Genomic DNA, 52,422 nt, shown 5'->3' with positions numbered 1-52,422 from the left:
TTTTGTTGAAGCTTTTGTTGAAGCTTTTGTTGAAGCTTTTGTTGAAGCTTTTGTTGAAGTTTTTGCCTGCGTAGTTGCTGTAACTGTTAGTGTGGCTAGTATAGCAAGCGATAAAGCAGTGCGGTAAAGCGTAAGTTGTAACATAGGTTGACCTTCTTACAAAAATATCGTTCATGATAGCAAAAATTGATGAAAAATAGTTAACAAATGCATAATAATTTTTAACAGTAAAGTAAAGTTTTAATCAACTATTGGCTCGTCAATTATTGGTATTTCTATGGGTGCTTGTATGGGTAATTCTAATGATACTGCTGACCTTGATACTCAAGCCAACCGTCTTGATGACGGCTAGCGGGGTCACGGTGTGTCCAATGTACAACGCCACCTTTATTGTTATAAATATATTCACCTTGACTTCCTCCCCTTGCTAAAGCAAGGGGATTCCTTCTACAAGACGGTCAAGCCCGACCGCAAGAATGTTCTTACTGGCATTGATATCTCTATCATGCCATGTGCCACACGAAGCACATATCCATTCTCTTATTCCAAGCGATTTTCTACCTTTCGGACTATTGGCGGTGATTTCCCCGCAACACGAACATCGCTGGGTCGTGTATCTCTCATTCACGATTTCAAAACGGCAACCTGCGTTCTCGCATTTGTAGGTCAGTTGCCTTTTGAGTTCAAACCAACCTGCATCGTAAACCGATTTGGCGAGTTTGCTTTTTTTACTGTTAAATTGGGTGGTTTTCACATCACCGACCACGATTAGGGCATTGTCCTTGACTAATTGGGTGGTGAATTTATGGATGAGGTCTTGGCGTGTATTTTTGATTTTGGCATGGATAGCCTTGATACGTTGTTTGTTTTTAGCTCTTTGAGCAATGGCTAACGCTTTAGCATATTTGAGCGTTTGTTTGATTTGTAATTTATTGCCATTTGAGGCGGTGGCACTGTCTTTAAGTCCTAAGTCAATGCCTACACTGCCTGTACCGCATTGTGTCTTGGGGTAGTCTTTGACGGTGATACAGGCATACCAACGGTTACGGCTGTCTTGTACCAATTCGCATGTGTTGATTTGGTATAGGCTAAGGTTGTAGCTGTCCCATAGGTCAATGACTAGTTTTTGTCCTTTGGCTAGGCTTAGTTGCAAGGTGGATTTTAAGCCCTTTTTGCCTGTTTGGTGCGTGGCAATATGCTTAATGGCAGATTGTTTAAATGGTAGCCAACCTAATGATTTACGTTTTGAATTTGGGTTGTTGGTTCGCCATGATAGTTTAGCTTTTTTGAATTGTTTTCTAGCTTTGGCGTGGGTTTCATTGATGGCTTGAATGGTTTGCGAGTGTAACCCCAGTAATTCACCGCTACCTTTGGTGTATTCGTTCAAATCATAAGCTGAAAAGAATTTACCAGTTTTTTGTAGGTGCTTGTAACTCAAGTCATTGACGTAGTTCCATACGAAATTGACCGAACCACTTAGGCGGTTAAGCTTTGCTGTGTGTTTATCTCGTATGCGTAGCTTGAGTGTTTTCATGCAAATTATTTTAGCAAAATTTATGCAAGCGTTATAGTGTATGAGTTGCCTTATATCCACCGCCTAAAGTCGGTGGTTTTACGGCAACGGAGGATAAAAACGAATGGGATTGTTGGCTTGAATACCCTCGATGCGCGGTGCCAAATCAATATTATGGGCAATTAACACCGTGATGTTTGGGTAGTTATCAATTTTGACCAAAAATTTTTGATGGCGGCTACCCTCATTATCGTCTTTTAGCACTTTAATCACCGTACCACACCCTAATACCTGTCGTTTAACGCTGGGATTTTTGGCTTGATAAGCTTGATTAATGACGGCGTTGTTGCATTGAATATTTGTTGCCTGACGTTTTTTGTCAGTATAAGCGCTTGAGTTTTTAGCCGTCTGTTGATTGGACTTTGAGTCCACTAACGGTGAATTTGGGCTTGCTAACTGGCTATTTCCGCTTTGGTTTTGGCTTTTATTTTGCCTTGGCTGTTGGTCGGCATTGCCTTCATGGGAACACCCAGTGACAAAAATTAGCACCCCGAAAGTTAACGGGATGGCTATAGACTTTGCTAAGTGATAGTTCAATTTTTATTTAACCTTTATGGTTGAATGGGTCAATGAATCATTTGACTGAGTTTTCTTGAACTGAGTTTTCTTGAACTGAATTTTCTTTAACTGAGTTTAGAGTTAATTTAATTGGGACAAAAGTTGCTCAAAATCAGAGCGTTTGACTGCACCGTTTTGTCTTGCTACCAGTTGACCGTTTTGGTAAAACAACAATACAGGCGGACCGAACACGGCTAGTTTTTTATAGATTGCTTGGCTATCCGCCGTATTGTCAGTCACATCGAGTTTGACAACTTGCCAGCTGGCTAAACTTTGCGGCGGGTTGGCAAAAAGTGTTTTATCCATGATACGACATTCAATGCACCACTCTGCGGTGACATCGACGACTAGCTTTGGATATTGCGAAAGCAAGGGTTCAAGCTCTGACAGTTTAGTGATTGTAATCGTTTGGGTGGTCTTTGTTGCCGTGAATGCCGATTGCCCTGAAGTATTCACAAGCTTGTTAAGCGGCTGCCAACTATCTTGACTACCTGAGGCAGTGCCTATCACAAGACACGCTGACCAAATCCATGCTAGCAATGCTAGTGCTTGAGTGAGTAATTGACCTTTTTTGCCCTGCCAGCGCCACAGCCATAAGCCAATCACAGCAAACCACAGCGCCCATAGCATCAGCATCCAGCTTGATAGCCATATACGCTCTATCATCAATAAAGCGACGCCAAATAACAGCAAACCAAAACTGGTTTTGACCCAGTTCATCCACTCGCCTGCTTTTGGCATAAAATTACCTTGGGTGGCGCCCAGTAAAATGAGCGGTGTGGATAGCCCAAGCCCCAATAAAAACAATGCGGCAAACCCCATCACAGGATCACCCAGCGCTGCCACACCTGCCAACGCACCTGCAAGGGGTGCCGTCACACAAGGGGAGACAACCAGCGCAGAGAACAAGCCCGTCAAATAACTACCACTTAAGCTACCGAGTCGATTTGCCCCAATTTGGCTGATTTTTTGGAACTTAACACGAAGCGCATGCGGCAGTTGCCAGCGAATGACATCCAACATGTACAGTCCAAGCAGGATAAATAGCCCTGCAAAAATTAGCAAAATAACAGGGTTTTGTAGCCAGTTTAGTATCCCCAAAGATTGCCCAAATAACGCAATCACTGCGCCCAAAATGCCATAACTGGTGGCAACACCCAAACCATAACTACCTGTGAGTAATAACCCTTTTTTGGCAGATGGACGATGTTGACGGGCAACGATATTGGCTACAATCGGCAGCATGGGTAACACACAAGGGGTAAAAGCTAACCCTAATCCCGCTAAAAACAACAGCAATAACGCAACACCGCTATGCTTGGTCAATCCAAAAATATCTTGATTGCTAGCGCTAGCTGTCAAACTCGTTGCCGCCGCCGATGAAGCTATGGGTTTAGTCATGACAGTTGTTTGGACAGGTTGAGAGGATGCCATAGATACGACAGGGGCGGATGCCGTTAACTGCGCTGTGGTTAAGACATCGGTGGCTGAAGCATCGGTCACTGGGGTCAATGCGACTTGCTGCCCCGCTGCGGCTGTACTGCCACTGGAAATCGTTTGTTTGGCAGACGGTGGGCTAGTTGCCTCATCGACGGTTTTAGCAGGGGTCAAGCTAGCAGATTGCTGAGTCGTTGTCGGGGCGGTATCATTGGTCGTCGCCAAGGTGCTGGTGACTTTGGCTTGCGCCGCTTTTGACGTCATTGCGTCTGATTTTTTTGCGCCATTTTTGGTGGAAGCGGCCAATTGGGTGATGACAAATTTGGTCTTTTCAGGGGGATAGCAAAGCCCTACTTTGGCACAGCCCTGCCATTTGACTGTAGCAGGTTGTGAGGTGATTGCTTGATCCGCGCTCAAGGTGGTTGTGGCAGTAAAGGGTTGTTCAAACACAGGCACCCGACCAAAATCCGGGTCATCCACGTAGGTCGGTGCTGCACTAAATTGTAGCGGCGTCGCTGTTACCCCGTCAGGCAATTGTAAGGTTAACTTATCCCGATACGCATAATAGCCTGCTTTGACATCCACATGAATGGTCACTACTTGCCCTTTTTGCTCAGTATAGACTTTAAAAGCCTCATGTACCGGTAGCGGCTTGTCTTTGACGGTCAAGCTGGGATTGTCACTGCCGCCAAAAACCTCGCTTAAACTAATCGCTTGCGCGCTTGGCATAGTGAGGCTAGTGACAGCCAGTAGCGTGCCAAGTAAAGAGGCATGACGACTCACGGTTCGAAAACAAGATAAGGGCGTGGGCATAGGGGGTAGATTTTTCAAAGATAACTTCTCATACGTTTCAAATTCATAGGTTTTAAATTTATACGTTTCAGATTTATACGTTTCAGATTTATACGTTTTCAGCCACGTAATTATACTATGACGGCTAATTTTAGCTAATCCCTGTCCAAAAACCTAGCAAAAAAAATCAGAGTGCGTGACTCTGATTTCGTTAACCCAGTAACAGCACTAAACTATAGCTTAGCAAAAATGTCTGCGTCTTGTCCTTCGCCGCCTTCTTTGCCATCAGCCCCCAATGAGAATAAATCATAGGTTCTGCCTTCGGTACCTGGGATAACGTATTGTAGCTCATTATCCCAGCCATCTTTCGGGAAACCGCCTTTAATATACCCGCCCTCTGGCCAGTTTTTGGCGCCTTGTGGTGGCTTATTTAAGGCTTCTAAGCCTTCTTGGGTGGTGGGATAGCGACCATTGTCCACTTTAAACATATCAATGGCATTTGAGGTGTTGGATAAAGCCGTTTCGGTGGTTTTGACGCGGGCTTTGTCACTTTGACCCACCACTTTGGGTACCACCAGACCTGCCAAAATTGCCAAAATGACAATCACCACCATGACTTCAATTAAGGTAAAACCCGCTTGACGATTTTTTGATACATGAGCACAACACATACGAATTTCCATTTTTTAGATTTTTAGCGCTTTTGATAAGGTGTTAGGATTTTACACGGCTTTTTTGACAATTTGCATACCGATTTGGTTAATTTTGTCGGATGATTTAGCCATTAATTATTTAGCGATTAATTATTTGGCGGTTTTAGGGTTTACCCTGCCAAATCATTCATATTAATAATCGGTAGCATCACTGCCATCACAATGGTCATGACAATCACCCCCATCAGTACCAACATCAGCGGCTCAAGTAGCGACAATAGCGTGCTAATCATATTGGTGGCTTCATTTTGCTGCATCGCTGCTGCACGCGTCAGCATGTCATCAAGCTCGCCTGAGTTCTCGCCGCTTTTAATCATCTGTACCATCATCGGCGGAAAATAATTACTGCGCTCAAGCTGGCTTGATAGGCTTGCGCCTTCGGTGACTTTTTCTGTGGCGTTCACGATGGTATGTTTGATATGGGTATTGGTGGTGACTGCCGCGCCGATGGCTAGTGCTTCCACCAATGGCACCCCTGAGCGTACCAAAATCGCTAACGTACTGGCAAAACGTGAGGCATTCAGATTTCGCGATAATTTACCAAACACCGGCAACCGCAAGACAAATTGGTCAAAAGCGGCTTTGCCTGCCGCCGTTTTAATAAACTTCACAAATAAAAACACCGCACCGATTAGCCCGCCTAATATCAGCCACCACCATTGGGTTAAGAGATTAGACAATGCCAACACTACTTGGGTGATCCATGGCAGCGCTTGCTCGGATTGTTCAAACACTTTGACAATTTTTGGCACGACAAAACTCATCAAGCCCACCACCACTGCCACCGCCATGAGCAGCAAAATTATCGGATACACCATCGCGCCTTGTACCTTTTTTTGCATGGCAAAGCGATTTTCGGTGTAATCGGCTAACTGGTTTAAAATCAAATCCAAATGCCCTGAGCGCTCACCTGCGGCAATGGTGGCAATATAAATCGCTGGAAAATTACCCGAGTCTTGTAGCGCGCTCGCTAGGCTATAGCCTTCCAATACTTTGGCACGCACGCCATGCATCAACGCTTTGACATGCGGTTTTTCGCTTTGTCTAGCAATCGCTTGCAACGCTTGTTCAATCGGTATCGACGCTGCCAACAACACCGACAATTGGCGGGTGATTAATGCCAAATCATACGCGCCCACCCCTTTTTGCCACAATCGGTTGCGACTGACATCGGTTTTTTGTACAGGTGAGACTTCGACAGGCAGTAAATTTTTATCACGCAGTTGTTGGCGGATTAGCCTAGCAGAATCGCCTTCAAGAATACCTTGGTGTGACTTGCCTTGGGTATCCATGGCTTTGTACTGAAATGCGGGCATGTGAGTTCCCAACGGGTAAAATTAGCGTTATTTTAAAGGCTTAATAGGCTGAAATAAAGACTCGTTTTCATTGGAATCATATTGTACCAACACCGATAGCTCATCGCGCAAGTCTTGTTTGTTAAAGCTATTGACCTCAGTAATCAGCATTTTTTCGATTCGTTTGTCAACGGCGTATTCACTGATTTGCGCACAATAGATGGCTAATTGATAAACTTGCGCTTTGAGTGACTCATCGAGTGATTGCAATAGTCTCACCAATTCTGCCACATTGATGACTTGGTAAGGGTAATTGGGAATCGCCGCCTCTTTTAATGGGGTGACTGAATAGTTGACACCGAGATGGGCAAAATAATAACAACTAAATAAATAACCTAAAATATGACCAACAAAATAACCCCGGTCATTGTGATAGCATGCCACACCCAAAAACTGAATCACGGTCGCCGCCAAACTATGTTCAAGACCGCGAAATTCAGCGGATGATGGCAGCAAGCCTATGGTTGGTAAGTTCATTAAATTTTTGCTTTGGCTGACAATCTGCCAACCAATCGGTCGCTGCGGCGGTAAATGATGGCTAATCGACATCACTAAATCATCAACAATATGTAAATTATTGAACAAATGCTGCAGTTGCATCAGCCCAACATTATCGCGCATGTTCAAATATTTGGCGACTTGCAGTTTTTTAGTTTCAATAAACTGGGATTTTTTACTGGAGATATAAAATAACAGTTGGTGGGGTTGGGAGTGCTCAAAATACTGGGTCACCGCATTTTCTTGTGCATGAAACACGGCGGTGTATTGACTGGTAACATCCATTGGGTTAACACCACGATGGTCTATCGCAGGGTCTTCTGGATTGGGCTTGATGTGCAAGCCATGTGCTTCGACAGGTTGACCTTTGGTAGTTGAAGTTTCCATGTTGGCAATCGCAGCTGATAAAATATGGGACAGTGCTTGTCACTATATCATACCCCTATCGACATAACCTAACAGATATTGCTATGAAAATAGACTGGGCATTCTTAGTTGCAATAAAATTCGCTATAAGACATAAAGCTTGCTATAAAAGTGGCAATAACCACAAAACCGCAGCAAACCTACTTTTTTGTGGTTACTCAGGGTTCTCGACTACCGACTTATTCCTCGCTCAAGCTATCAGCAAAATGCACATCATCGGTTCGAAACGACTGGCGATATTTTCGTGGTGACATTTTATAGACGCGTTTGAATGCTTGGCTAAAGGTACTATCGGAGGCATAACCCACTAACTCACTGATACGGCTAATGCTATTTTCTTGTAGCCGCAAATACCGCGCGGCAAGACGAAGTCGATAGTCCGTTAAATAAGTTAACGGCGGCACCCCTACCACTTCACGAAAATGCTCGGCAAAACTACTGCGTGACATTCCGGCGACTTCAGCTAACTTATGAATGGTCCAATTGGTCTCAGGTCGATCATGCATGACTGCCAACGCCTTGGCAAGGTAAGGGTCTTTCACAGCTTTTAGCCAATTATCTGTCGCTTCGGGCAAATCCTCGATATAGTTGCGTACACACTCAATCATCAAAATACTGGCGATACGATTGATAATGGTCATTTTGCCAAGTCGGTTCTGCTCAGACTCTAATGCCAAAAATTTGACCCCCAAATCAAGCATAATCATTTTTTGCTCATCGTTTGATTCGCTTTCTGGCAAAATTTCTGGTAAAGCGCTGAGTAACGGGCGCGTAATTTCTCGATCGTAATGGCACACAATTGCGACCATTTCGGTTGTTTGCGCTGGTTCATCACCTTGGCTAGAAATCGCAGGGTTACCCAAGTTGATAGTTTCAACAGTCTGGTTGCTTAATAACGGGGCAATGTCAATTGATGGGATATCCGATTGCCCCACACCACAAACAAGGTGTTTTTTGCCGCCTGGCACCATGACCACATCGCGCGCGTGTGCGTTGCGATATACATCATCGACCTTAATACTGATCCCACCTGTGGTAATCAAATAAAACACGATACAATCTTTTTTATCTAACTCAAACGACCACTCCCCAGTGGCGTGTATATAGTGATACTGAGTTTGATACAAATGTATATCTTCAAGCAACATACTGAGTGCATCCATTAATTTTTCCTAAGTTATTAACACGGCAATTTAAAAAAAATGCAACATAAACTACAAACTAGCTAACTTACAAGTCAAACTTTGGTAATTGGACTTGAGATAAAAATTTAAAGACGTATACATAAACCGTCATCCTCGTTATCAGCAATCATATCATCTTTTACAGGCGCTGCTGGTTAAGTTTGAGTCCGTAGGGCTACTAAAATTCAGTGTTACAGGCCGCAAAAATGCTTTATTTTTCAACGATTTCAAAGGTAGTGGCATAACAGGTAATAATAATTAGTGGACACTTGTTATGGGTTATACACTAGCGGTAGGATATTTGGGTGTTTAAGCAAATAAATAAGTAAAGAAATAGCTAAGCAACTAAACCTAATCAGCCAAATCAGCCATTTGGCTTTTTTTTGATTTTGATTTATTATCATGCTTTATTATCAATGGCTTAACTATAATCTATAACCATTACATCATCGCTATGAATCTATGAATTCTCATCACTTGCGTAAACAGTTACGTCAACAACGTCTACGCTTATCCAGGCGCCACCGTAATCGCGTCGCTTATCAAGCACGACGAAGTTTAAATCGACTACAGCATCCTGCTTTAACTGGCAAAAACGTCAAGATCGGGATTTTTGCCGATGCCTTTGGGGAGATGCCTACCCAACCGCTGATGGATTGGGCGAGACAGCGCGGTTATCGTATTTATTTACCTGTCGTCACCGGCAAACATCAGCCGCTGGTATTTATCCAATTTAGCCAAAAAACTTGGCGACAATCTCGCCTACCCAAACACCCACTGGGTATGCGCCAACCTGAGAAAGGAAAAATGCTTAACGTCGCGGCGCTTGATGTATTGTTTATGCCGTTAGTGGCAGCGGATAAAATTGGCAATCGTATGGGGATGGGTGGCGGTTACTATGACCGCACCTTAGCCAAGGCTAAAAACAAACCGCTTAAAATTGGCTGGGCTTATGATTTTCAATTGGTTGAAAAATTAAATGCTAATCCTTGGGATATCACGCTTGATGCCCTTATCACGCCGAGTAACCTATGGATATTCCGACGCTATTTGGTGGAACAATCCCATGCAAAAAAATGACAACTCCCTGTTTCAACATGTGGTGATGACCTCACCTTCCGTAACCGACAATGACGCTGATATTGAGATTAATATTGATAGCGATACCCATACCGACACTAGCCAAGTCCATCAACCCTTATACCCATCAAGCGGTGAATTAAGCAATTCAGAAATTGCCAGTGTCATGAATCCCGCTAGATTAACGCAACTTTTAACCCAAGCTGATGCCTTTACCCGAGTGAATTCTGAAGACTTGGACGACTTTTAGATACGTATAAGCTAGACATGCATAAATTGAACACGTATCAACTAGCCTAAAAAATTAGATAAATATAAATCAATATTACAGCGGCATTAGGCTCAGTGCACGATTGCGGTGGTTATTTTCAGCGCTTTGTTACCAATTTATTGCCCTTGGCTGGTCGTTTTTTTCCCCTTTGTGTGACCAGCCTTGCAATTTTTTGCATTGACGCCATTTATATTTTTAAGTCTATCAGCAAGCCATCATTTGCTCACAAATGGTCAGTTGCTTGTTGTGTTATTTAAGGGGACATAGTATATGCAAGATGATGTTTTAATGACAAATCCAGAATCATCTGAGTCGCAAGAATTCACTACGCTACCATTGTTAGCTTTACGTGACGTTGTGGTGTATCCACAAATGCAAATTGCTTTATTTGTGGGTCGTACGCCCTCAGTCAAAGCAGTCGAGCTTGCGCAAAATGAATTTGACAATAAAGTATTGGTGGTGGCACAAAAAGACTCACTATCTGAAGACATTGATGCCAGCAATCTATTCGAATATGGTACGGTGTGCCGTGTCGTCAATACCATGCCACATGAAAATGACGAAAATTGCATCAAAGTGCTGATTGAAGGTCTTTACCGTGCCAAATTGGTCGATATCCAAGACACCGATGAGGAAGAAGCGGTATTACTGGCCGATTTTGAAAAAGCGCCTATCACCGTGAATATGAGCGCTAAAACGCAAAAATCGCACAAAGAAGCGTTAGTTGCTTTGTTTAGTAAATATGCCGAAAACCGCCTACGTAACTCACGCGAGTTAATTCGTGTGGCTGAGCGTATCACCCAACTTGAAGAGTTGGTATATTTCATTGCGACGCGTGTCTCACTCAATTTATCGATTAAACAAAACTTTTTGGAAGTCGATGATTTGACTGCGCATATCAAAGAGTTGTCAGACTATTTGATTCAGCAAAGTGCCGAGCACAATATCGAGCAAGAATTACAAGAAGCGGTCCGTCGCCAGATGGAAAACAACCAGCGCGAGTATTTCTTAAATGAAAAAATGAAAGCGATAAAATCTGAGCTTTCTGACCTTCATGAAGAACGTGGTGAAAATTATGACGATGACGACATTGCTGAGCTAGAAAAACGTTTAGCGGAAGCCGATTTGCCAGAAGCGGTGCGTAAAAAAGCAGAAAATGAGTTTCGTAAACTCAAAACCATGCCTGCTGCCTCTTCTGAGTCATCGGTCGTGCGCAACTATGTCGAGTGGATTTTAGACACCCCTTGGAACAAAACCAGTGATGTCTCAATCGACCTCAATAGAGCCCATGACGTGCTTGACACTGACCATTATGGTTTACAAGACGTGAAAGACCGCATCTTGGAGTTTTTGGCAGTGCAATCTCGCGTGGATACCTTAAAAGGTCCGATTCTTTGCTTAGTAGGTCCGCCTGGGGTGGGTAAAACTTCTTTAGGTGAGTCCATTGCCCGTGCGACAGGTCGTGAGTTTATCCGTATGGCATTGGGCGGCGTGCGAGATGAAGCCGAAATTCGTGGGCACCGACGTACCTATATCGGTGCTATGCCAGGTAAAATCGTACAATCACTTTCAAAAGTGGGCGTAAAAAATCCGCTATTCTTACTCGATGAAATCGATAAAATGGCGCAAGATTTTCGTGGTGACCCTGCTTCAGCGCTGCTTGAAGTGTTAGATCCATCGCAGAATCATAGCTTTAACGATCACTACTTGGATATGGATTTAGACTTATCACAAGTGATGTTTATCTGTACCGCCAATAGTATGGATATCCCGCCTGCGTTACTTGACCGTATGGAAGTGATTCGTCTGCCAGGTTATACCGAAGATGAAAAAATCAGCATCGCCGATAAATACTTAGTACCAAAAGCGATTCAGCAAAATGGCTTAAGTGATACTGAAATTGATATCACCGATGAGGCACTCAAAGCAATTGTACAACGCTATACCCGTGAAGCAGGTGTGCGTAACCTTGAACGTGAAATCAACAAAATCGCCCGCAAAGTGGTGAAACAAAACGTTGAATCATCGGGCAAAGACAAAGCGGAAGATAAAACCGCGGCACACAAATTAACGGTCGATAGTTCAAATGTCGCTGATTACTTGGGTGTATACCAATTCGATTATGGCTTGGCGGAGCAAGAACCTGAAGTCGGTCGCGTCACAGGTTTGGCTTGGACCCAAGTCGGTGGTGAGCTGTTGACCATTGAAGCGGTTGCCGTGCAGGGTAAAGGTGAACTGAGTTTTACAGGTTCACTAGGCGATGTGATGAAAGAGTCGATTCGTGCGGCGATGACGGTAGTTCGTGCCCGTGCTGATAGCTTAGGCGTCAGCTATGATAAGCTCAAAGGCACAGATATCCACGTGCATATGCCAGAAGGTGCGACTCCCAAAGACGGTCCATCTGCCGGTATTGCGTTAACGCTTGCGTTAGCCTCTGCGATGACGGGTATTGCTATTCGCCCCGATATTGCCATGACGGGTGAAGTTACCTTGCGCGGCAAAGTGTTACGTATCGGTGGCTTGAAGGAAAAACTGCTTGCAGCGCATCGTGGCGGTATCAAACACGTGTTGATTCCAAAATCCAATGAGCGTGACTTGGTTGATATTCCTGACAATGTCAAACAAGGCTTAAGCATCCAGCCAGTAGAAACGATTGATGAAGTATTTAAAGCCGCTTTGGTATCACAGCCTGTGGCGTTAAAACCCAATCAATTGCCAGTCGATGCCAGTGACGTTAGTTTAAAAAGTTAATTCACAAAGCTAAGCTCACACTGAAGTAAAAACTGAAATTAAATAATAATGAAATACAAAAAAAGCTGAGATTGATTCTCAGCTTTTTTTATGCAGGCAAAAATTATTCCACCGATTTTTCACGCGGCAAATCACCTTCTTGAGAGGCTGATGCCATGTCTTTATCCAACTCATAGAAGCTTTGATTATCCGCCTTATCTTTTGATGCCAAGGCAAATTTATCACGTAGATTATTGATTAACGCTTCTTCTTCGATTTGTTCTTTGACAAACCATTGTAAGAAATTAAACGTTGCCCAATCGCGCTCTGCCATGGCTTGGTCCACAAGTGCATAGATTTTTTTTGAATTTTCTAACTCATGTTGCCAAACGTCTTCGATACAGGTTTCAAGACTGACAGGATTATCACGCGGTGCAGGAATTGCTTCAATTTTAGCTTCGCCACCACGCTCATTGATATAGGCTAAAAATTTGAACATATGGTTACGTTCTTCAGCGGAATGCTTGTAGAAAAAATCTGCAATGCCTGGGTAATTGTTCACTTCCGCCCAGCTACCGAGCGCAATATATGCTTGCGCTTGTGTGGCTTCTTCCATCATTTGCTTGTTTAGCGCTTGTTCCATTGCGTCTGAAATACGTTTATCGTTTGACATGTTATTTTCCTCTGATGATTTTTTTTGTGGCTAATTTTATAAGATGGCTAATCTTGACTAGACAACGTTATCTTATGATTGGCTACCAAGATTGGCTATATAGTTGTTAAGGATAAAACAGAGCATTACCAACACTATTGCAGTTATTTAATTGCATTGGTAATGACGCTCACAGTATAGATAAAAAGCTGGCAATAAACAGGATTTTTTACTCAATTTAGCTGAAAGATACACAAGCCTTTAACATAAAAATACGGGGTAAAACGCGCAAGGTTATTACGAATTTTTCCTCGCTATTCAATCGCTTTGTTTTGCGTTGCCAACCAACTAAACACACAATTAAGCGCCATTAAAATGGTTAAAAACCCCATCGATAACGTCCAAGTATGACTCAAGTCTTTAAGCCACCCTGTCACAATCGGACCGGTTATCGCGATGCTATAACCCACGGTTTGTGCCATTCCCGACAGTTCAGCGGCTTGTTGGCTATCTTTTGATTTTAAGGTAAAAATCATCATACATAAGGTGAAAATCACCCCACATCCAAAGCCTGATGCAATACTCCAAACCCATACCCAGCCTTGTAAGGGCAAAAACCCAAAGCCAAACACGCCCACCAAATTTCCCACTGCGGCAAGCAACGCTAACGTGCGTAAATTCCACTGGCTAGAGACCCATTTAGTCAACAGTAAAATCGAAGGAAAAGCGACCAATTGAAACACCATGCCCACGTTGCCTGCTTGCGCTTTGCTCAGCCCTTTATCAATGAGTAACGACGGTAAAAAACTGGCGAGCGTATAATAAATTAGTGATTGCAAACCCATAAACGCACTAATCCACCATGCCATCGGGATTTTCCAGACTGATTTTCGGCTTAGTTGTCCTGCTTCGGCAACCGCTTGATTAATGACTTGAGCATCATGGCTGCTAATTTTTTGCCGAAGCCGCAAATGGGCGACCATTAGCCAAGCCGCTACCGCTGCCACAGAGACCCAGCCCCATACCCCCAGTGCAAATTGCCAATTGGACAAGCTGACAAGCCACATCGCAATGCCTGACGCAAAGCCAGCAAACACCGACAAAAACATCGAATAGCTTCCCATCACAAGCCCAATGTGATTGGGGGTGTATTTTTTGATGACGGCCGGGATTAATACATTGCCGAGTGAAATCGCCAACGATAGCAGCACCGTACCCGCTAGCAAAAATCCTAATTGCGGATGCGCCACCCGCACAAAAATACCGATAGCAAGCAAACTGGTTGCCAAAATCATGGTGTTTTCTAAGCCAATCCGCCGTGACAGCATAGGCGCAACAAACGAACTCGATGCAAATGCCATGACAGGAATCGTACCAATCAAACCAATGGTTTTGGTCGTTAACCCCAAATCTTGCTGAACCAGTTTTGCTACCGCACCAAACCCAATAATGGGCGCGCGCATATTGATAGCCAATAATAAAATGGCAATGACTACCGTGATAATTAATGCCTTGATCGGGGCAGTTGCTACCGACATCTGAGACGCGTTAGCAGCAGGGGGAATATTCGACTCGCTCGATTGCGACGCTGAGAATTTCATACATCTTCCAAAATTTTAACTAGGTAATCTATTAGCACGGGTGATTTAATAAGCTTATTTTAACGGGCTTAGTTTAACGGGCTTGAGTTAAAAGGTTATCTTTTAACATATTCGTCAAGCCAGCGCACGGTTTATTCACATAACGGCTAAAAATTCACTGTCTATCCGTCTTGCTCAACCGTTGAGCCCAAATTTTATGATATTAGTGGGCTGCGGTAGATAAATTTTTAACCAATTTATGCTACTATGTATTGTTTGTGCCAGCCTTTGGCGCATTGGTTTGGTAAATTGACTTAGCAAATTGACTGGCCACATTGATTTAACACATTGATTATCTTGTAAGGATTTGTCATGGTGGATACGCTTACTTCAAACGCAGATGCAACACCCGAAATTAACACTCGACTGTGGAGTACCTTGATTCGCAACCTAACGCCCTATACACCGGGTGAACAGCCCAAGCATGACAATCTGTGTAAGCTTAATACCAATGAAAACCCTTTTCCACCCTCCCCCAAAGTCGCTGAAGCCATCGCACAAGTTTTGCTCAATCAAGCCGATCATTTAAAGCGCTACCCCGCCCCAGAATCCGATGAACTCCGTGCGGTGATGGCACAAGTTTATCAGGTAGCCCCCAATCAAATTTTTGTCGGTAATGGTTCTGATGAAGTTTTGGCGCATATTTTTGCTTGTTTTTTTGTCAAAGACCGTTCGGTATTAACCCCTGATATTGGTTACAGTTTTTATCCTGTGTATGCCGATACTTTCCACGTGGATTTGGTGACCATTGCGCTCAAAGCCGATTTTAGCATTGATGTTGATGACTATCGCCGCCCGTGTAGTGGTATTATTATTGCCAATCCCAATGCACCAACTGGGGTGCTTTTGCCGCTGGCGGATATTGAAAAACTTCTACAAGAACATCGCAATGCGGTGATTGTGATTGATGAAGCGTATATCGATTTTGCAGACACACCCAATGCCTCTGCCGTCAGTTTGATTGATAAATATGATAACCTAGTGGTGACCCAAACCTTTTCAAAGTCTCGCTCGTTAGCAGGGCTGCGTGTCGGCATGGCGTTTGCCAATCACTCACTCATTGAAGCATTAAATCGCTATAAAAATAGTTTTAACAGCTATCCCCTAGATCGCCTTGCCCAAGCAGGTGCAGTTGCCAGCTTACAAGATAACGATTATTTTGTTGCCTGCAACCAAAAAGTCATCGCACTACGCCATGATGTCACGCAAGCTTTGACCCAATTAGGCTTTACTGTCTTGCCTTCACAAGCCAACTTTGTGTTTGCCAAACCACCTGCTTTAATGGGGGAAACCATACAGGTATTTGAAAAATTGCGGGCGCAAGGGGTGATTGTTCGTCATTTTAACAAACCAAAAATTAGCGATTATTTGCGTATCACCATCGGTACGGCAGAACAAAATCAGCGCTTACTAGATACCTTAACAAATTTGGTTTGACCGCTGTGAGTGACCCTAGCATGCAGTTTTTTATCAAATGCCAAAATATCGAGACAGGCGAGGTGGTGACTTATCGCTTTGCTCATCAAGCACAGTTATTGGCATTTAGCCAAAAACTGGGTCGCAAAAAATTGGCGATTGTGGATACCCATATCGCCTTTTATGATATTGAGCTAGTGTTTAATCCATTTGAGGACGAAAGCGTGCCCATCAGTGCAGCTGAACTCAATACCGCACTTGATGGCAAATTTTGTTAACCGTCATTTTGCAAAATTTTTAGTAAATTTCCTACTTTATCAAAACATTCTTGGTATTCTGCATCACAGTCTGACGCAATCGTGATGCCGCCGCCTGCCCACAGACTGACATTACTATCTGAAGCTTGTAGCGTACGAATCAGCACATTCCATTGCCCTGTGCCATCAAAATTGAGATACCCCATGGTACCACAGTAAGCCCCGCGCGGTTTGGCTTCCAATTCATTGATGATTTCTACCGCGCGCTTTTTGGGGGTACCCGTGATTGAGCCCGCGGGCAGACTTTCAAGCAATACCGTCCAAGGGCTGATGTTATCTTTGAGGGTGGCGGTGATAGTGCTCACCATATGGTGCACATTGCTAAAACTTTCGATATCAAACAGTTTTGGAACTTTTACCGTTCCAGTCTTGGCATATTTTCCCAAATCATTGCGCAGCAAATCGACAATCATGACATTTTCGGCGATGTCTTTTTCGCTACGGGCAAGTTCCTTTTTATTGGCTTGGTCAGCGGCTACATTTTGTCCACGTGGGCGTGTACCTTTTATCGGTTTGGTAATGATGCAATTTTCGCCTTGGGCATTGTTGGCAAAAGTAAAAAATAACTCGGGCGAGCAGCTTAGTAGTTCAAAATTGTTTAACCCAAGATAGCCTGCAAACGGGGCGTTAGTCGAGTAATGCAAGCTTGGTAGATAATCCACCAACTGCTGATTGGACAACTGACCTTGCCAGCACTGAGTAAGATTAATTTGGTAGCAATCGCCTGCTGTTAGGTAGTCTTGGACTTTGTAAAAGGCTTGCTTATACGCAGATTTTTGCCATAAAGGTAACAAGCTAAGCGGCTTTGGTGTAGGAAGCTGGGCGTCACTGACTAAATCATTTAGCCAGTTTTCGATATTGACGGCTTGCGCCATGGCTTCCTCAGTGGTGGTATGTAAATGCCACTTCTGGTGCTGATAGGTCAAATAAATATCATAATGTCCCAAAAATAGCTGCGGCTGATTGGGCGTTAAGTAACTGGCTTCCCCGTGAGTTGCACTTGCTTGCACATGGTTTGCATTTGCTAAATGATGCGCTGATAAATCGTAGCTAATAAATCCCATCAAGCCATCTTGGTAGCCCACATTAGCCGTATGTTGGATAGCAGACTGCTTAAGTGATAGCTGTTGATAAGCCTCAAGCGCAGCAGTTAATTCGCCAATATCAATAGCCTTAGCTGCCCTATTAGTGGCAGTATCAGCCCCAGTATTAATCACGGTATCACAGTACCCAAAATCGTCGAATGAGCAATTTTGACGATTTTGGGTAAGCTGATATAGCTGATTTTGAGAATGTATTTCAAATATTGTTTTGGGCAATAAACCAATAACATTTTGACCCTCGTTATTGAGCCAAAGCGGATAGATTGCTTGATTATTTGTCGTATTAAACTGCTGTAACAGGGTGATGAGTTGAGAGGGCACAAGATGTTGTAAACTTGGCATTGGGTACATGCTTTACCTTTATGATTATATTTAGCGTCAAAAAAGCGATAACAATCGGGTAACTGTCATCGCCTATTTTTATCAATTATGATCGTCCATCAGTATTTATTCAACAAACTTTTTGATGATTAAACTTGCATTGGTACCACCAAAGCCAAAGCTATTGGTCATTATAGTGTTTAAATTGACTTGACGCGTTTCACGGACGATATCAAAATCTGTGGCTTTCTCATCCAAGGTTTCAATATTGATATTGGGCGCAATAAAGCCTTGATTGAGCATCAATAAACAATAAATCAATTCTTGCACCCCTACCGCACCCAAGCTATGACCTGTCATTGATTTGGTCGAGCTAATCGGTGGCAACTCACTTCCAAACACTTGGCGAATCGCTTCAAGCTCAGTGATATCCCCAATCGGCGTACTAGTGCCATGAGTATTGATATAGTCAACGGAGTTTAAGCCTGCTTGTTTAAGCGCTTGTTTCATACAGTTGACCGCACCTACCCCACTGGGTGCCACCATATCCGCCCCATCAGAGCTTGCGCCATAGCCAACAATCTCTGCCAAAATAGTCGCGCCGCGTTGTTTCGCAGAGTCTAGGCTCTCAATCACCACCATGCCACCACCGCCGGCAATCACAAAGCCGTCTCGATCTGCATCGTAAGGGCGACTGGCGAGTTGCGGCTTGTCATTATATTGTGTGCTCATCGCACCCATACCATCAAACATACAAGATTGTGTCCAGTCTTCTTGCTCGCCGCCCCCTGCAATCACGATGTCTTGCTTACCCAATTGAATCAGCTCCATGGCATGACCCACACAATGCGTTGAGGTCGCACAAGCTGAGGCAATAGAGTAGCTAACCCCGCCAATCTTTAACCCCGTTGCAACACTGGCTGATACCGTACTTGCCATGGTTTTTGGCACTGCCATGGCGCCGACACCGCGCAAGCCTTTTTCACGCATTGCATCGACCGCTGCCGCCACATCGGCACTCGATGCCCCACCCGAACCTGCTACCACGCCAATATTGGTATTGTGAGCAATATCTGCTAATGACAATCCTGCTTGCTCGATTGCTTGTAGCGCACTTAGATAGGCGTATAAACTGGCTTTTGACAAAAAGCGTTTAAGTTTGCGATCGATATGCGAGGTATCTAGGTTATCGTCATCAATACTACCTGAGACACAGGCTTTAAAGCCTTTTTCTTGATAAATCGGATTGAATACCAAGCCCGATTTGCCTTGCTGTAGCGACTCGCTGACTGTGGCTAAGTCATTACCAATACACGAGATAAGTCCTGCCCCTGTGATTACAACGCGCTGCATATACCATTCCTTTTGGTTTAATCAATTGATGATAAATATCACGCTATTGTACCCCTCTGAATTTCACCTGCCTAGTTTTTCCCCAAAAATGTTACAAAATATTTCTTAGACCACGACTATGGTTAGTTATGTTGTCTTAATCCAATATAGCTACACGCACAACATTCAACTAAATCGACAAAAGATATCATTGTGTAACGTCTCTTTACGCATTAAAGTTGAAAAGTGCGGTCACTTTCTTTACGCTGTTTTACTACAACAGTATTTTCCAATAAAAAAGCATCACATCAAGGATAACTCTTATGTCAGCCTCTACTTCTATTAGCCGCCGTGTCTTTGAAGCGCTGGGTCACAAACTAGCACAACTGAGCGCAAAAGACACAATACAAACCAAACACCTAGCAGATATTGACTTTGACAGCCTTCAACAAGCCTTATCAAACGATAAAAATGCGTTTCATGAGCATATTCCCAAACTATCAAAAAAACTACTCGGTAAAACCCCATTTGGCAGTTATACCAAAATGGCGACCTCACTAATCCCCAAGGCAAGTTTTGATAAAGCAACAGATGCGGTTTTTTCCCAAGTCGGTAAACTGTCGCAAAATTGGGCGAATTTTGATTTGGCGCGTGATGCGCGTTTTAAAGACACTTTGGCTACTAGTGAGCGACAAGCCTTAGCCCGTAGTATTGGCGATCAAAACCGTACTTTAGCTGCCCTAGGCGGACTTAGTAACTTGGCAGGTTTACCAGGTATTTTGATAGATACAATGTGGTTGTTGGCGGTGTGTTTGCGGACGATTTTTCAAATCAGTGCAATTTATGACCGTCCGTTGACAGGACAACAAGGTATCGCCATCGCTTATGAAATTTTAGCTAAAGTGGATCTCAATAAACTGCAAGAAAAGCAAACTTTGCTCGCAGGCTTGGGTATATTTGAAGCGATGACCGACCAGTCGATTGAAGAATATAGAGCGGCAGTACTTGCCGAAGAAGACAGCCAATCAGCGATGGGGATATTAACCAAACTAGAAGAACTATCGACGCAGTTTAATATCAACATTGAGCAGTTTAATTTCGGTTTTTTACATAAAGTCATTCCACTCACTGCGGTTGGCTTGGGTACGGCTTACAACAATATTATTATCAATGAAGTGATTGAAATTGCGATGTCGGTATTTGCCCCCGCGCCAAAGTTGACGCATACGACTGAAGAATAACCATAAATAATAACTGAGCTAGAATCAATACGTTGATTTTTAACCGATAAGGTTTTCAAAGTTAGCGCATTGGTTCTTTTAGTTTTGGTCTTTTTTATTTTAGTCTGTTGTGATGTGATTCACAGTGGGTTTGAACCCAGTGTGCTTGATAAGCACAATGTTTGATAATTTGCCTTCCCCTACTTTTCTTCAAATTTTGCTAACAATCATCATATACATCATCTAGGTAATTTTTTAGTTGATAAAACCAATAAAAATCTCTATAATACGCTGTCCTAAAAATAGCTTATTAGCGGTTTTTAGAGATTTTTTGACAACAAACGGGAGAGAGTGCCTTATGGCAACTACAAATCAATTAATTCGTAAAGGTCGCAATACCATTACTGAAAAATCAAAAGTGCCAGCTTTAAAAGCTTGCCCACAACGCCGTGGCGTGTGTACCCGTGTATACACTACCACACCAAAAAAACCAAACTCAGCAATGCGTAAAGTATGCCGTGTACGTTTGACGTCAGGTTTTGAAGTATCTAGCTACATCGGTGGTGAAGGTCACAACCTACAAGAGCACAGTGTTGTACTTATCCGTGGTGGTCGTGTAAAAGACTTACCGGGTGTTCGTTACCATACAGTTCGTGGCGCACTTGACTGTGCCGGCGTAAAAGATCGTAAACAAGGCCGCTCAAAATACGGCGCAAAACGTCCTAAAGCATAATTTTAGCCGTTTTTTACCCCATTTTTTAACATTGTTTGCATAGTTGATTATAGTTTTATAATACTATGCAGTAAGGCTGGTGAAAAGCAACCGCTTAGCTACCAGACTACCCTGAATACACAAGGAAATTATCATGCCTAGACGTCGTGTCATCGCTGCCCGTGAAATCCTACCAGATCCTAAATTTGGTAGCAAAACACTTGCTAAATTCATCAACCATGTGATGGTTGACGGTAAAAAGTCAGTTGCAGAATCAATCGTATACGGTGCATTAGACCGTGTTTTAGAAAAAAACTCGGGCATTGATCCTGTCCAGTTTTTTGAAGATACGTTAGAAAGAGTTCGCCCAATGGTGGAAGTAAAAGCCCGCCGTGTGGGTGGTGCGACCTACCAAGTTCCTATGGAAGTACGTCCCTCCCGTCGTACTGCATTAGCAATGCGTTGGTTAGTTGATGCGGCTGCAAAACGTTCTGAAAAATCTATGGCTTTACGCTTAGCAGGTGAATTGCTAGACGCGGCTGATGGCAAAGGTAATGCACTGAAAAAACGTGACGAAGTTCACCGTATGGCTGACGCAAACAAAGCGTTCTCACACTATCGTTTCTAATTGATACTGATTGCTATCACCTAGGTAGCAATTAGCTTATAATAAAATAGATGATATTGGGTGACTTGAAGTTTGCAAATTTAGCCCAATATTGCATATTGAAAAACAAGCTTGTCATGCATTTGTCATGGCAAGCTCTTATCATACAGCACTTATGTCAAGAGTAAGGCTTTCTTTTATCTAGTTGGTTGTCGATCTTTCAATCAAACGTTAAAACTAATTATTATTCATTTTAAGACATAACTGTTTATTGATAATGGAATAATTTTAATCTTTAGTCCTTAGGAATTAACTATGGCACGTACAACACCCTTGAATCGCTACCGTAATATCGGTATCTCTGCACATATTGATGCGGGTAAAACGACAACAACTGAACGTATTTTGTTTTATACAGGTAAAAACCATAAGCTAGGTGAAGTGCATGAAGGTGCTGCAACCATGGACTGGATGGAACAAGAACAAGAGCGCGGTATTACTATTACCTCAGCGGCAACGACTTGTTTCTGGTCTGGTATGGGTCATCAATTCCCAGAGCATCGCATTAACATCATTGACACCCCCGGTCACGTTGACTTCACCATTGAAGTAGAACGTTCAATGCGTGTACTTGACGGTGCATGTATGGTTTACTGTGCGGTTGGTGGTGTACAGCCTCAGTCAGAAACAGTATGGCGTCAAGCAAACAAATATAAAGTACCGCGTCTTGCGTTCGTAAACAAAATGGACCGTACAGGGGCAAACTTTTTCCGCGTTGTTGACCAAGTAAAACAACGTCTTGGTGGTAACCCAGTACCTGTGGTTGTGCCAATCGGTGCAGAAGATACCTTTGAAGGGGTTGTTGACCTTTTAGAGATGAAAGCCATTATTTGGGATGTCGCTTCTCAAGGTATGAAATTTGAATATGCAGAAATTCCTGCTAACTTGGTTGATATCGTCGATGAATGGCGCAACAACATGGTTGAGGCAGCTGCTGAATCTTCAGAAGAGTTGATGGATAAATACCTAGAAGAAGGTGATTTATCACGTGAAGATATCGTAGCAGGTTTACGTGCACGTACCTTAGCGGGCGAAATTCAACCAATGCTTTGTGGTACTGCGTTTAAAAACAAAGGCGTACAACGTATGCTTGACGCGGTTATCGAATTCTTACCAGCACCAAATGACGTTGATGCGATCAAAGGTGTGTTAGATGACAAAGCCGAAACTGAAGCGACTCGTGAATCATCGGATGATGCACCATTTGCTGGTCTTGCGTTCAAAATCATGAATGACAAATACGTGGGTAATTTAACCTTCGTCCGTGTTTATTCAGGTGTTGCTAAACAAGGTGACTCTGTTTATAACCCAGTGAAAATGAAACGTGAGCGTATTGGCCGTATCGTTGAGATGCACGCTAACTCACAAAAAGAAGTGGATGAAGTTCGTGCAGGTGACATCGTTGCATTTGTAGGTCTAAAAGATGTAACCACAGGTGATACGCTATGTGACGAAAACAATATCATTACGCTTGAGCGCATGGAATTCCCAGATCCTGTTATTTCATTGGCAGTGGAACCAAAAACCAAAGCTGACCAAGAAAAAATGTCAATCGCGCTTAACCGTTTGGCAAAAGAAGACCCTTCATTTCGTGTTCACACCGATGAGGAATCTGGTCAGACTATCATCAGCGGTATGGGTGAGCTGCACTTAGAAATTCTTGTTGACCGTATGAAACGTGAGTTTAGCGTTGAAGCCAACGTAGGTGCACCACAAGTAGCTTACCGTGAAACGATTCGTAACACCGTTGAGCAAGAAGGTAAATTCGTACGCCAAACTGGTGGTCGTGGTAAATTCGGTCACGTATGGTTACGTCTTGAGCCACTTGACACGGCTGATGGCAAAGAATATGAATTTGCTGAAGAAGTGGTTGGTGGTGTGGTACCAAAAGAGTACTTTGGTGCGGTAGACAAAGGTATTCAAGAACGTATGAAAAATGGTGTTCTTGCAGGTTACCCAGTCGTTGGTATTAAAGCAACACTGTATGATGGTTCATACCATGACGTTGACTCAGATGAGTTGTCGTTCAAAATGGCAGGTTCTATGGCCTTCCGTAAAGGCTTTATGAATGCAAACCCTGTTCTACTTGAGCCAGTTATGAAAGTAGAAGTTGAGACACCGGAAGACTACATGGGTGATATCATGGGTGACTTAAACCGTCGCCGTGGTATGGTGCAAGGTATGGATGATATGTTTGGCGGCGTTAAACAAATCCGTGCGGAAGTACCACTAGCCGAGATGTTTGGTTATGCAACCCAATTACGCTCAATGTCTCAAGGTCGTGCAACCTACTCAATGGAGTTTGCAAAATACGCTGAGACACCACGTAACGTTGCTGATGAAATCATCAAAAAATTCACTCATAAAGATGATGACGAATAAATTTGATGGGCAATTTGATGGTTAAACCCAATCAAATTCTTCTATCCTATTCGACACTGAAAAAAATTATAAGTTAGCTAATTTGACCTGTTAAATTTAATGGGTCAAATTTTCATAACCTATAAGCGTTGATAATAAAGTAAATGACCTAATAGCATTAGGTTAATATTAACAAAAGAGGATTAAATTATGGCAAAGGCCAAGTTTGAACGTACTAAACCACACGTTAACGTAGGCACCATTGGACACGTTGACCATGGTAAAACAACCCTAACAGCTGCGATTGCGACCGTAGCAGCAAAACACAACGGTGGTGAAGCCAAAGACTACGCGTCAATTGACTCAGCCCCTGAAGAAAAAGCCCGTGGTATCACCATCAACACCTCACACATTGAATATGACACCCAAGCACGTCACTACGCACACGTAGACTGTCCTGGCCACGCTGACTATGTTAAAAACATGATCACCGGTGCCGCACAGATGGACGGCGCTATCCTAGTTGTATCAGCCACTGACGGTCCAATGCCACAAACACGTGAACACATCCTACTATCACGCCAAGTAGGTGTACCATACATCATGGTATTCATGAACAAATGTGACATGGTTGATGACGAAGAACTACTAGAACTCGTCGAAATGGAAGTACGTGAACTACTATCAAGCTACGACTTCCCTGGCGATGACACCCCAATCATCAAAGGTTCTGCCCTAGAAGCCCTAAACGGTGGCGAAGGCAAATACGGTGAACCAGCCGTACTAGAACTACTTGACACCCTAGACAGCTACATCCCAGAACCAGAACGTGCGATTGACAAACCATTCTTGATGCCAATCGAAGACGTATTCTCAATCTCTGGCCGTGGTACAGTCGTAACCGGTCGTGTAGAATCAGGCGTCATCAAAGTTGGTGAAGAAATTGAAATCGTTGGTATCAAACCAACCGCAAAAACCACCTGTACTGGCGTTGAAATGTTCCGTAAACTGCTAGACGAAGGTCGTGCAGGCGAGAACTGTGGTGTCCTACTACGTGGTACCAAACGTGAAGACGTACAACGTGGTCAAGTATTGGCTAAACCAGGTTCAATCAAACCACACACCAAATTTGACGCAGAAGTATATGTACTATCAAAAGAAGAAGGTGGTCGTCACACCCCATTCTTAAATGGTTACCGTCCACAATTCTACTTCCGTACCACTGACGTAACTGGCGCAATCCAATTACCAGAAGGTACAGAGATGGTAATGCCTGGCGATAACGTTGAAATGAACGTAGAGCTAATCCACCCAATCGCAATGGACCAAGGCTTACGCTTTGCAATCCGTGAAGGTGGCCGTACTGTAGGTGCGGGTGTTGTTGCTAAAGTTAACGACTAATCGTTAGCAAGCATACAAAAGAGTCACTTCGGTGGCTCTTTTTTTATACCTGCTTTTATGCCTGGCCTTTTGCCAAAATTTTATTTACCACTAGAATTTACGATTCTTTTAGGTCATTTTAGACAATAAAAAAAGCCAAGCGCTAAGCTTGGCTAAATTATACCTCAATAGATGCTAGTGTAGACCGCTGATATAGTCAGACAATACTTTGATATCGTTATCCGATAATTTTGAGGCTACGATTTGCATCATGCCTTTATCGCCTTTCTTAGCTGCATCATTCACACGCACTTGTGATGGGTCGGTCACCTCGTCTTCACGACCTGCCGCCCGGAATAGTTTTAATTGGGTCGCGATATAGGCTGAATGCTGACCCCCAATACGTGGAAAAGCGGCTAAATCGTTACCATTGGCTTTACCACCGTGACAGCCTGCACAAGGAATCACACCGCGTGTACTATTACCACCATAATACAATTTTTGTGCCACGGGAGCGTAAGCAGGATTGGCATAACCTACCCCCCAACGTGGTTGGCTTGCATAATAACCTGCCACATTCGCCAGGTCTTGGTCATTTAATTTTGCCACTTGCGATGACATAATAGGATTGACACGCGCGCCTGATTTGAATTCGGTTAGCTGTTTATAGAGATACTTAACGTTTTGTCCGCCAAGGTTAGGCTGTGCAGGAACACTACTAACACCATTGACGCCATGACAAGCACCACAAACTGATTCAGCAATAACCTTACCTTTGGCAATGTCATATTTTGGTACGGTAACAGCTGCAGAACCGCTTACGCTGGCAATTAAAAGGCTTGCGGCAGTGAGTATTTTTTTCATCGGTAACAATTCCTACTAAAGCGTGTTGGTTATGACTCACAATGAGCTAGCGACAAAGGCATTACTTACAATATCAAAGCAACACCCAGTTATCATCATATATATTTATTGCTTTAACACTGGTGAATGTATCTACTAAGTTACAATATTATAGCAAGACAACCATGCGCTTGTCTGCAAAATTTGTAGGCTACCCTATTAATGAACGCTAATCATATGGCTAATACGGCATTTAAGTTAGCTAAATGATTTTAAAACACCGAGGGTTTTGTCGATTACAGTGACAGTCATGATTAAAACCATAATCGAATAATTGATATGGCTGATTATTATGCCATAACTCGATAATCATGTAAAAGTCATTTGCAGGTTGGCAAGCGGGTTTCACTACAAAAAATATCTCACAAAACAGCGGTAGCAAGTGCTCAAAATTTTGGGTTATGGGTATTTGCTGATACAATAGCGCTTTAACATTAAGATTATGTGCTGATGATGGATTTTACTAACACCCTTGCGCCGACTGCGATTACTGACGATAGTGATGCGGCAAAACGCTGGTTGCATCAAACCCAATTTATGCTGTCTGCCCCTACTTTCAAACTGTGTCCTGCCGATACGGGTCGCGAAGTTGCTTTTGCTGGCCGCTCAAATGCTGGTAAGTCCTCTTGCATTAATGCATTGACCCAGCAGCGCCAGTTAGCCCGCTCCTCCAAAACCCCAGGTCGCACCCAAATGATTAACTTTTTTAATATGGGCAATTTGGATCAGCGGTTGGTGGATTTGCCAGGGTATGGCTATGCCGCCGTGCCCGAGGCGATGAAAAAAGAATGGCAGTCAGAGCTGGAAAAATACCTAATTTCGCGTAAAAGCCTCGCAGGTTTAGTGCTGCTCACAGACATTCGCCATCCACTAAAATTCTTTGATGAGCAAATGCTACACTGGGCAAAAGACGGTGAGCTTGAGGTTCATGTGCTATTAACCAAAGCCGATAAGCTCAAATATGGTGCTGCCAAAAACACGTTACAGCAAACCCGCAATCAGCTTAATAAATTAAAATTGCCGTTTAGTATTCAATTATTTTCTGCCCAAGATAGAATTGGTCTCGAAGAACTGTCACTGAAACTTGCCAGTTGGTTGGCGCTACCGGAGCAGGATGAGCCAACGGATAATGAACCTACGTTAGCCGTCTAATCGTTAAGATGGTTTAAACTGATTGGCGTCTTGTACTTGGTTGATTTGCTGATTCAGCAGTGCTAGCAAAGATTGGTTACTAGGTAGCTGCTTTGCTAACGATTTGGCTTGGGTGAGTGATGTCACCGCGTCTTTTAGCTCATTGCGCCATAACTCGCTATACGCGCGATAGCGTAACGTATTGATGCGATGAATCAGTTGCTCATCGCCGCTACGATGTTTTGCAAGTAGTTGACTGGCTTGTTGTAATCGATCCCACACCATGACGTCACGGGGATTTTGCTTGGATAAGGGTTGAAGCAGCGCTAATACTTTTTGACCACTTTCTGCAGTAGGTCGATATTTTAAATAAATGTCACTTAGATAGCGTGGCACATCTGTGCGCTCAGGATACACAGAAGCGAGTTGCTGCAATTTAGCGATTGCCACATCGACATTGCCTTGCTGCGCCGCTAACTGGCTAAATGTCACGACTGCTAGGGGATTGGCGAGCGTATTGATGTCCTTGTCAAAATCCTGCATTAAGCTTTGTGCCGCTTTGGGTTGTCCGTTATCAAGATAATAATTAATCAGCGCAAGCTTGGCACCTTCACTGGTTTTCGCCCCTTGTTCCAAATCGGCTTTGTTTACTAGATAGCCATAGTAGCGAGCACGCCACTGGATTTGTTCAAACAGTTGCGCACGCTGCTGTTGAATAGATTGATAACGGTTTGATGCCATATTAGCTTGGCTATCACGCTTGTAAGTTGCGACTCGCGCCCTTGCTTCACTGATTCTATCTGCGGTGAGCGGATGGCTTAAAATAAAACTGGGAATCAAGGTGTTACTTTTGACAGGGTTTTGTTGGTCTAGGGTGGCAAAGAAACTGGGCATGGCATTGACGTCATAGCCCGCTTGGTTCATGATTTGCATGCCAATACGGTCGGCTTCTCGCTCTTGACCGCGGCTATAGGAAGCAGCAGCGTTGGCAGACATCGCCTGAGAGCCTAGCATGACAGCGGCAGCGGCATCACCATCCCCGACTTTGGATGCTGCGACGCCCGCCAAAAGACCGCCTGCCTGCATCAGTAGCTGTTTGGTTTTTTCATCATTGCGATGTTGATAATGGCGCTGGCTGACATGAGCAATCTCATGCGCGACGACGCTCACTATTTCATCCAGACTTTTAGCTTTATCCAACAAACCGACATTGATGCCGATAAGCCCAGACGGTACTGCAAAGGCATTGATTTGCTTGTCATTGATAATCACTAGCCCCATGGGTGCGTTGAGACCTGCTACCGCATTGATTTGCCACACAATTTGTTCAAGCGATTGCTGCAACCAAGGGTCTTTTATCAGCGCTGCATTGCCGTTGATTTGTCGAAGCGCCCACTCACCGACTTGGCGATTTTGCTCGGTATCGATGAGCGCTTGCCCATTGTCCATAGCGGCTAATTGGCCATTGACTTGGGTAGGCTCAGCCCTTGCCATCATCACTGGATTAAAAGCAGGCGCACTTTGATAGGAGAAGTTATCTAACGCAAAAACCGCTGTTGATAGGGTACTTAATATAGCTACTATGAGCGTTTTTCTTAATAAATAACTAGCAGATAAATAACCAGCAAATGGATTGATGGGCATGCGCGACCTTTGACAGCGAATTAGCTTAGAATGGTGGTTAAAAAATGGTGTTTAAAAAAAAGGCAAATGCTAAATAATACTGCTCAATATACAAATTTCAGCAGCTTTAAAAAGCCAAATTTTGTAATGATATCTTGCTGCAATCTACCGACCACTAAGTACAGGATAAAGGTTAGATTTTCAAAAATATAATGCTAACTTTGATTTATCTCAATCGTCTACACTTGTAATTTAGCCTATAATAACCACCTAACACACTTTAAATTTTCCAGTAGCGATTTTATTACCATGACGGATTCTTCTCAGATTACGCTAAATCCTGCCTTACTCTCAGATGACGCCTTTTGCCAAGATTGGGGATTGTTTCGCTCAGGCGAACATAACAATCTCAACATCAATGCTCAAATTGAGCACTATGTAAATGGTAAAGGACTCGCCTGCCCGATGCCGCTGCTTAAACTTAAAATGGCACTAAAAAAGACCGCGTTGGGTCATGCGGTGTATGTGACCGCAACCGACCCTAACAGCAAGCGTGACATCGCAGCTTTTTGTCAGCATGCCGGATATACACTCGTACAGCACACATCAATCATACCGTCTGAAAATACAACAGACACAATCTTTCACTCGATCATAACCAAAAATTGCTAAACGCCTCTTACAAAAAAGCTGGCTTTAAGGCATACTAAATAACAGAAATTAAAGGACAATTGACAGGCTATTTCATGGCTACAAAGACCAAAACAACGACAATAAAAAAGACTGCCAACGCAAAAAAATCGACCAAGCTTGACGCTAAGCTGGGTGACGATCCACACGCTGCATTTGATGACATCGATGACGACGAACTCGATGAATTTGACGAGCCAGACTTTGATAGCTTAGGCGACGACGATATCGACCTTGCACAGCTCCCTGATAGTTATGATGACTATGATGAGTTGGTGGACGAGGATGATGACGACTATGACGATGAGTTTGCTGAAAAACCACGTAAGACTGCATCGCGATCCCGTCAAAAGAAAGCCATGACCAATGCCCTTGTTCCTACCATGCCGACTGCGCTATCTGCGCCTGGGGTAAATTTAGGCGCGTATATCAACGCGGTTCATCAAATTCCTATTTTGACGGCAGAGCAAGAACAGGAGCTAGCGCATCGCTATACTGACGAAGGGGATGTAGAAGCAGCACGACTGCTGGTTATGTCGCATCTGCGGTTTGTGATTCACATTGCGCGCAGTTACTCTGGCTATGGTTTGCCACAAGGTGACTTGATTCAAGAAGGCAATGTCGGCTTGATGAAAGCGGTGAAACGCTTTGACCCAAACAAAGGCGTGCGTTTGGTGTCTTTTGCGGTGCATTGGATCAAAGCTGAAATCCATGAGTTTGTGATTCGCAACTGGCGTATCGTCAAAGTCGCGACCACCAAAGCGCACCGCAAGCTGTTTTTTAACTTGCGCTCACTGAAAAAAACCAACAACCAGTTAACGCTGGAAGAAGCCGAAGCGATTGCCAAAGACTTAAATGTTACTGTCAAGCAAGTGCTAGAGATGGAAAGCCGTCTGACTTCGTATGATGCATCGTTTGAAGCACAAAGTGATGATGAAGACGAAGGTCGCTATGCACCGCAGTATTTTTTAGAAGATGCGGCTGACCCAGCCGATATGGTAGAAGATGCTGATTGGGAAGAAAATAACAATTCAGCCTTGATGGAAGCGATGGAAGATTTGGACGATCGTTCGCGGGATATTGTACAGCAGCGCTGGCTCAATGAGCAAAAAGCGACCTTGCACGAGTTGGCGGCGGAGTATAATATCTCCGCGGAACGGGTACGCCAAATTGAAAAAAATGCCATGGATAAAATCAAAGAAGCCATGTTAGCCAATACCCATTTGCAGTTGGATTAAACGTCATGAATTGGTTAAGTGTTGGTGCGATAAATATGGCAGTGGCGGTCGCCTGTGGGGCGTTTGCCGCACATGGGCTTAAACCGCGTTTGTCAGCCGAGCAAATGGCTTGGTGGCAAACTGGTACGCAATACTTTTTTTATCACGCGCTTGGGTTGTTGATTGTTGGTATGTTATTGCGTATAAACCTCACCTCTCCTACTATCGCGTGGGTGATGCAACTGGGTATTGTGTTTTTTACAGGTTCACTATATTTGATGGCTTTGGGCATGCCACGATGGCTCGGTGCCATTACCCCGATTGGCGGCACGCTGTTTATTATCGCATGGATTTGGCTTGCGATTAGTGTTGCTAAGCACACTTCATCAGTTTAACCTTATTTAACCATGACAGAAAGCGTAACAAAACAGGAAGCGAAATAATGCCACAAGTGACTTTAAATGGTGACGTCAAACAAACGTTACATCAAAATCTCTTACAACTATTGGATGAAATGGGGCAAACCCAAGGTCGTTTTGCTGTTGAAATCAACGGTGAATTGATTCCAAAAAGCCAATTGGCAAATGTCACCTTGCAAGATGGTATGAACATTGAAGTAGTGCAAGCGGTGGGTGGTGGCTAATCATATCAGCGTAAAAGGAGCGGGTAACTCACCCGCTTTTTTATTTTTGCATTACACTAATTTTTGGTCATGGCTAATAAACGGTTGGCGGTTAGCCCATGTAAAAAAACCGACATCGCAATCATTACCACACAAATCACCCAAATTTTTAGCGCTTCATCACTGGTAAATACGCCCTTATTCATCGCATAGGCAATATAATACAATGTACCAATCCCACGAATGCCCAGTCCTGCCGTTACCCAGCGTTCATTGCGACTCATCCCCAGTTTACCTAGGCTAAAATAACCCACGATGGGACGTATCAAAAATATAAACGCCAAACATACCACATACACTTGCCAGCTAAGAGTAACATCACTCGCTAACGCTTGACCCACTAGCAGTCCCAAAAATACCATCACGAGCGACATCAGCAAACCTTCAATTTGCTCAGCAAAATCATGCAAGCCTTCATGATATTCATGTTCACATTCTGAGCGCCGAAGGGTTAACGCGGCGACAAATACGGCAATAAAACCATAACCATGCACAAACTCTGTGATGCTATAAGCCAGTAACATCAAGGCTAACACCATATAACTTTGCTCGACTTTATCGGGATATGCCTTAGTAAATAGCCAATTTGCCAAAAACTTACCGACACAGTAACCCGCCACCACCCCTGCGATGATTCGCCATAACACATCATAACCCAACCAATGCAGCCAATCTTCTACACCAAAACCTTGATTGAGAGACACTGCCGTAGCAATGGCTATCGCTAAATACACGAACGGAAATGCCAGTCCATCATTGAGACCCGCCTCTGAGGTGAGGGTAAATCGGGTCACATCTTCCTGTCGTTCGGAGTTGGGTGGACCGACTTGGATGCTTGCCGCTAGCACAGGGTCGGTTGGCGCTAGCACCGCACCGAGCAAAATAGCCGCCGCCATACTGAGTCCAAAAATATAATGCCCCATCAATGCCATCGCGGCGATACCCACTGGCATCACAATCACCAACAACCTTAAGGTCGGTTGCCAAGTTTTCCAATTGAGCGGACTATCAAGTTTGATACCACAACCGACCAACGAAATCAGCACCACCACTTCTGTAACTTTTTCGATAGGAACGCCATAATTAAGCGGATTAATTCTAGGCAGCCCCATAAAAAAATACCCTAGCAGTGCGCCAAAGGTAATTTGTAGCATAGGCAAGGATATCGAAAGCTTGCGCGGTAGCACAGGAAAAAATGCCCCGATTAAAAACGCCAACCCTAAAAAAAGTAAAATCAAATTATAGTGTTCAAGCATACCCGTGTACCAAGATAAGTTGCTAAAAGAGCCATGTTACTGCGTCAAAGGTTTATCCCTTATGAATCCATTATGCAAAAAGGTGGGCATGCTATCAATCATTGGTGTTTAGCAAAATACCAAGAGATTTGTTAACAGTTCGAGCGTTGAGTTAAACTTGCAAGTTGAGCTAAATTTAAAAATTTAGTTATATTTGACGGCTTAGTTAAATTTGAGAATTCAGCTAGAGAGGATTTTGACTGACCCTCTAAGCCCAACACTGCGGTCAAAACCGCACTTTACGCTGCGTAGAAGAACCGATGTTCATACCTTCCCGGTATTTGGTCACGGTACGACGGGCAATATCAATGCCTTTATCTTGCAGGTGCTTCATAATACTACTATCAGATAGCGGTTTTTTGGGGTCTTCTGCCTCAATCATTTGCTTGATCATCGCACTGATAGCAGTTGAAGAAACGCCTTCCCCCTCATCACTACTGACTTGACTGGAAAAGAAATATTTTAGGCTAAATAGCCCTTTGGGGGTAACGATGGTTTTGCTGGTAGTGATGCGAGAAACGGTTGACTCATGTAGGCCCACTTCATCTGCCACATCTTTGAGTACCATCGGCTGCATGGCCATGACGCCTTGCTCAAAAAAAGCCTGCTGACGTTTGACGATACAGGTTGCAACTTTTAGTAGATTTTGATTACGCTCTTCGATACTACGGATAAACAGCCGCGCATCATACAACTGCTCTTTTAGATAGACGCCTTGTTCACTGTTGTCATTGCGACTGACAAGCTTGGCATACATTTGGTTAATACGCAGTTTTGGCAAGGTTTCTGGGTTTAGGCTGACTTCCCAATGCTGCCCTCGCTGCACAACAATGACATCAGGAATGTCGTAGCTTTCAATGCCTTTATCTAGCTGGCGCTGTGATTTTTCATAAGACAGTGCAGGATTGGGGTTTAATGTGCGCAATAAGGCAAGGGCAGGCTGAATCTCAGAGACATCAAGATTGGATGATTTAAGCAGTGCATTGATGTTATTGTTGGCAAAAAACTCTGAATGCATCAAAATTTGCTTGGCTGCTTGCCAAGAGGGGGTATCACTCGGCAATTTATTGAGCTGAATCAGCAAGCATTCTGCCAAATTTCTTGCACCAACGCCCAGTGGCTCGCAGTTTTGTATTTGCTTAACCACAAGTTCAATGTCTTCAAGCGCCAAGTCCACGTTTTCAACTTGATAAAATGACAACATGGTATCAAAACTTTGAAATAGCTCATCATTCGATAACGTGATAAAACCGCGCTCGTCCATGCTATCAATCAGATACTCCGCCATCAGCATATCGATGGTGGAGAGCCGTCTTAAATTCAGTTGCCAACGGACATAATCTTGAATGTTTCCTTGCGTGGCAAGCTTATAATCATCCTGACTGTCTTCGCTATCAATGCCCGTGGTTGCCGAAGATTCATAGCTATAGATATCATCCCACTGCGCATCCACAGGCATATCGATTTGCTGGCTGCTAAGATGCTCGCTACTATCAATGCTGTCTAAGCCAAATTCCTCATCATAGCGATAATCGCTGTCTGCATAACTGTCCCTATTGTTGTCCCCATAACTGTCACTGTCACTGTAACTATCACTTGGGCTATGACTTGCATACTCATGCACTGCCGAAGGTTCACTGTGCTCGGGATAATCTTCGCTAGCAGAAGCAGGATAAACATCATCCGACGCTAAATAATCTTCCAACCCCTCAGTTTCATGATGGGTATAGTCATCCCAATCAACTTCAGACAACGCAACACCTTCTACTTGATAGTCATCATCATAGTCGTTATCCATGTCTTGTTCTGGATATTTTTCGCCATCGGGTAGGTTATCGGCGTCGTCATAAGACGTCTCCCACTCTTCCTCACGCTCAAGCATAGGGTTGCTATCGAGTTTAAGCTGCACTTCTTGTTCAAGCTCAAGACTCGATAATTGCAGCAAGCGAATTGCCTGCTGCATTTGCGGGGTGAGTGTCATCCCCGTCGTTAGCTTTGCCCCAATACCAATTTTCATAACGCGTTTTTTTAAGCCTTACTCTAATGAGGTTAGTTTAGATGGTGTGTCTATGGTGTGTTCATGCTCTGCTAGGTTGCTAGTTTAGTATTGTTTCAACAAGATATGCTAGTATTTTTTGACATTCAGCCGTATATTAATTATCTGCACTTAGCTTAACTGTGCTTAGCTTTACTTAGCTGCAGCACCCACAAATTTCCCTAAATTTTTTGCTTACGAAATCAAACCATGACAAAACTGACAAAATTTGCGATTATTGAACTCAATAGCCAGACCGATATCTTAGCAAATCTTCAATCTATTGAATTAGGTATTAAAATTGCCAGTGAACGCGGCACCCGCATGGTGATTTTGCCAGAAAACGCTTTTTGTTTTGGCAAACAGGGTTTTGCCAGTCAATATTTTGATGCCTTAAAAGCTTGGTCGGCACAGGCTGCCCGTCACTACGGTGTGTATCTGCTGGCAGGAACCTTGCCCTGCCCGTATCGACCTGATGGTACGCCTGTGGCTGACGGCAAACTTCGGCAAAGCTCACTATTATTTGACCCTGCTGGCGACTGCTTAGCGCGCTATGACAAAATTCATTTGTTCAAAGCCACCGTCAATGATAGCACAGGCAACTATGATGAAGGTAGAACCTTCGAAGCCGGTAATGCGCTCATTGTGGCGGATACCGAGTTTGGCAAGGTCGGCATGATGGTATGTTTTGATATTCGTTTCCCCACCCTTGCGGTCAAACTACGCGAACTAGGCGCAGATATATTGACCGCGCCTTCGGCGTTTACCTACCAAACAGGGAAAGCACATTGGCATGCGCTACTCACCGCAAGGGCGCTCGATAGTCAGTGCATGGTCATTGGCGCAGGTCAGACGGGTGACCATGTGGTCAATCCCTCAGCGCCTAGCAACGTTCGCAGCACTTGGGGGCATAGCGAATTTATCAGCAGTGATGGTGAGCGCGTTTTGACACAAAAAATCAATGCAGCAACCGACGCAGCAAATGATGCAGTAACCCGAGATTTTGATATCACTAACAATTTAGCGCATTTACCTTTATCCGCCAAAGCAGCAAGCTGGCTGCCTAAGTCAGATAATCGCCAACAGCTTGACCAAACTGCTGATAAGACAACCTTTTACCAACAAGCGCCGAGCGTGATTTTTGCTGACTTTGATGCGGATGCGCAGCAAATAACTCGGCAGAATATTGCGTTGCTCGAATGTCAAAAATTGAATATCATAGCAAATAATATCTAACGACCCTTAAGCGAAAAATGGATAATCCACTTTTTGAATATTTAAAGAATAGCCCAATTTTTAGCCGTCTTGATCCTTATATGTTTCAAGTGGTCGAGAACTCATTGCATTTTAAACAGTTGAGTCCGCAAGAAGTATTATTTACGGAAGGCGAGCATGGCGATTTTATGGCGTTTTTGCTGATTGGGGAGCTATCAGTCATTAAATACAGCCCTTCAGGGGTAGAAATTAAAGTCGGTGAAATTCGGGCGGGCGAAAGTACCGGTGAAATGGCACTGTTAGATTTATTAACTCGCTCCGCTACCATTAAAGCCGCCAGCCTGTGTGCGCTTGTCACCTTGTCCCGCGCTGACTTTGAGCGACTTTTATCAGATTATCCTCGTATCGGTGTTGAGATGCTGCGTGGCTTAGCGATTATCTTGAGCCTTAATCTTCGCCGTACTTCTGAGCATTTGACTCGCGCGGTAAATGCTTAATATGGCTAAGCTTAAGGTGGCTAGGCTTAATATTTTTTCCATGCCTAATATTACTGCTTAACCTGCCTACTATTGTGCGCTATCGTCGTGAGCGGGGATGCGCTTTGTCATACACTTGCGATAAATGCCCAAAATCCAAATGGGTATAAATCTGTGTGGTACTAATATCACTGTGTCCTAGCAGTTCTTGAACGCCACGCAAATCACCACTATCACTTAAAATATGTGACGCAAAACAGTGTCTTAGCAAATGCGGGTATAAGTCTTGTGCGATGCCTGCTCGTTTAGCCTGTAGCTTGATACGCAGCTGCACGGTGCGCGTTGAGATACGCGTCCCATAACGCTCACTGACAAATACCGCAGGGTCTTGCTCCTCCACCCACAGCGAGCGATGCGGCAAATAGTTGATGAGTGCCTGCCAGGCTTTTTCGCCAATCGGTACGATGCGCGTTTTTCCGCCTTTACCCAGTACTCGTAACAGCCGCTGTGATTTGTCGATATCAGACATATTGAGTCCCACTAGCTCGCCAACCCGTAAACCACTGCCATACAGTAATTCTAGCATGGCTTTATCGCGAATCCATAACCGCGCTTCATGGCTATCTTCTGGCGCAGCTTGGTCTAATAACTGGGATAATATATCGATATCAAGTAATGTGGGCAAGGGTCTCGGGGCGCGTTTGAGACGTATGGTCGTGGTGGGATTTAGTGTCATCAGCTGCTGAGCAATCAACCATTTATAAAGTTGACGCAACACGGTCAGTTCATATTGACTACTGGATTTGGATATTTTATCGACATCCAATCGTTGAATTAGGAAGTCTGACAACTGCTGACGGGTGATGTGACAAAGCTCGGTCTGTTGCTCATAGCAATACGCCAAAAAAGGCTGTAGCGCTTGGCGATAACTTTTGATAGTCGCCGCGCTATAACGCTTACTACTTAGCTCAGCAAGCCAGCGATCTACCAAAGCTTGGTCATCCGTGTTGAGCGCAGTCACTTCCTCATGCGGCGTTAAGTGGGTGGGCAAATCATCGTTTGCTGATTTGCCTACACGGTTGCGCTGATTTTTCCCTTGACTATTTTTGCCTTGACTTAGGCTACGGCTAGTTGGCATAGTGTCGGTTAGCGAGGTTGGGGTCTATTCATGGTAAGGATGTCCCTCATCTGAGCGATGTTCCTCACTTGATTGCGCCGGCGCAAATTTCAGCCCCGCACCTGCCATCAAACCCTCAGGACTAAACACCCCTTCGTACACAAAGGTCGCAGGACCGGTCATATACACAGGATAGCCTTCTTGCCAACGAATCACCAAACTGCCGCCATACAACTGGGCTCGAATATCCACGCCTTCATCTAGCCAGCCTTCACGCACCCCTGTGGCAACGGCAGCACACGCGCCCGTACCACAGGCTTGCGTTTCGCCCACGCCGCGCTCATAGACGCGTAGACGGATATGGCGATTATTCATCACCTGCATAAACCCCACATTGACACGCTCAGGAAATGCAGGGTGGCTCTCAATCGCTTTACCGAGTTTTTCCACCTCAGCGGTCAATACATCATCTACTTTGATGACGGCATGGGGATTGCCCATATTGGCGACATAGAGTGTCACAGGCGTACCATCCACATTGAGCCGATATGAGTTTTGAACTTTAGTAATGGTTTTGGGGGTAAAAGGAATCTCATCGGGCTCGAATTTTGGTTTTCCCATATCCACTTTTACCCAGCCATAATCATCGGTGCTAAGGGTGATAATACCGCTGGCGGTTTCCACCCGAATACGCTGTTTAAATGACAATTTACGCGCCTGCACAAAGCGGGCAAAACATCTAGCGCCATTGCCGCATTGCTGCACTTCACTGCCATCTTTGTTAAAAATACGATAGCGAAAATCGACATCAGGGCGGCTTGGCGGCTCAACAATCAGCAACTGGTCAAAGCCAATGCCTAAGTGTCTATCCCCTAACAACGCTACCAACTCTTTGGTCAAGTGAAGTCGCTGTGTGACTAGGTCAATGACCATAAAGTCATTCCCCAGTCCATGCATTTTGGTAAATTCAATTAACATTGTTATTCCTTAAAATTATTTTGATTTATGCACGCTATCTTATCATGATAGCTGATTTTTTATAAGGTAATTGAGGAACAAAAAAACCTTAGCAAGTCAAGCAAATTTGGGCTCGGTTACTAAGGTTTTGGTTTCAGTTTCTAAGGTTTTGGGCTCAGCGGGACAAATAAGGCTTAGCGTTGCCAGCAAAGCCAGCAAACCTTATAGGATAGATTTAATCTACCAATTTTTCTTTTTGCCAAAGGCTCTCAACCGTTTCACGCTCGCGAATCACATGAGCGTGACCATCTTTGACCAAGATTTCACAAGCACGAGGGCGGCTATTGTAATTGCTCGACATTACAAACCCATACGCCCCTGCGCCTGTGATGGCTAGGATATCATTGTCAGCCAACGCTAACACACGGTTTTTTGCCAAAAAGTCGCCCGTCTCACAAATCGCCCCGACCATATCCCATACTTTGGGTTCAACCGGTGAGTTCAACTGTGTGGGGATGACCGCCATCTCTGACTGATAAAGTGCCGGACGAATCAAATCATTCATCGCGGCATCGACAATGGCAAAATTTTTGTGTTCGGTAGGTTTTAAAATATCCACGCGGGTCAACAATACACCTGCATTGGCAACGATGCTACGACCTGGCTCTAAATAGAGTGTTAAGCCTAAAGTTTTCAGTTTTGGTAACAGTAACTGCGCAAATTCTTCAATACTTGCAACGTCTTCGTCAATATACTGCACACCCAAGCCACCCCCCAAATCAATATGCTCAAGCGCAATACCTTGCTTGGCAAGTGCGTGAATCATCTCAATGACTTTATCCAATGCATCCATAAAAGGCTGAACTTGGGTCAACTGCGAGCCAATATGACAATCAATACCGACGACTTTTAAGTGCGGTAAGTCATGGGCAATTTGGTAGATACGGGGCGCATCTTCATGGGTAATGCCGAATTTATTTTCTTTGAGCCCTGTGGAGATATATGGATGGGTTTGCGCGTCGACGTTGGGATTGACGCGTAGCGAAATTGGCGCTTGCTGCTGTAGTTTGCCTGCCACTGCATTGATGCGGTACAGCTCAGCTTCTGATTCGACATTAAAGCAAGCAATCCCTACTTCAAGGGCAGTGCGGATATCTTCGGCGGTTTTGCCAAGTCCTGAAAATACGATTTTTTTGGGGTCGCCGCCCGCAACCAAAACCCGCGCAAGCTCGCCCCCTGTAACAATATCAAACCCTGCCCCTGCTTTAGCAAGTTCGTTTAATACCGCAAGGTTACTATTGGCTTTTACCGCATAACAAATCTGATGCTCAATCTCAGTAAAACTATCATCATAAGCTTTATAGGCTGCCAAAATCGACTGCTGACTATACACATAGGTCGGTGTGCCGAAGGTCTTTGCGATATCCGCAAGACTGACGCCATCCATCATCAAGGCAGTGCCATCATAACTCAGACAGTTGATTGACTTGACGTGTTCGGTCGGGTTGATCGCTAAACTTGCAGCTGCATCATCAGTAATCATTTTTACCTCCAACCGATGGCACAGATGGCACCGATGGCGTGGTCGCTGAGTGAGGCGCTGATTGCGGCGTTGGGGCTGCACTATTATCAATCATGACGTTGGGATCTTGGATGTTGACATCGACTTTGGTATCAGAGGCATTGGCAGTGGTGCTGGTCGGTTTGGCGGCCGCATCGACTACTTGTTGGCTATTGTTGCTGGGTAGGTACAATGCCCCTTTTTGCCCACATCCTGTCAGCATATGGGTTGCCAACATCACCGTCAGCACGGCGATTGTTGGGGATAGTTTTGAAATTTGCATGAATGCCCTTAATTTTAAGAATAAAATAAGTATAAAAATAAAATTTGCGATGGGGTTATTGTAGCTGTTTTTGCGTTTTATAAGCAATTATCTCACCTTACTAAAGATGAGCATTAAATCCATGATTTTTGTTATTTTTTCATTTTGTTGAAACTATCGTTATTGTGATATGCTTTTTCGCTATAGTGATGACAACAAAAATTTGGCAAAAAATTACCACAATACAATTTTTTTAATCTACAATAAATTACTTAAGACAAGGATAGCTTAAAATTTAATCCAGTTAGGAAGGGGCTTGTTGCAAGGAGTGCACAAGATCTTGTCTAAAGGAACAGCCATGCAAAATCCGATCTTAGTACTTAATTGTGGGTCTTCATCAATCAAATACGCGTTATTAAGCAATGACAGCAGCGAGCGCGTTGCCGGTCTTGCGGAAAACTTGGGCTTAGACACGGCACGTATCAAACACACCGACCTCAATGGGGAAAAAGTCGAAATCTCTTTGGCAGGCGCCAATCACCAATGGGCGCTGCAAAAAATATTGGGTTTATTAGCAGCTTACAAACCCGTTGCCGTGGGTCACCGTGTGGTGCATGGCGGACGTGAGTTTTCTCATGCTGAAAAAGTCAATGACCATGTCTTGGCGGAAGTCAAACGGCTAAAAGTATTGGCACCACTGCATAACCCCGCCCATGCCTTAGGTATTGAAGCGGTGGAAAAAATCTACCCAGATTTACCGCAAGTGGTCGTGTTTGATACCGCCTTTCACCAAACCATGCCCGCCAAAGCCTACCGCTATGCCATTCCAAAAGATTTGTACAATGAGCATTATATCCGTCGCTATGGCTTTCATGGTAGCTCGCACGCCTATGTCAGCCACCGCGCTGACAGCCTAGCCCCTCATGACCAAGCCAATGGTTGGATTACGGTACATTTGGGCAATGGTTGCTCGTTAACCGCTGTGTATGATGGCAAAAGCTTGGACACCAGTATGGGTCTGACCCCACTGGAAGGTGTGGTCATGGGTACGCGCAGTGGTGATGTTGACCCAAGTTTGCATATTCACTTACACCGTATTTTGGGCTATAGCCTTGACCAAATTGATACAATTTTAAATAAACAAAGCGGGTTGTTGGGCATTTCAGGTATCTCAAGCGACATGCGCACGGTGGAGCAAGCCGCCAATGAAGGCAACGAAGATGCCAAACTTGCCATCGAAATTTTCTGTTATAAAGCAGCCCGTTATATCGCTTCACTCAGCTGTGCATTACCGACTTTTACTGGCTTGGTCTTTACCGGTGGTATCGGTGAAAACAGCGCCTCAATTCGCCAAAAAATCTTACAAAACTTGCCGCATTTTGGCATCAAAGCGAATCTTGAAAAAAATGCTGAACTCTCGCGCGGCGCCGAAGGTAGCTTCCACCAAGCCGACAGCCTACTGCAATTGTGGGTGATTCCGACCGATGAAGAATACCAAATCGCCAAAGAAACCAAAGAAGTCTTAGGTTTATAAACCCTCTCACCCTGATGACCCATCAGGGTTTTTAGTTTGAATAAAATAACAAATAGGAACTATCATGCAAACTATTTTATTTGTGCCTACCAGTAGCGGCATTGGCTTGACCTCAGCTTGTTTGGGTTTTATCCGTGCACTTGATTATATCGGGCTAAAAGCCGGATTTTTAAAACCCTTTAGCCAAAATATCACTGCCAATCATGAGAGTGATGACAGCTCAAGTGTGCTTGCAAAACATGCCTTTAACTTAAACCCGCCACCCTCCATTGACCGCAGCCGCTTAGAGCGCGTGATTGGGGATGGTCAGTTAGATGACTTGATGGAAGAAGTGGTTGCCAAACACCAAGCATTGGCTGAGCAATGTGACGTTATCGTCTGTGAAGGTCTGGCTGCCGACAATGATTCAAGTTATGCAGAATTGGTGAATTTAGCCATCGTCAACGCGCTAGATGCCAAAGTCATCTTGGTCAGTAGTGGCGATATTGCAAACCCTGATAGTTTGGTGGACAAACTAGATATTTTTGCCCGTGATTTTGGCGGTATGGCAAGCGAGCGTACGCTAGGCACGATTTTGATGCGCGTCAAAAACGTGGACAACCACTATGATGAAGCACCCGTCGCGCCTGGTAAAGCCAAAGTTGATTTGGCAGCGGAGCAGTTACAGGCGATTAAATCCCACTCGCCTTATTTTGACTCCGATAAATTTCGCTTGATTGGCGTAGTGCCTTTTAGTAACACCTTAAGTGTCCCCCGTACCTGGGATGTGGCTCGTGAGCTTGATGCCAAATGGCTCAATGAAGGCGACGCCAAAAACCGTCGTGTGCTCAATACTTTACTGGTTGCGCGTACCGTTGCCAATATTGAAGATTCTTTCACCCGTGGTAACTTACTGGTGACGGCAGGCGACCGAGACGATTTGATTTTGGCGACTGCGCTTAGCACCATGAATGGTGTACCGCTAGCAGGTCTTATTCTGACAGGCGGTATCGTGCCGAACCAAAAGATTATCAATCTGTGTCGCCCCGCTCTAAAAACAGGGATTCCTGTGATGCTGGTTGACACTGACAGCTTTGATACTGTTACCAAACTTAACCACATCAGCCATGAAATCCCCGCAGATGATACCACTCGCGCCAGTGAAGTCACCGATTTTGTCGCCGCGCATTTGGATTTGGACTGGATCAAAACCACTTTTAGTCAAGGCAACAACAACCGCAAACTCTCGCCTTCGGCTTTTCGTCATACCTTGGTCAAAAAAGCCCAAGCCGCCAAAAAAACCATCGTATTGCCTGAGGGCAATGAGCCACGTACGGTTGAAGCGGCGGTCATCTGTCAAAATCGTGGTATTGCCCATTGTATCTTACTTGCCAAACGCAGTGAGGTCGAAGAGGTTGCCAAGAACTTGGGGCTCACCCTACCTGAAGGCCTGCAGATTCTTGACCCAGAGACCTTGATTGACAAGTACGTCAAGCCTATGGTTGAGCGCCGTAAAGGCAAACTCGATGAACTACAAGCCCGTGAGCAGCTCAAAGACACCGTCGTACTGGGTACCATGATGCTGCACTTGGGTGAAGTCGATGGTCTGGTATCTGGCGCCGTACATACCACCGCCAATACCGTCCGCCCTGCGTTTCAGTTAATTAAAACAGCGCCGCAGTATTCACTGGTTTCGTCAATTTTCTTTATGCTACTGCCTGAGCAAGTGGTGGTGTATGGTGACTGTGCCATCAACCCAGACCCTACCGCAGAACAGTTGGCTGAAATCGCCCTACAATCCGCCCAATCTGCCAAAGCGTTTGGTATCGAACCCAAAGTTGCCATGATTAGTTACTCGACGGGTTCATCAGGTGAAGGCGCAGACGTGGATAAAGTGCGTCAAGCCACCGAAATCGCCAAAGCCAAAGCACCTGATTTACTCATTGATGGGCCGTTACAATATGACGCTGCCAGTGTCGCAAGCGTGGCAAAGTCCAAAGCGCCAAACTCGCTGGTGGCAGGTCAAGCCAATGTGTTTATCTTCCCAGATTTGAACACTGGCAATACCACTTATAAAGCGGTGCAGCGCTCTGCTAACGTGGTAAGCGTCGGTCCTATGCTGCAAGGCTTAAATAAGCCTGTGAATGACTTGTCGCGTGGCGCCTTGGTTGAAGATATTGTCTATACCATTGCGCTCACAGCCGTTCAAGCCGATAGCGGTGAGTTTTAAGCGTTTATATTTAAAAAAAGGTGAGTTTGACACTCACCTTTTTGTTGTCTGTCACAATTGCCTGTCACACAGGATATCAGCTTAAATGCAATGCAAGGCTACTGTGCAACCACTCGCCTATTTTTCGCTGAATAGGCTATTTTCCCACCACTAGGCTAGTGCGCCACAATCTGTTATGCCCAAAAATTGCTTTATGGTAAAATGTCGCTCAACCACATCTAACTTTATCGCTGGGTGACCAACATGGCACATTCGCAGAACTATTCAACGAGCGTTGACGCCCGACTTGCCGTATTGATTGATGCTGACAATGCGTCAGTCAATCATCTTGATGCGCTGTTGTCTGAAATTGCCACGCTCGGGATTAGTAGCGTTCGACGCGCGTATGGTGATTGGACGCGCCCACAATTAAACAGCTGGAAAAATGTGTTACTGAGCTACTCTATTCAGCCGATCCAGCAATTTAGCTACACCACGGGTAAAAATGCTACCGATGCAAGCTTAATCATTGATGCGATGGATTTGTTGTATACCGAGCGTTTTGATGGGTTTTGTTTGGTGTCGTCTGACAGCGACTTTACCCGACTTGCCCAGCGTATTCGTGAGCAAGGGTTATTGGTGTATGGTTTTGGTCGTAGCACCACGCCCAAGCCTTTTGTGCAAGCCTGTGACCGTTTTACTTATCTTGAGTTTTTTGAAGAAAACCAAACCCCTTCGACGGTAGATTTTTATGACTCTGCTGATATGCTGTTCTCCACTAAAGGTAATCAGATGAAGCCTGTGGATGTCGCCATCACTTTGGTCAAGCTTGCCATCTCAAGTATGGCGGATGACCAAGGCTGGGCAAATATCGCACCTGTCAAAAACTATCTGCTAAAAGTCGAGCCCGATTTTGATGCGCGCTTGTTTAACTTTAACAAATTCAGTGATTTTCTACGTGCCTATCCGCGCTATTTTGAGGTACAAGAGCGCTACCCCAATGACAATCAGCATAAAGTAATTTTTGTGCGCAATGTACCAACCGATGAACCGCCAAACCAACCGTAAGATGTGTCAGTGATGATGAAGGATGTTAGTTTTCTTTACCCTAAATTTATATTGGGTTTGTGGTTATGACAATGCCTCGCTGTATTCGTGTCTGGTTGGGTGGCTCATTTGATCCGGTACATTTGGCGCATTTACAGATGATTGCGCATGTGTACCATGAGCTCATGCGCGCCTTCCCCAACGTTGATATCATCGCCAAATTATTGCCTACCGCAGGTTCGCCCCTAAAAACCCAGCCAACTTCCAACCACCAGCGCCTTGAAATGCTTGCGCTTGCGATTGACGATGTGCCTTTTTTGTCGATTGATAAGACTGAGCTGCAGTGTCAGCCGCCTGTGTATAGCTTTCATACCTTGAGTGAATTTAAACAGCGTTATCCCAATGACCTACTGATTTTTGTCCTTGGGCAAGACAGTGTTGAACAACTTGATAAATGGTATCGCGGCTTTGAGCTGCTTTCGCTGACCAATCTATGGGTGCTACCCCGTCCTGCCTTGGGCAGCCTTAGCCACAATTTAAGCCACACTTTACACCAAAACTTAAACCAAAATGCTTTGGCCAATACGGATAAACCCCCTAATATAAATATTGATAATCGGCTAGTGCCTTTTATCATTCATTCGCCAAAAGACTTGATAAATCAAACCACTAACCATATTTATATTGATAAGTTTGTCGTGCCTGATATCGCCAGTAGTGATATCAGAGCTTGGCTATACAGCGTAGAAGCTCGGCAACGACAGCAAGCGCGGCTAAGTTTACCGAGTCAAGTTTATCGGTATATTGTTGAGCATCAGTTATATGCCCCACATGTAGCCTGATATTGATTTACATTTTTTGATAACCTGTGTGTTAGATTTTTGTTAAAATAGCGCACTTTTTTTAGGATTGTCATGATCCTATTTTAAGCTACTCTTATAACCTAATCATTATGACCCAATCCATGGAACCCACGCATTTATGACCGATACCCAATTTGCTAGTTTAGTCAATCAACACCCTGCCCACCAACAGTTAACCACTTGCCTTGACATCGTTCAAGATGCCTTGGATGATCTAAAAGCCAAAAACATTACCGTACTCGATGTTGCTGATATGACTGAAGTCATGGAGCGTATCGTGATTGCCGAAGGGACATCTACCCGCCACCTTAAAGCGGTTGCCGACCATGTCGCGATGAAATCGAAGCAAGCAGGATTTAATCCGATTGGTGTGGAAGGTCAAGGCACCAGTGATTGGACCTTGATTGATTTGGGCGCTGTGGTGGTGCATGTGATGATGCCACAAGCCCGCACGTTTTATGACCTAGAAGGCTTATGGCAAGGTCAATCCCAGCGCGAGCGTATCGAAAAAACGGCGTAGTATAATAGTCTATAGCTTAGTTTAGACTATGCGTTATGAACTAGGCGCTACAACCAAATGGGTAAACAAGTTTTACCCATTTTTTTATGCCGTTGATTTTCTTTGGTGAAAAGTTATGCCACCGCAGCCGTTTGCTGACGTTGATGGTTTTTCATCCAAAGATTGATACCAATAAGGATAATAATATAGCCGATTTGTGCCAAAAATGTCTGTAGCGTTGGGTAAAATCCTAGCCATTCAATGGCGGGCAAGCGGCTCATGGCGGTCATCGGCAGATACCCTGTCAATTGCAGGGCGTGCAAACTGACACCTAAAATCTTAAAGCCCAGTAAATAAATCACCCAAGTTAAGACTTTAAACAACTGTGGAATCGGTAATTTAACTGAGGTTTTTAGCATCGCCCAAGCCACTGCTGCCAGTGCTACAAGCGCCAAACCAATCCCAGTTAAGAAATTACTCATGCTGATATTGGGTAATATACCGACATAAAACAATATGGTCTCTGCGCCTTCTCGAAACACGGATAAAAAGCTCAATCCAAATAACGACACAAAGCTACCTGCCGTCATGGCCTGTCCCATATGACGCTTGATATAAGCGTTCCATGATTGGACGGATGATTTGCTATGCAGCCACGCGCCAATGCCAATCATCATAATGACCGCAACGATGCCTATCACCCCTTCAAACATCTCACGATTGGCGGCAGAAGTCACCGCAGGGAATAATAGCTGTAATGCCATCGCGCCTGCGATACTGGCAAGTAAGCCAAAAGCCACGCCAGCATACACCCATTTTTTGGCTTTGACTTGTTTGGCAGCGGTTAAAGCCGATAACAGCGAGATGACAATCAATAAGGCTTCCAACCCTTCTCGAAGCAATATCAGCATCGAGTCAACCGCGGTATATTGGGCTGTTGGATTGATTGCTGCCAATTCATTGATAATCGATTGCAGTGTTTGCTGCTGTTTAGGGTCTTGCCCCTTCGCCATGGCTAGCGGGATTTGACTTTCCACCCGATTATATAAACTGGGGTTACGCGTACTAACATCGCCTTCGACCGTTGGCCATATACTAATAAACTCGCCTAACTTGGCTTGACCAGTTGCTGCGTCGTTTGTTTTAAACGCCTGTAAACCATCGCGCAGTAACTGGATACTATCCGCCAAGGTGACTGTTTGTGTGGTTTGTACAGCGGCTACGTCACCTTTGTTATAACTGTCGATGGCGTCTTTTAGCGCAGCAGATTGGGTTTTGATTTGCGCCATATTAATGGGTTGCGTTTCAATCGCCACTCGCATCAGCGCCATGGATGTTTCGATTTTGCCGTAGTGCCCCATACTGGTATTGCGCACGACCCGCTCATTACCTAGCCAAACTGCATTAAACTGGTTGTAAGCCGCCCGTAATGCTTCGACATCTGTCGCTGCTGCACCTTGTATGACTTGATTAAGATTGTCATACGCCGGTACCATTTTTTTGGCAAACTCTTTTCGCTTCGCGCTGTAATCCACAGGATTTTGTTCTTTTTCAAAGGCATATAACGCATTTGACACGGCTGATAAATTGGCTTCTGTGGGGTTGCTGATGGCTTGCCCAATTGCTTGGCTTGTCTGTTGCCCAAGTGTGGAATTTTTTGCCGTTGCATCTATGGCATCAAAGGCTGTTTGAATTTGCGCAAGGGTATCCTTGGCTTTTGAAGTATCCTTGGCTTTAATCGCTGCCATCGCGTCGGATAGGTTGATAAAAATAGGGCTTAAATTCAACTTTTTGCTGGCTGGTTGACTGGCTTGCGTCGCTATCTGTGCACTTGCAGGCGTTGGTTGCTGCGCTTGTAAGCCTTGACTGGTGATGAGCAGCGAACTGGCTAGGCCAAAACTTAGCAGGGTTTTTTGGGTGATGTTTTTCATGAGTAGCTTTTTAACCGTCTGTTTTTAAGCGTGTTTTTTGAACCGCCTATTTTTAAGCGTGTGTTTTGAACCGTCTATTTTTAACTGATGCAGGTTGCATTTTAACCTTAAGCTTCAAATAATGCTTGTCCAATATAGCCACCCTGCGGAATACCACCGAAACAAGCAAATAGCCCACTGCCAATGTGGGTGGTGTATTCATTCATTTTATCAAGACGACCTAGGGCATTTTGGATGATGATAAATTGCTCGGGCGATTTTTGAAATGAAATAAACAGCAGCCCTGAATCAAACTGCCCCGTGGCTGGGTTAATGCCGCTACTGTAAGAATACGAACGGCGTAGCATCTCCACGCCTGTGCTTTTTGCCAGTCCCATGTGGGAAATTTCAGGTATCACTGCTTTACCCTGCGCGTCTTTGGCGTGCACATCAAAGGTGTCAAATTCGCCTTTTTGTCCAATCGCCGCGCCGCTATCACGATGTCGACCAAAGGTATCTTCTTGACCTTTAAGCGAGGTGCGATCCCAAGTTTCAAGATGCATCTGAATGACGCGGGTGACCAAATAAGTGCCGCCTTTCATCCAATCAGGCGCGTCCGCCCATAAGTTTTTGTCCGCAGCTTTGATGGTGCTTTGGTTGGCAGTGCCGTCTTTAAAACCGAATAAATTACGGGGCGTATGGTCACCGGTATCAAACCCAACAAAACCTGACTGACTCCAACGCATGGTAATATTAGAACGCGCTTGGCGAACCAGTTGCCGTACCGCGTGGAACGCCACTTGGGCATCTTCGGCGCAGGCTTGAATACAGATATCACCCCCCGTCAAATTTTCTCGTAATTGATCGCGCGGGAACTTGGGCAAGTCTTGGAATTCTTTGGGCTGCTTATGGGTAAGTCCCATTTTTTTTAGAAAACTTGGGCTAATCCCAAAGGTCAACGTCAATCCGTACGCGCCCATACTGTCTGCTTCGCCTGTGTCGGTTGGGGGCACAAACGGGTTTTTTTCGTACGCTTTGATGTTTTTACCTTGCGTCAAATTGGCCGCATAGGTTGTCCAGTCTTTGAACATCTGTTTGACATCATCAAGCTTATCGGTATGTAAATCCATCACCAAAAAATAAATATTACGCTGTGACGGCGTGGTAATGCCTGCTTGGTGTTCGCCATAAAAATCATATTTGACATCCGCAAAACTATTTTTGGTAGTATTGGCATCACTACCAGCATGTTTAGGATTTTCGTTTTTATCGCTATCTTTGGACTGATTACTATCCAAAGCTTGCAAGTTAGGTAAGTTTTCGCTTGGTTTTTGCTGACAGGCCGACACGGCTAAACCTGCGCCTGCGACACTGAGCGCACCAAATTGGCGTAAAAAACTGCGACGATTTGACGTTTTTAATCCCACCCCTGTTTCTTGCGCTTGCTTATCTAATTCACTATGTTTCATACTGCCCCTAACTTGCTACTGACCTTTTTATTCCACCCTAAAACCGTAAAGTGAAGCAATTTTTTGCTTCACCTTTCACTTATTGCAATACAATGCCCATCTGCGCTAAGGGTTCACCGAGTTTATTCACTGCTTCGGCTAGCGCTTTGGTATCTGCAGGGGTTAGCTCTTTATAGGATTTATAATCTTGTTGCCCGACTTGGTGTTTGGCAAGTAGTTGGTTGACTGCGTCAAATTTTTGCTCAAGCTCCGTGACTAACGCCGGGTTTTTGGCTTGGATTTTTGGTTTTAAAATGGCAAATATTTTCTCTGCGCCTTCAATATTGGCTTTAAAATCATACAAGTCTGTGTGCGAGAAAATTTCTTCTTCGCCGGTGATTTTGCTTGTTGATACTTCATTGAGCAAATCTACTGAACCTTGTACCATCAAGTCGCCTGTGACCTCTGCCGTTGGAATTTTGGCGTGCAATTCTTTGACATCTGCAATCAGTTGTTTACCCAGTTTTTCAGTGCCTTTGGTGGTATTTTGTGTCCACAAGATTTTTTCAATCGCATGGAACCCTGTCCATACTTCATTGGGCTCAAGGTCGGCTTCACGGTTGTCGATACGTGGGTCAAGGTCGCCAAAACTTTCAGCAATCGGCTCTGAGCGCTCATAATACATGCGTACTTTTGGGTATAACGCCTTCGCCTCTTCTAATTTACCCGCTTCGAGCAGTGCGACAAATTTTTGGGTATCGGCGAGCAAGCTATCAATTTGGGTTTGTACCCAAGCTTTGTATTCCGCCGTTTCTTTACTCAAATCAACTGAGCTCTGCGCCGACGCTGTGACTGCAGAAGCGTTAGTCGTTGCACTTGCAGCAGGTGCTACGTCGGTTTTTTGTTCGGTTTTTTGGCAAGCCGTCAATAGTAATGCAGATATCGCTAGAGGTAATATTGATAAGGTAAAAGTACGGCTCAACATAAAACATCCTTAAAAGTAAACACGAATAAATAATAAAAAAAATAATGACAATTTGCGAATTATAGTGTAAATGAGAATCGTTATCAATATTTATTTTACTTTGATTGTGCTTAGAAGTTTAGGCAAAAAAATACCCCGCAGCAGCAAAGTAGCGAGGTATTGTGATTGACTAAATGACGCGCAGATCGCCTAATAACAAAATAACCTAGCCGAATTTACCCGTGATGTATTCTTCAGTTTCTTTACGGTCTGGGTTTGTGAACATTTTATCAGTATCCCCCATTTCCATCATTTCGCCCAAGTACATAAACGCGGTATAGTCAGACACCCGTGCCGCTTGCTGCATGTTGTGAGTGACGATGGCGATGGTGTAATCATTTTTTAGGTCTGAAATCAAATCTTCAATTGAGCCTGTTGAGATAGGGTCAAGTGCCGAGGTGGGTTCGTCTAGTAGCAATACTTCAGGACGGGTTGCCACACCGCGGGCGATACACAGACGCTGCTGCTGACCACCCGACAATGACAGACCCGATGCTTTAAGTTTATCTTTGACTTCATTCCATAGTGCCGATTTTTTGAGCGCCCATTCAACGCGCTCGTCTAGCTCAGCACGGCTTAAGCTTTCGTACAGACGCACACCAAATGCCACGTTGTCATAAATTGACATCGGAAATGGCGTTGGTTTTTGGAATACCATACCCACGCGAGCACGCAGCAAGTTGACGTCCACCGATTTATCCAAGATGTTTTGTCCATCTAGGTTAATTTCACCCGTGGCACTCATGCCTGGGTATAGGTCATACATACGGTTGAAGGTACGCAGTAACGTTGATTTACCACAACCTGACGGTCCAATAAACGCGGTGACTTTTTTGTCAGCGATATCGATGTTGATATTTTTAAGGGCTAAAAATTTACCGTAATAAAACTGTAGATTACGAATTTGCATTTTTGCGGTCATGATGAATACCTTAATAAATTTTGTTTGATACTAGGTTCTGTTGAACATTCAAAGCTTCAGCCAATGATAAGCAAAGGCTAGAGCG

45 protein-coding genes and 1 pseudogene are annotated in these 52,422 nt (G+C 44.4%); 22 read left to right on the top strand and 24 right to left on the bottom strand.

Translation table 11 applies throughout. From position 1 onward, the window contains the following. Nucleotides 1-299: 299 nt before the first annotated feature. From RTP55_RS08615 to RTP55_RS08580, 8 genes and pseudogenes are all read right to left on the bottom strand, one after another. Nucleotides 300-410, bottom strand: a pseudogene (locus RTP55_RS08615) (DUF3465 domain-containing protein); the annotation flags it as partial. Between the two features lie 17 nt (nt 411-427). After that, nucleotides 428-1,534 (bottom strand): RNA-guided endonuclease InsQ/TnpB family protein, encoded by a 1,107-nt coding sequence (locus RTP55_RS08610; RefSeq protein ID WP_062331526.1) that lies wholly within the window; start codon nt 1,532-1,534, stop codon nt 428-430. Between the two features lie 78 nt (nt 1,535-1,612). After that, the gene (locus RTP55_RS08605) at nt 1,613-2,110 is read right to left on the bottom strand and encodes a DUF3465 domain-containing protein (RefSeq protein WP_312385584.1); all 498 of its coding nucleotides are present in this window, start codon (nt 2,108-2,110) and stop codon (nt 1,613-1,615) included. A gap of 102 nt (nt 2,111-2,212) precedes the next feature. Next, nucleotides 2,213-4,399 carry a cytochrome c biogenesis protein CcdA gene (locus RTP55_RS08600; RefSeq protein ID WP_312385583.1) on the bottom strand — a complete coding sequence of 729 codons (2,187 nt, stop codon included), beginning with the start codon at nt 4,397-4,399 and terminating at the stop codon, nt 2,213-2,215. A gap of 194 nt (nt 4,400-4,593) precedes the next feature. Next, nucleotides 4,594-5,043 (bottom strand): type II secretion system major pseudopilin GspG, encoded by a 450-nt coding sequence (gene gspG, locus RTP55_RS08595; protein WP_203172166.1) that lies wholly within the window; start codon nt 5,041-5,043, stop codon nt 4,594-4,596. Nucleotides 5,044-5,183: 140 nt separating this feature from the next. Further along, nucleotides 5,184-6,389, bottom strand: a complete 1,206-nt coding sequence (gspF, locus tag RTP55_RS08590; RefSeq protein ID WP_312385582.1) for a type II secretion system inner membrane protein GspF — start codon at nt 6,387-6,389, stop codon at nt 5,184-5,186. A gap of 27 nt (nt 6,390-6,416) precedes the next feature. Next, nucleotides 6,417-7,313: a hypothetical protein gene (locus RTP55_RS08585; RefSeq protein ID WP_312385580.1), complete on the bottom strand. Its 897-nt coding sequence runs from the start codon at nt 7,311-7,313 to the stop codon at nt 6,417-6,419. A 218-nt stretch (nt 7,314-7,531) separates the two neighbouring features. Next, nucleotides 7,532-8,515: an AraC family transcriptional regulator gene (locus RTP55_RS08580; RefSeq protein ID WP_312116534.1), complete on the bottom strand. Its 984-nt coding sequence runs from the start codon at nt 8,513-8,515 to the stop codon at nt 7,532-7,534. A gap of 483 nt (nt 8,516-8,998) precedes the next feature. Between RTP55_RS08580 and RTP55_RS08575 the strand changes: the two genes are divergently transcribed. The 3 genes from RTP55_RS08575 to lon all read left to right on the top strand — a co-directional run bounded on the left by RTP55_RS08575 (nt 8,999) and on the right by lon (nt 12,638). Beyond that, nucleotides 8,999-9,616 (top strand): 5-formyltetrahydrofolate cyclo-ligase, encoded by a 618-nt coding sequence (locus RTP55_RS08575; protein WP_312385578.1) that lies wholly within the window; start codon nt 8,999-9,001, stop codon nt 9,614-9,616. Further along, nucleotides 9,603-9,866, top strand: a complete 264-nt coding sequence (locus RTP55_RS08570; RefSeq protein WP_312385577.1) for a hypothetical protein — start codon at nt 9,603-9,605, stop codon at nt 9,864-9,866. The genes RTP55_RS08575 and RTP55_RS08570 overlap by 14 nt, the downstream gene beginning before the upstream one ends. Nucleotides 9,867-10,157: 291 nt before the next feature. Next, complete coding sequence (lon, locus tag RTP55_RS08565) at nt 10,158-12,638, top strand: endopeptidase La (RefSeq protein WP_312385576.1); 2,481 nt, start codon at nt 10,158-10,160, stop codon at nt 12,636-12,638. A 103-nt stretch (nt 12,639-12,741) separates the two neighbouring features. Here lon and RTP55_RS08560 read toward each other — a convergent pair whose 3' ends face one another. Together RTP55_RS08560 and RTP55_RS08555 are read right to left on the bottom strand one after the other, a co-directional pair. Continuing rightward, the gene (locus RTP55_RS08560; RefSeq protein ID WP_060994576.1) at nt 12,742-13,290 is read right to left on the bottom strand and encodes a ferritin; all 549 of its coding nucleotides are present in this window, start codon (nt 13,288-13,290) and stop codon (nt 12,742-12,744) included. 293 nt (nt 13,291-13,583) lie between these two features. Beyond that, nucleotides 13,584-14,870 carry an MFS transporter gene (locus tag RTP55_RS08555; protein WP_312385574.1) on the bottom strand — a complete coding sequence of 429 codons (1,287 nt, stop codon included), beginning with the start codon at nt 14,868-14,870 and terminating at the stop codon, nt 13,584-13,586. A gap of 351 nt (nt 14,871-15,221) precedes the next feature. On the opposite strand from RTP55_RS08555, the gene hisC reads away from it, so the two are divergent. Together hisC and RTP55_RS08545 are read left to right on the top strand one after the other, a co-directional pair. Next, complete coding sequence (gene hisC / locus RTP55_RS08550) at nt 15,222-16,346, top strand: histidinol-phosphate transaminase (protein WP_219331568.1); 1,125 nt, start codon at nt 15,222-15,224, stop codon at nt 16,344-16,346. Between the two features lie 20 nt (nt 16,347-16,366). Beyond that, nucleotides 16,367-16,603: a hypothetical protein gene (locus tag RTP55_RS08545; RefSeq protein WP_227716800.1), complete on the top strand. Its 237-nt coding sequence runs from the start codon at nt 16,367-16,369 to the stop codon at nt 16,601-16,603. On the opposite strand, the gene RTP55_RS08540 is transcribed toward RTP55_RS08545, so the two are convergent. Beyond that, nucleotides 16,600-18,087, bottom strand: a complete 1,488-nt coding sequence (locus RTP55_RS08540; RefSeq protein ID WP_312385573.1) for an anthranilate synthase component I family protein — start codon at nt 18,085-18,087, stop codon at nt 16,600-16,602. The two genes, RTP55_RS08545 and RTP55_RS08540, sit on opposite strands and share 4 nt — an antisense overlap. A gap of 105 nt (nt 18,088-18,192) precedes the next feature. After that, nucleotides 18,193-19,419 carry a beta-ketoacyl synthase N-terminal-like domain-containing protein gene (locus RTP55_RS08535; protein WP_096489217.1) on the bottom strand — a complete coding sequence of 409 codons (1,227 nt, stop codon included), beginning with the start codon at nt 19,417-19,419 and terminating at the stop codon, nt 18,193-18,195. Nucleotides 19,420-19,721: 302 nt separating this feature from the next. Here RTP55_RS08535 and RTP55_RS08530 point away from each other — a divergent pair, with 302 nt between their 5' ends. From RTP55_RS08530 to tuf, 5 genes are all read left to right on the top strand, one after another. Next, complete coding sequence (locus RTP55_RS08530; protein ID WP_312385572.1) at nt 19,722-20,639, top strand: EcsC family protein; 918 nt, start codon at nt 19,722-19,724, stop codon at nt 20,637-20,639. Between the two features lie 337 nt (nt 20,640-20,976). Next, the gene (gene rpsL / locus RTP55_RS08525; RefSeq protein ID WP_007116468.1) at nt 20,977-21,351 is read left to right on the top strand and encodes a 30S ribosomal protein S12; all 375 of its coding nucleotides are present in this window, start codon (nt 20,977-20,979) and stop codon (nt 21,349-21,351) included. Nucleotides 21,352-21,484: 133 nt separating this feature from the next. Continuing rightward, complete coding sequence (rpsG, locus tag RTP55_RS08520) at nt 21,485-21,958, top strand: 30S ribosomal protein S7 (protein ID WP_050325821.1); 474 nt, start codon at nt 21,485-21,487, stop codon at nt 21,956-21,958. A gap of 294 nt (nt 21,959-22,252) precedes the next feature. Beyond that, a complete protein-coding gene (gene fusA / locus RTP55_RS08515; protein ID WP_219334243.1) occupies nt 22,253-24,379 on the top strand; it encodes an elongation factor G in 2,127 nt (708 codons plus the stop codon). A gap of 189 nt (nt 24,380-24,568) precedes the next feature. Further along, nucleotides 24,569-25,759, top strand: a complete 1,191-nt coding sequence (tuf, locus tag RTP55_RS08510) for an elongation factor Tu (protein WP_007117403.1) — start codon at nt 24,569-24,571, stop codon at nt 25,757-25,759. Between the two features lie 174 nt (nt 25,760-25,933). Here the strand turns inward: tuf and RTP55_RS08505 are convergent, their stop codons facing one another. Further along, a complete protein-coding gene (locus RTP55_RS08505) occupies nt 25,934-26,602 on the bottom strand; it encodes a c-type cytochrome (protein ID WP_312385569.1) in 669 nt (222 codons plus the stop codon). A gap of 489 nt (nt 26,603-27,091) precedes the next feature. Here RTP55_RS08505 and yihA point away from each other — a divergent pair, with 489 nt between their 5' ends. Next, on the top strand, nt 27,092-27,793 hold the full coding sequence (gene yihA, locus RTP55_RS08500) for a ribosome biogenesis GTP-binding protein YihA/YsxC (RefSeq protein ID WP_312385568.1): 702 nt from the start codon (nt 27,092-27,094) through the stop codon (nt 27,791-27,793). 3 nt (nt 27,794-27,796) lie between these two features. On the opposite strand, the gene RTP55_RS08495 is transcribed toward yihA, so the two are convergent. Beyond that, the gene (locus RTP55_RS08495) at nt 27,797-29,416 is read right to left on the bottom strand and encodes a M48 family metalloprotease (protein WP_312385567.1); all 1,620 of its coding nucleotides are present in this window, start codon (nt 29,414-29,416) and stop codon (nt 27,797-27,799) included. A 288-nt stretch (nt 29,417-29,704) separates the two neighbouring features. Here RTP55_RS08495 and RTP55_RS08490 point away from each other — a divergent pair, with 288 nt between their 5' ends. From RTP55_RS08490 to thiS, 4 genes are all read left to right on the top strand, one after another. After that, a complete protein-coding gene (locus RTP55_RS08490; RefSeq protein ID WP_312385566.1) occupies nt 29,705-30,067 on the top strand; it encodes a sulfurtransferase TusA family protein in 363 nt (120 codons plus the stop codon). 74 nt (nt 30,068-30,141) lie between these two features. Then, complete coding sequence (gene rpoH, locus RTP55_RS08485; protein WP_312385565.1) at nt 30,142-31,323, top strand: RNA polymerase sigma factor RpoH; 1,182 nt, start codon at nt 30,142-30,144, stop codon at nt 31,321-31,323. 5 nt (nt 31,324-31,328) lie between these two features. Beyond that, entirely contained in the window at nt 31,329-31,697 is a 369-nt protein-coding gene (locus RTP55_RS08480; RefSeq protein ID WP_312385564.1) for a DUF423 domain-containing protein, read from the top strand. A 47-nt stretch (nt 31,698-31,744) separates the two neighbouring features. Beyond that, entirely contained in the window at nt 31,745-31,945 is a 201-nt protein-coding gene (gene thiS / locus RTP55_RS08475; RefSeq protein ID WP_060995472.1) for a sulfur carrier protein ThiS, read from the top strand. 56 nt (nt 31,946-32,001) lie between these two features. On the opposite strand, the gene RTP55_RS08470 is transcribed toward thiS, so the two are convergent. Then, nucleotides 32,002-33,240: a cation:proton antiporter gene (locus RTP55_RS08470; protein ID WP_312385563.1), complete on the bottom strand. Its 1,239-nt coding sequence runs from the start codon at nt 33,238-33,240 to the stop codon at nt 32,002-32,004. A gap of 265 nt (nt 33,241-33,505) precedes the next feature. Further along, the gene (gene rpoN / locus RTP55_RS08465; protein ID WP_312385562.1) at nt 33,506-35,296 is read right to left on the bottom strand and encodes an RNA polymerase factor sigma-54; all 1,791 of its coding nucleotides are present in this window, start codon (nt 35,294-35,296) and stop codon (nt 33,506-33,508) included. 228 nt (nt 35,297-35,524) lie between these two features. Between rpoN and RTP55_RS08460 the strand changes: the two genes are divergently transcribed. Both RTP55_RS08460 and RTP55_RS08455 read left to right on the top strand, forming a co-directional pair. Next, nucleotides 35,525-36,550 (top strand): nitrilase-related carbon-nitrogen hydrolase, encoded by a 1,026-nt coding sequence (locus tag RTP55_RS08460; protein ID WP_312385561.1) that lies wholly within the window; start codon nt 35,525-35,527, stop codon nt 36,548-36,550. A 17-nt stretch (nt 36,551-36,567) separates the two neighbouring features. Beyond that, nucleotides 36,568-37,026, top strand: a complete 459-nt coding sequence (locus tag RTP55_RS08455) for a cyclic nucleotide-binding domain-containing protein (RefSeq protein ID WP_312385560.1) — start codon at nt 36,568-36,570, stop codon at nt 37,024-37,026. Nucleotides 37,027-37,105: 79 nt separating this feature from the next. On the opposite strand, the gene xerA is transcribed toward RTP55_RS08455, so the two are convergent. From xerA to lptM, 4 genes are all read right to left on the bottom strand, one after another. Next, nucleotides 37,106-38,143, bottom strand: a complete 1,038-nt coding sequence (gene xerA / locus RTP55_RS08450; protein ID WP_312385559.1) for a site-specific tyrosine recombinase/integron integrase — start codon at nt 38,141-38,143, stop codon at nt 37,106-37,108. 24 nt (nt 38,144-38,167) lie between these two features. Next, nucleotides 38,168-39,100 (bottom strand): diaminopimelate epimerase, encoded by a 933-nt coding sequence (gene dapF, locus RTP55_RS08445; protein ID WP_096489232.1) that lies wholly within the window; start codon nt 39,098-39,100, stop codon nt 38,168-38,170. 214 nt (nt 39,101-39,314) lie between these two features. Further along, nucleotides 39,315-40,622 carry a diaminopimelate decarboxylase gene (gene lysA / locus RTP55_RS08440; RefSeq protein WP_409418430.1) on the bottom strand — a complete coding sequence of 436 codons (1,308 nt, stop codon included), beginning with the start codon at nt 40,620-40,622 and terminating at the stop codon, nt 39,315-39,317. Next, a complete protein-coding gene (gene lptM / locus RTP55_RS08435) occupies nt 40,612-40,923 on the bottom strand; it encodes an LPS translocon maturation chaperone LptM (protein ID WP_312385557.1) in 312 nt (103 codons plus the stop codon). The genes lysA and lptM overlap by 11 nt, the downstream gene beginning before the upstream one ends. 337 nt (nt 40,924-41,260) lie before the next feature. On the opposite strand from lptM, the gene RTP55_RS08430 reads away from it, so the two are divergent. From RTP55_RS08430 to rsfS, 5 genes are all read left to right on the top strand, one after another. Next, nucleotides 41,261-42,436, top strand: a complete 1,176-nt coding sequence (locus tag RTP55_RS08430) for an acetate/propionate family kinase (RefSeq protein WP_312385555.1) — start codon at nt 41,261-41,263, stop codon at nt 42,434-42,436. 64 nt (nt 42,437-42,500) lie between these two features. Further along, nucleotides 42,501-44,645, top strand: coding sequence for a phosphate acetyltransferase (gene pta, locus RTP55_RS08425; RefSeq protein ID WP_312385553.1), 2,145 nt, complete (start codon nt 42,501-42,503; stop codon nt 44,643-44,645). 243 nt (nt 44,646-44,888) lie between these two features. Next, nucleotides 44,889-45,692 carry an NYN domain-containing protein gene (locus RTP55_RS08420; protein ID WP_007115203.1) on the top strand — a complete coding sequence of 268 codons (804 nt, stop codon included), beginning with the start codon at nt 44,889-44,891 and terminating at the stop codon, nt 45,690-45,692. Nucleotides 45,693-45,757: 65 nt separating this feature from the next. After that, entirely contained in the window at nt 45,758-46,513 is a 756-nt protein-coding gene (gene nadD, locus RTP55_RS08415; protein ID WP_312385552.1) for a nicotinate (nicotinamide) nucleotide adenylyltransferase, read from the top strand. 139 nt (nt 46,514-46,652) lie between these two features. After that, nucleotides 46,653-47,054 (top strand): ribosome silencing factor, encoded by a 402-nt coding sequence (gene rsfS / locus RTP55_RS08410; RefSeq protein WP_312385550.1) that lies wholly within the window; start codon nt 46,653-46,655, stop codon nt 47,052-47,054. Nucleotides 47,055-47,167: 113 nt separating this feature from the next. Here the strand turns inward: rsfS and RTP55_RS08405 are convergent, their stop codons facing one another. The 4 genes from RTP55_RS08405 to pstB form a co-directional block, all read right to left on the bottom strand. Further along, entirely contained in the window at nt 47,168-48,964 is a 1,797-nt protein-coding gene (locus tag RTP55_RS08405; RefSeq protein WP_312385548.1) for an FTR1 family iron permease, read from the bottom strand. 107 nt (nt 48,965-49,071) lie between these two features. Further along, nucleotides 49,072-50,412, bottom strand: a complete 1,341-nt coding sequence (efeB, locus tag RTP55_RS08400) for an iron uptake transporter deferrochelatase/peroxidase subunit (RefSeq protein ID WP_312385546.1) — start codon at nt 50,410-50,412, stop codon at nt 49,072-49,074. A 79-nt stretch (nt 50,413-50,491) separates the two neighbouring features. Continuing rightward, nucleotides 50,492-51,376 (bottom strand): iron uptake system protein EfeO, encoded by an 885-nt coding sequence (efeO, locus tag RTP55_RS08395; RefSeq protein ID WP_095355921.1) that lies wholly within the window; start codon nt 51,374-51,376, stop codon nt 50,492-50,494. Nucleotides 51,377-51,581: 205 nt separating this feature from the next. After that, complete coding sequence (pstB, locus tag RTP55_RS08390) at nt 51,582-52,337, bottom strand: phosphate ABC transporter ATP-binding protein PstB (protein WP_159375112.1); 756 nt, start codon at nt 52,335-52,337, stop codon at nt 51,582-51,584. Between the last annotated feature and the right edge of the window lie 85 nt (nt 52,338-52,422).

This window comes from Moraxella sp. CTOTU47579, from assembly GCF_032004885.1.
Lineage (GTDB): Bacteria > Pseudomonadota > Gammaproteobacteria > Pseudomonadales > Moraxellaceae > Faucicola > Faucicola tetraodonis.
The sequence above is the reverse complement of the archived record's forward strand: the minus strand, read 5'-3'. Positions and strand labels throughout refer to the sequence as shown.

What these genes read in the sequence shown, in the direction of transcription:
- RTP55_RS08610 (WP_062331526.1), bottom strand. Translation starts at nt 1,534, where the DNA reads ATGAAAACACTCAAGCTACGCATACGAGATAAACACACAGCAAAGCTT.
- gspG (WP_203172166.1), bottom strand. Translation starts at nt 5,043, where the DNA reads ATGGAAATTCGTATGTGTTGTGCTCATGTATCAAAAAATCGTCAAGCG.
- gspF (WP_312385582.1), bottom strand. Translation starts at nt 6,389, where the DNA reads ATGCCCGCATTTCAGTACAAAGCCATGGATACCCAAGGCAAGTCACAC.
- RTP55_RS08585 (WP_312385580.1), bottom strand. Translation starts at nt 7,313, where the DNA reads ATGGAAACTTCAACTACCAAAGGTCAACCTGTCGAAGCACATGGCTTG.
- RTP55_RS08580 (WP_312116534.1), bottom strand. Translation starts at nt 8,515, where the DNA reads ATGGATGCACTCAGTATGTTGCTTGAAGATATACATTTGTATCAAACT.
- RTP55_RS08575 (WP_312385578.1), top strand. Translation starts at nt 8,999, where the DNA reads ATGAATTCTCATCACTTGCGTAAACAGTTACGTCAACAACGTCTACGC.
- RTP55_RS08570 (WP_312385577.1), top strand. Translation starts at nt 9,603, where the DNA reads ATGCAAAAAAATGACAACTCCCTGTTTCAACATGTGGTGATGACCTCA.
- lon (WP_312385576.1), top strand. Translation starts at nt 10,158, where the DNA reads ATGCAAGATGATGTTTTAATGACAAATCCAGAATCATCTGAGTCGCAA.
- RTP55_RS08560 (WP_060994576.1), bottom strand. Translation starts at nt 13,290, where the DNA reads ATGTCAAACGATAAACGTATTTCAGACGCAATGGAACAAGCGCTAAAC.
- RTP55_RS08555 (WP_312385574.1), bottom strand. Translation starts at nt 14,870, where the DNA reads ATGAAATTCTCAGCGTCGCAATCGAGCGAGTCGAATATTCCCCCTGCT.
- hisC (WP_219331568.1), top strand. Translation starts at nt 15,222, where the DNA reads ATGGTGGATACGCTTACTTCAAACGCAGATGCAACACCCGAAATTAAC.
- RTP55_RS08545 (WP_227716800.1), top strand. Translation starts at nt 16,367, where the DNA reads ATGCAGTTTTTTATCAAATGCCAAAATATCGAGACAGGCGAGGTGGTG.
- RTP55_RS08540 (WP_312385573.1), bottom strand. Translation starts at nt 18,087, where the DNA reads ATGCCAAGTTTACAACATCTTGTGCCCTCTCAACTCATCACCCTGTTA.
- RTP55_RS08535 (WP_096489217.1), bottom strand. Translation starts at nt 19,419, where the DNA reads ATGCAGCGCGTTGTAATCACAGGGGCAGGACTTATCTCGTGTATTGGT.
- RTP55_RS08530 (WP_312385572.1), top strand. Translation starts at nt 19,722, where the DNA reads ATGTCAGCCTCTACTTCTATTAGCCGCCGTGTCTTTGAAGCGCTGGGT.
- rpsL (WP_007116468.1), top strand. Translation starts at nt 20,977, where the DNA reads ATGGCAACTACAAATCAATTAATTCGTAAAGGTCGCAATACCATTACT.
- rpsG (WP_050325821.1), top strand. Translation starts at nt 21,485, where the DNA reads ATGCCTAGACGTCGTGTCATCGCTGCCCGTGAAATCCTACCAGATCCT.
- fusA (WP_219334243.1), top strand. Translation starts at nt 22,253, where the DNA reads ATGGCACGTACAACACCCTTGAATCGCTACCGTAATATCGGTATCTCT.
- tuf (WP_007117403.1), top strand. Translation starts at nt 24,569, where the DNA reads ATGGCAAAGGCCAAGTTTGAACGTACTAAACCACACGTTAACGTAGGC.
- RTP55_RS08505 (WP_312385569.1), bottom strand. Translation starts at nt 26,602, where the DNA reads ATGAAAAAAATACTCACTGCCGCAAGCCTTTTAATTGCCAGCGTAAGC.
- yihA (WP_312385568.1), top strand. Translation starts at nt 27,092, where the DNA reads ATGATGGATTTTACTAACACCCTTGCGCCGACTGCGATTACTGACGAT.
- RTP55_RS08495 (WP_312385567.1), bottom strand. Translation starts at nt 29,416, where the DNA reads ATGCCCATCAATCCATTTGCTGGTTATTTATCTGCTAGTTATTTATTA.
- RTP55_RS08490 (WP_312385566.1), top strand. Translation starts at nt 29,705, where the DNA reads ATGACGGATTCTTCTCAGATTACGCTAAATCCTGCCTTACTCTCAGAT.
- rpoH (WP_312385565.1), top strand. Translation starts at nt 30,142, where the DNA reads ATGGCTACAAAGACCAAAACAACGACAATAAAAAAGACTGCCAACGCA.
- RTP55_RS08480 (WP_312385564.1), top strand. Translation starts at nt 31,329, where the DNA reads ATGAATTGGTTAAGTGTTGGTGCGATAAATATGGCAGTGGCGGTCGCC.
- thiS (WP_060995472.1), top strand. Translation starts at nt 31,745, where the DNA reads ATGCCACAAGTGACTTTAAATGGTGACGTCAAACAAACGTTACATCAA.
- RTP55_RS08470 (WP_312385563.1), bottom strand. Translation starts at nt 33,240, where the DNA reads ATGCTTGAACACTATAATTTGATTTTACTTTTTTTAGGGTTGGCGTTT.
- rpoN (WP_312385562.1), bottom strand. Translation starts at nt 35,296, where the DNA reads ATGAAAATTGGTATTGGGGCAAAGCTAACGACGGGGATGACACTCACC.
- RTP55_RS08460 (WP_312385561.1), top strand. Translation starts at nt 35,525, where the DNA reads ATGACAAAACTGACAAAATTTGCGATTATTGAACTCAATAGCCAGACC.
- RTP55_RS08455 (WP_312385560.1), top strand. Translation starts at nt 36,568, where the DNA reads ATGGATAATCCACTTTTTGAATATTTAAAGAATAGCCCAATTTTTAGC.
- xerA (WP_312385559.1), bottom strand. Translation starts at nt 38,143, where the DNA reads ATGCCAACTAGCCGTAGCCTAAGTCAAGGCAAAAATAGTCAAGGGAAA.
- dapF (WP_096489232.1), bottom strand. Translation starts at nt 39,100, where the DNA reads ATGTTAATTGAATTTACCAAAATGCATGGACTGGGGAATGACTTTATG.
- lysA (WP_409418430.1), bottom strand. Translation starts at nt 40,622, where the DNA reads ATGATTACTGATGATGCAGCTGCAAGTTTAGCGATCAACCCGACCGAA.
- lptM (WP_312385557.1), bottom strand. Translation starts at nt 40,923, where the DNA reads ATGCAAATTTCAAAACTATCCCCAACAATCGCCGTGCTGACGGTGATG.
- RTP55_RS08430 (WP_312385555.1), top strand. Translation starts at nt 41,261, where the DNA reads ATGCAAAATCCGATCTTAGTACTTAATTGTGGGTCTTCATCAATCAAA.
- pta (WP_312385553.1), top strand. Translation starts at nt 42,501, where the DNA reads ATGCAAACTATTTTATTTGTGCCTACCAGTAGCGGCATTGGCTTGACC.
- RTP55_RS08420 (WP_007115203.1), top strand. Translation starts at nt 44,889, where the DNA reads ATGGCACATTCGCAGAACTATTCAACGAGCGTTGACGCCCGACTTGCC.
- nadD (WP_312385552.1), top strand. Translation starts at nt 45,758, where the DNA reads ATGACAATGCCTCGCTGTATTCGTGTCTGGTTGGGTGGCTCATTTGAT.
- rsfS (WP_312385550.1), top strand. Translation starts at nt 46,653, where the DNA reads ATGACCGATACCCAATTTGCTAGTTTAGTCAATCAACACCCTGCCCAC.
- RTP55_RS08405 (WP_312385548.1), bottom strand. Translation starts at nt 48,964, where the DNA reads ATGAAAAACATCACCCAAAAAACCCTGCTAAGTTTTGGCCTAGCCAGT.
- efeB (WP_312385546.1), bottom strand. Translation starts at nt 50,412, where the DNA reads ATGAAACATAGTGAATTAGATAAGCAAGCGCAAGAAACAGGGGTGGGA.
- efeO (WP_095355921.1), bottom strand. Translation starts at nt 51,376, where the DNA reads ATGTTGAGCCGTACTTTTACCTTATCAATATTACCTCTAGCGATATCT.
- pstB (WP_159375112.1), bottom strand. Translation starts at nt 52,337, where the DNA reads ATGACCGCAAAAATGCAAATTCGTAATCTACAGTTTTATTACGGTAAA.